Genomic DNA, 57397 nt, shown 5'->3' with positions numbered 1-57397 from the left:
TAGTGCCCGCTCGGCCGCATGCGCAGCGGTCGCTCCCCGTACTCCTCGAGCGCATGGGCGATCCAGCCCGCGGTACGTGCCACGGCGAAGATCGTCTCGCCTGCCGTGGCGGGCATGGCGGAGGACGCCGTGAACACGGCCAGGGCCAGGTCGACGTTGGCGTGCAGCGAGGTGTGGCGGGCGGCCGTGGCGACGATGTCGCGGGCCGCGGCGAGGGCGGGCGCGGAGCGGGGGATCTCCTCCAGGAGCTCGAACAGGACACGCGCGCGTGGGTCCTCGCCGGCGTAGAGCCGGTGACCGAGCCCCGGAATGCGTCGGCCGGCCCGCAGCTCCTCGGCGATGACGGGCCCGGCGTCGCCCCGGTCGAGCACCTCCATGATCAGCTTGTGGGCGAGGCCGCTGGCTGCCCCGTGCAGAGGGCCCTCGATCACTCCGAGCCCGGCGGAGACGGCCGCGTAGGCGTGTGCGCGGGCCGACGCGGCGACCCGCACGGCGAGGGTCGAGGCGGCCAGGTCGTGGTCGACGAGCAGGGCGAGTGCGGTGTCCAGTATCCGTAGCGCGGCCTCGTCGGCGGACCGTGCGCTCAGCTGCCCCCACAGGCGGAGGGCGAGTGAGCCCTCGTCGCGATAGGCGTAGCGCGCGGGCGTGAGGGCTGCCACGAGAGTCGGGATGAGGGTGCGCGCGGTGCCGAGTACGGCTTCCTCGGACAGGTCGAAGCGCAGGGGATCCGTGGCCGCGGCGGCGATCGCCGCGACCCGCAACCGGTCGGTGGGGCCGGCGTGCTCGGGCAGGCCGTCGGCGGCGCTACGGGCGGCGGCGACGGAGGCCTCGGGGGCGGTGAACGTGACGCCTCGGCGCAATCGGCCGGTCCATAGCCACTCGGCGACCTCCTCGTAGGAGTGCCGGGCGGCCAGTTCGGTGGCGTCCACGCCCCGGAAGTAGTAGCGGTCGGTGTCGATGAAGGTCAGGCGGGTCCGTACGGACAACTCACCGCCCGATCCCGAACCGCCCGCGCCCTCCCGCTTGTTGCGCCGGGCGAGTGTCTCCACCTCCTGCGCGTCGAAGGTGCTGCCCCGGCCGCCGGGCACGCGGCGGCTGCTGAGGTGACCGCGGCTCACATACGCGTACACGGTCTCGGGCTTCACGCCGAGCAGCTCGGCGGCCTCCTGGGTGGTCAGCCGCCGCACCGCGGGGCCGGGGTCGGGTTCTTGATCGCGCATGGGGTCACCGTATCCAGGACGCAGCACATTGATCCACGTATTGATTCAATCAATATTGACAGAGAAACAGTCAAGCATGGACAGTCGAATCAAGTCCAGGGAGGAATCATGTCCGTCAACAGGTCAGCAGCCGCGCTCGTCGATGTGCCCCGTGGGCTTGCGGGCGTCGTCGTCACCGACACCGAGATCGGGGACGTGCGGGGGCTCGAGGGCTTCTACCACTACCGCCAGTACTCGGCCGTCGAACTCGCGCAGACCCGCCCCTTCGAGGACGTCTGGCATCTCCTGGTCCATGGTGAACTGCCGGACGCCGAACGCGCCGGTGCCTTCGCCGCCGAGACCGCCGCGCTGCGGAAGCTGCCCGACGAGGTGCGGGCGGCCCTGCCTGCGATCGCGGCGGCCAGCGGACGGTCCGGCCCACTGGCCGGTCTGCGCACGGCGCTGTCCCTGCTCGGCGCGGCGAAGGGCTTCCGCCCGGTGTACGACATCGATGCCGACCAGCGCCGCCAGGACGGCCTCGTGGCGGCCGCGGTCGTACCGACGCTGCTCACCGCACTGCACCGACTGGACAGGGGACTTGATCCTGTTGAGCCGCGTGAGGATCTGTCGTACGCGGCGAACTACCTGTACATGTTGACGGGATCGGAGCCCGATCCGGAACGCGCCCGGGCGATCGAGCAATACTTGATCTCAACCATTGATCACGGATTCAATGCGTCAACCTTCACGGCTCGCGTCATCACCTCCACCGGCGCCGATGTCGCGGCCTGCCTCGTCGGAGCCGTGGGTGCGCTGTCCGGGCCGCTTCACGGCGGTGCGCCCAGTCGCGCGCTGGACACGCTGGACGCGATCGGGACCCCCGACCGCATCGACTCCTGGATCCGCGAACGAGTCCTCGCCGGCGACCGCATCATGGGCTTCGGTCATCCCGTCTACCGGACCGAGGACCCGCGGTCCCGGATGCTCCGCGAACTCGCCCAGCGCTTCGGCGGCCCGCGCGTCGAGTTCGCCGTGGAGGTCGAACGCCGCGTGGAGGCGATACTCGCCGAGCTGAAGCCGGGGCGCGAGCTGTACACGAACGTAGAGTTCTACGCCGGCGTGGTCATGGAGCTGTGCGGTCTGCCGCGAGAGATGTTCACACCGACATTCGCCGCCGCGCGGGTCGTGGGCTGGAGCGCCAACATCCTGGAACAGGCGCAGGACTCGAAGATCATCAGGCCGGCTGCGCGGTACGTGGGGCCGGGGGCGCCGGTGAAGGTGCCGACGGCTGCCTGACGCGGGCCCTGGCATACGTGTGGCCTGGTGCTTCTGGCGCCAGGCCTCATGTGGGGATCGAGCAGTGACGGGGTTCCGGCTGCTCGCCGGGTCGGTGGCCCGGCTCGCTCAATGGTTGCGCGCGGCCGGGGGAGCGTGACGGTACGGGTCTGGGGTGGACGCGTCCTCGTGCGGTGGTCTCAGGCGTCGGGGATGTCTGCCTTGGCGCGGATGAGGGTCTCCCGGCTGACGATGACGATGCGCTCGTAGTCGGCGCGGGCGGCGTCTGCGGGCAGTTCCGGGTCAAGCGCCTCGGTGGCCTCGGTGCCGATGACGGCGAAGTTGCCGTCGCTGAGTTCGAACACATCCGGGCAGGTAGCTCCTGAACTACTGCCTCGGGCGCTGGGAGGCACACCGATGCGGCGCACGATCTTCAAAGGTACCGGTCCTTAGGAACAAAGAGCTGGCCATACTGGTGGGGAGCAGGTTACTGGTGTTTCACAGCCCCTCGCGGCTCGTTGGCGAAATGTCACCCGGTCGTACCTGGCCGCCGTGCCGATTGACTTCGGCGATGAGTGGGTTCGTTGTTGCTGGGCTCCTGGCGAGATCTCGCAAGCCGCGCAGACGCGCTCCGAGGGGACGTGCGCGCAAGCCGCGCACACGCGCTCCGAGGAGACGTGCCGTCGTACGTGGATCCGCCACCGATCTTTCAGCCTGCACTTGAAGACCGGCCTTCCGGAGGAAGGTCATGAGTGGGGAACGCGGCTTGTGAACCCGAAGGGATGTACGGAGGTACCGGGTTGACCGCGGGGTCATTTGCGCAGACGTCAGCCCGTCGCGCTCTCACGGCCTCGTTGTTACCGCTCCCGCGTCGCACGCCGCTCCGGTCAGTCCGTCGGCGGATCGCCGACCACCCACCACTCATCCGTGTCGGATTCGTCGAGGTCCCGGACGAGCCCATCCACCATGTGCCCGAGCTGGGCCTCCACGGACGAGTCGTCCAGGCTGGCTCGCATATGCCGCGACGCCTCCCAGTACTCGCGGAAGACCGGGCTCTGGAAGAACTCCCGCAGACGCGTGTACAGCTCCTCCCGGTCCAGAAGCTCCGCCTGGTAGAGGTGGTAGAGGTGGACGTACCAAGCGTTGGCGTAGAAGAACTGCCGACGCCGCTCCGCCGGGATGCTCTGGTCGTACGTGTCGATCACGGCGGCGAGGGAGGGATCGTCGATCGCCCTCACCAGCAACTCCCAGTGCATGCGCTGCTGATGGGCCAGAGCCGTTCGCCGGATGGCCAGTTCCTCGAGCTCCAGCTGCCTCTCGTGCAGACGTGCCTTCTCCGACCGCCATTGCTGCGCTGCCAGCGTCACGCTCGTGGCAGCCAGGAAAGTGAGCGTGGCGGAACCCAGCCTCCGTGCAAAACGCTTCCGTGTGGCCATGTCAACCCCCGAATCAGGCGGCCGTCCGCCGGTCGTCGGGGTGCGGGTCGACGGGAGGGGACCGGCGAGCGGTGGGCGGCGCTTGCCGTCTCCCAGAGTGCCGAGCGGCTCTGATCGGCGGGGAGGCGGAGAGGAGGCGCACGGAGGGAAGCGAGGGTCGCACGCTCCGGCGCCTTGCCCAACGTCTGCCCGGCAAGTGCTGCTAACAATCGTTCACTTCGCGGTGTTTCTTCCGGCTCGTATCCTGGGTCGGCATTCAATCCTCGTACGTGCGCCGCCCCGCGAGCCGGTGCACCCGTCGGCGTGAGAGAGGTCGCACGTTGAGCCAGCCGAGCACCGGTCCGCAGCAGATTCCGGTCGTCGTACTCGCCGGATTCCTCGGTTCCGGTAAGACGACTGTCCTCAACCATCTCCTCCACCGCAGCGGCGGCACCCGCATCGGCGCCATCGTCAACGACTTCGGCGCCATCGAGATCGACGCCATGGCCGTCGCCGGCGCGCTCGGCGACTCCACCGTCTCCCTCGGCAACGGCTGCCTGTGCTGTGCGGTCGACGCGAGTGAGCTGGACATCTACCTGGAGCGGCTCGCCCGGCCGTCCACCGGCATCGACGTCATCGTCATCGAGGCCAGCGGGCTCGCCGAACCCCAGGAACTCGTGCGCATGGTGCTCGCCAGTGAACATCCGGGCATCGTGTACGGCGGGCTCGTCGAGGTCGTCGACGCCGTCGAGTTCGACGACACGCGCGCGAAGCACCCCGAGATCGACCGGCACCTCGCCCTCGCCGACCTCGTCGTGGTCAACAAGCTCGACCGGGCGGGCGACGGTGTGCGCGTCCTCGGGCTGGTCCGCGACCTCACCGACCGCGCCGCCGTGGTCCCCGCCACCTACGGCCGTATCGACCCCGAGTTCCTCTTCGACTGCCGGCCCAGCGAGGAGCGTATCGGGCAGCTGTCCTTCGATGATCTGCATGAGCCCGACGAGGATCACAGCGGCCACCTGCACGCCGGCTACGACAGCGTGTCCTTCGTCTCCGAAGTCCCCCTCGACCCGCGCCGGTTGATGGGGTTCCTGGACAGCAGGCCGGAGGGGCTGTACCGGATCAAGGGGTACGTCGACTTCGGCCCGTACGACGCCGCGAACCGTTACGCCGTGCACGCCGTCGGGCGGTTCCTGCGCTTCTACCCGGAGCCGTGGACCGGCGGGGACGCGCGCCTGACCCAGCTCGTCCTCATCGGCGCCGGCATCGATGCCGCGTCCCTGGCCAAGGAGCTCGAGGCGTGCAAGAGCGACGCCCCACACACCGACGAGCACGGCATGTGGGGCGTCCTCCGCTACGTACGAGACCCTGAGGACCAGGACCTCGACGTCCCGCAGGTCTAGACCGGACCCGCCACCACCGCCACCGTCTTCGGCAGCGACACACCGGAGCCGTCGCGGCGCGGGTCCATGTCCGGAAGATCGGCCGGAGTGCCGTTCTTCTGCGCGGCCCGTGCCGGTGCGGCGCCCGCCCAGGCCACGGACAGGCAGTCCTCGCCCTTCAGGAACCGCTGGCAGCGAACGCCACCCGTGGCGCGGCCCTTGCGGGGGTACTGGTCGAACGGGGTCAGCTTGGCCGTCGTCTGGACCGAGTCGTCCAGCGTGCCGCGCGAGCCCGCGACCGTGAAGACGACCGCGTCGGCCGCCGGGTCCACCGCCGTGAAGGAGATGACCTTCGCGCCCTCCGCGAGCTTGATGCCCGCCACGCCGCCGGCGGCGCGGCCCTGCGGGCGGACCTGCGAGGCCTGGTAACGCAGCAGCTGCGCGTCGTCCGTGATGAAGACCAGGTCCTCCTCTCCGGTGCGCAGCTCGACCGCGCCGACGATCCGGTCGCCCTCCTTCAGAGTGATGACCTCCAACTCGTCCTTGTTGGTCGGATAGTCGGGCACCACACGCTTGACCACGCCCTGTTCCGTGCCGACCGCCAGGCCCGGGGACGACTCGTCCAACGTGGTCAGGCAGACCACGGTCTCGTCGCCCTCCAGGGAGACGAACTCCGACAGCGGCGCGCCACCCGCGAGGTTCGGCCTCGACGCCGTCTCCGGCAGCTGGGGCAGGTCGATGACGTTGATCCGCAGCAGCCGGCCCGTGGACGTCACCGCGCCCACCTCGCCGCGGGCCGTGGCCGGCACCGCCGAGACGATCACGTCGTGCTTGGAGCGCTTCGCGTCGCCGTCCTCCGCGAAGGGGTCGCCGTTCGCCGTACGGGCCAGCAGACCCGTCGAGGACAGCAGCACCCGGCACGGGTCGTCCGCCACCTGAAGCGGTACCGCCGAGACCTGGGTGCCCGCCGACTCCAGCAGGACCGTACGCCGCTCGGTGCCGAACTTCTTGGCCACCGCGGCCAGTTCGGAGGAGACCAGCTTGCGCAGCTCCGCATCCGAGTCGAGGATCCGGGTCAGCTCCGCGATCTCCGCGTTGAGCTTGTCCTTCTCCGCCTCCAGCTCGATACGGTCGAACTTGGTGAGGCGGCGCAGCGGGGTGTCCAGGATGTACTGCGTCTGGACCTCGCTCAGCGAGAAGCGCTCCATCAGGCGCTCCTTGGCCTGCGCGGAGTTCTCGCTGGACCGGATCAGCCGGATGACCTCGTCGATGTCCAGCAGCGCCGTGAGCAGACCCTCGACCAGGTGCAGTCGATCACGCTTCTTGCCGCGGCGGAACTCGCTGCGGCGCCGTACCACCTCGAAGCGATGGTCGAGGTAGACCTCCAGGAGCTCCTTGAGGCCCAGGGTGAGGGGCTGGCCATCGACCAGCGCGACGTTGTTGATGCCGAAGGACTCCTCCATCGGCGTCAGCTTGTAGAGCTGCTCCAGGACCGCCTCGGGCACGAAGCCGTTCTTGATCTCGATGACCAGGCGCAGGCCGTGCTGGCGGTCGGTGAGGTCCTTGACGTCGGCGATGCCCTGGATCTTCTTCGAGCCGACCAGGTCCTTGATCTTGGCGATGACCTTCTCCGGGCCGACCGCGAAGGGCAGCTCGGTGATCACGAGGCCCTTGCGGCGCGCCGTGACGGTCTCCACCGACACCGTGGCACGGATCTTGAACGTGCCACGGCCCGTCTCGTAGGCGTCCCGGATGCCGGAGAGGCCGACGATACGGCCGCCGGTGGGCAGGTCGGGGCCGGGGACGTGCTTCATCAGGGCGTCCAGATCCGCGTTCGGGTAGCGGATCAGGTGGCGGGCGGCCGCGATGACCTCGGCGAGGTTGTGCGGCGGCATGTTGGTGGCCATGCCGACCGCGATGCCCGACGAGCCGTTCACCAAGAGGTTCGGGAAGGCGGCGGGCAGCGCCACCGGCTCCCGCTCCTGGCCGTCGTAGTTGGGGTTGAAGTCGACGGTGTCCTCGTCGATGGACTCCGTCATCAGGCTCGCCGGCTCGGCGGCACGGCACTCGGTGTACCGCATGGCGGCCGGCGGGTCGTCATTGCCCAGCGAGCCGAAGTTGCCGTGCCCGTCGACCAGCGGGACGCGCATCGAGAAGGGCTGGGCCATGCGCACCAGGGCGTCGTAGATCGACGCGTCGCCGTGCGGGTGCAACTTACCCATGACCTCGCCGACGACGCGGGCGCACTTCACATAGCCGCGGTCGGGGCGCAGGCCCATCTCGTTCATCTGGTAGACGATGCGGCGGTGCACCGGCTTGAGGCCGTCGCGGGCGTCCGGCAGGGCGCGCGAGTAGATGACCGAGTACGCGTACTCGAGGAAGGAGCCCTGCATCTCGTCGACGACGTCGATGTCGAGGATCTTCTCCTCGTACGAGTCGTCGGGCGGCGGGATCTTCGTGCTGCGGCGGGCCATCGCTGCCGGCTCCTCTGGTTCTGGTCGCTCGAGCGTTTGCGGGATCTGACGCGGACCATTGTGGACCGCGGCACTGACAACCACCGACCAGGACCCGATGTTGGGCTCCCGCCCGGCGTGCGAGAAGTGTCGCCGACGCCGGGCCCTCCCTGCGACAGAGGGGAGCGGCGGGGCGCCAACGGCCCTGGTCGAGGCCCCGCTTGCGCGAAGGCAAGCGCGCGCCGCGAGACCGTTCACTCGCCGGAGTGATCGGCGGGCACTGTCCGAAGTCATGCGGCAGCGGGCAGGCGGGAGGGGATGGCGAGCTGTGCCCGAGCGCTGTCCTGTTCGGCGTTCCCGCCCACGTTCACCGTCGTATGGACACGGTGTTCCGACCGGGAACTTCGCCGACCCTTCGGACGCTGCATACAGTGGCAGGAACTGAGTACGAACTGCTCGACACAACGCAGTGCACGCGACCGGAAGGACACCTTGCCCATGGGTCACACGGCCACACCGGAGGCACAATCCGGCGGCCTCACCGCGACGGAGCACCGCCTGGCCAACGGCCTGCGCGTGGTGCTCTCCGAGGACCACCTCACGCCGGTCGCCGCGGTCTGTCTCTGGTACGACGTCGGCTCCCGCCACGAGGTCAAGGGCCGTACCGGACTCGCCCACCTCTTCGAGCACCTGATGTTCCAGGGCTCGGGGAGCGTGAAGGGCACGGGCCACTTCGAGCTCGTCCAGGGCGCGGGCGGCTCGCCGAACGGCACCACCAGCTTCGAGCGCACCAACTACTTCGAGACCATGCCCGCCCACCAGCTGGAGCTCGCGCTGTGGCTGGAGGCCGACCGCATGGGCAGCCTCCTGGTGGCGCTCGACGAGGAGGGCCTGGAGAACCAGCGCGACGTCGTCAAGAACGAGCGCCGCCAGCGCTACGACAACGTCCCGTACGGCACCGCTTTCGAGAAGCTGACGGCCCTGTCCTACCCGGACGGGCACCCGTACCACCACACGCCGATCGGCTCGATGGCCGACCTGGACGCGGCCAGCCTGGAGGACGCGCGCGCGTTCTTCCGCACCTACTACGCGCCCAACAACGCCGTCCTGTCCATCGTCGGCGACATCGACCCGGAGCAGACGCTCGCCTGGGTCGAAAAGTACTTCGGCTCCATTCCGGCCCACGACGGCAAGCCCGAGCCGCGCGACGGCTCGCTGCCCGAGATCATCGGCGAGCAGCTGCGCGAGGTCGTCGAGGAGAACGTCCCCGCGCGCGCGATGATGGCCGCCTACCGGCTCCCGGTGGACGGCACGCGCGAGTGCGACGCGGCCGACCTGGCGCTGACCGTCCTCGGCGGCGGCGAGTCCTCCCGCCTCTACAACCGCCTGGTCCGCCGCGACCGTACGGCCGTGGCGGCCGGGTTCGGACTGCTGCGTCTGGCCGGAGCGCCCTCCCTGGGCTGGCTGGACGTGAAGACCTCCGGCGACGTCGAGGTCCCCGTCATCGAGGCCGCCGTCGACGAGGAGCTCGCCCGCTTCGCCGCGGAGGGCCCCACCGCCGAGGAGATGGAGCGCGCGCAGGCCCAGCTGGAGCGCGAGTGGCTGGACCGGCTCGGCACCGTCGCGGGCCGCGCCGACGAACTGTGCCGGTACGCCGTCCTGTTCGGCGACCCGCAGCTCGCCTTCACCGCCGTACAGCGCGTCCTCGACGTCACCGCCGAGGAGGTCCAGGCGGTCGCCAAGGCCCGCCTGCGCCCCGACAACCGCGCGGTGCTCGTGTACGAGCCGACCGCGGCCGAGGCCGACGACCTCAAGGCCGCCGACAACACTGACGAGAACGAGGAGTCGGCGCAGTGACCGAGCTCGCCAGCATGGAGTTCCACCCGCAGCCCGAGGCCGGCGAGGCCCGGCCCTGGGCGTTCCCGGCGCCCGAGCGCGGCAAGCTGGACAACGGCCTGACGGTCCTGCGCTGCCACCGCCCCGGCCAGCAGGTCATCGCCGTCGAGGTGCTCCTGGACACGCCCCTGGAGGCCGAGCCGAAGGGCCTGGACGGCATCGCCACGATCATGGCGCGCGCCTTCTCCGAGGGCACCGACAAGCACACCGCCGAGGAGTTCGCCGCCGAGCTGGAGCGCTGCGGCGCCACGCTCGACGCCTACGCCGACCACCCCGGCATCCGCGTCAGCCTCGAGGTGCCGGTCTCCCGCCTGCCCAAGGCGCTCGGTCTGCTCGCCGACGCCCTCAGGGCGCCCCTGTTCGACGACGCCGAGGTCGAGCGCCTGGTGCGCAACCGCCTCGACGAGATCCCGCACGAGCTGGCCAACCCCTCGCGCCGCGCCGCCAAGGAGCTCTCCAAGCAGCTGTTCCCGGCGACCTCGCGCATGTCCCGCCCGCGCCAGGGCACCGAGGACACCGTCGCGGGCATCGACTCCGCGGCCGTACGCGCCTTCTACGAGCGGCACGTGCGCCCCGCCACCTCCACCGTCGTGGTCGTCGGCGACCTCACGGGCGTGGACCTCGACGCCCTGCTGGGCGACACCCTGGGCGCCTGGACCGGCTCCCCGGCCCAGCCCCGGCCCGTTCCGCCGGTCACCGCGGACGACACCGGGCGCGTCGTCATCGTGGACCGCCCCGGCGCCGTGCAGACGCAGCTGCTGATCGGCCGCATCGGCCCCGACCGGCACGACCGCGTGTGGCCCGCGCAGGTGCTCGGCACGTACTGCCTCGGCGGCACTCTTACCTCCCGCCTGGACAAGGTCCTGCGCGAGGAGAAGGGCTACACCTACGGCGTGCGCGCGTTCGGGCAGGTCCTGCGCTCGACCCCGGACGGCACGGGCGCGGCCATGCTCGCCATCAGCGGCTCCGTCGACACCCCGAACACCGGTCCGGCGCTGGACGACCTCTGGAAGGTCCTGCGCGGCGTCGCCGACGAGGGGCTCACCGACGCCGAGCGGGACTTCGCCGTGCAGAACCTCGTCGGGGTGGCGCCGCTGAAGTACGAGACGGCCGCCTCCGTGGCGAACACGCTGGCCGACCAGGTCGAGCAGCACCTGCCCGACGACTACCAGGCGACGCTGTACCAGCGGCTCGCCGCGACCGGCACCGTCGAGGCCACCGCGGCGGCCGTGAACGCCTTCCCGGTGGACCGTCTGGTGACGATCCTCGTCGGCGACGCGGCCGAGATCCGGGAGCCCGTCGAGGCCCTCGGCATCGGCGAAGTCACCGTCGTGGCCGCCGAGTAGCAGGCCCACACCGCGCCCGGACACCGCGCCGGGCGACGGCACGCGCGCGTAAGGGGCCCTGGTGACTTCGAAGCCACCAGGGCCCCTTTATGCCCGAATTGAGGGAAAGGTTGCCCGTCTGGCCTGTGGGATGCGCTACAAAAGTCGCGATCCGTTTGGGGATTGAAAGTCGCGCCGCTTAGCGTCTTCCGGGCTGTCCGTCAGGCAGTGCGCCGCGCCCGCGGCACCGGACAGCCATCGCCGAGTCCCCGTACGGCGCGAGCCAGGGGAGCCGGGGACCCACCGTAGTCCCTGGGGTGAATCGGGCGCCCGCGCAGCCGCGAGGGGGTCCGTAGGAGACCTTCCTGCTCCGAACCCGTCAGCTAACCCGGTAGGCGAGAAGGAAGGAAAGGACCAGCCACTACATGGCGTTCACCTGCGCCACCGGGAAGAACCGCCCCACCGGGAAGCACCGTCGCCCCAGCCGGTTCGAACGCTCCACCGCCCGCGCGGCGGGCGTCGCCGCTCTCACCGCCACCGGCGTCATGGGCACCCTCGCCGCCCCGGCGCTCGCCGCCGAACCCGCCGCCGAGCAGACCGGCCTCATCCCCGTCGTCACGATCGAGGACTCGATCGCCGACCAGATCGACGCCCAGGCCGCCGCCCAGGAGCAGGCCGCCGAGGAGGCCGCGGCCCGGAAGAAGGCCGCCGAGGAGGCCGCGCGCAAGAAGGCGGCCGAGAAGGCCAAGCAGGAGCGCGAGGCCAAGGAGCGCGCCGCCCGTGAGGCCGAGCGCAAGCGCCTGCTGTCCTACGTCGCCCCGATCTCCGGCTCGTACGTCTCCACCGGCTACAAGGCCGGCGGCGCCGTCTGGTCCTCCGGCAGCCACACGGGCGTCGACTTCCACGCCGCCAGCGGCACCTCCGTCCACGCGGTCGGCTCCGGCACCGTCGTGGAGGCCGGCTGGGGCGGGTCGTACGGCAACAACATCGTGATCAAGATGAACGACGGCACGTACACCCAGTACGGCCACCTGTCGTCCATAGGCGTCTCGGTGGGCCAGACCGTCACCCCCGGCCAGCAGATAGGCCTGTCCGGCGCCACCGGCAACGTCACCGGACCGCACCTGCACTTCGAGGCCCGCACGACGGCGGAGTACGGCTCCGACATCGACCCCGTCGCCTACCTCCGCTCGCACGGCGTGAACGTCTGACGCCTCCACCGCGCCTCCCCGAGGCCGCTCTCCCCGAGGACTCACCCCGCGGACGGTCTCCCCGAAGCCCCGGCTCCCCGAGCCGGGGCTTTCGGCGTTTCGGACGACCCGCTGTCCAAAAAATATCCATGGATTCCGACCCGCCATCGGAAATTCCAGCAGGTTGCAATAGAGTCACTGAACACACGTCATTCGTCGACGTTTCACGGGGATTAAGGCGGAGGTCGGTCATGCGTATTCCGGCGCACTCGGTATGCACCGCGATCCGGGACGACATCGTCGCCGGTGTCCACGAGCGCGGCAGCCGGCTCACCGAGGAACTCCTCGCACGCCGCTACGGCGTCTCCCGCGTCCCCGTGCGGGAGGCCCTGCGCACCCTGGAGGCCGAGGGCTTCGTGGTGACCCGGCGGCACGCGGGCGCGTGCGTCGCCGAACCGACCGAGCAGGAGGCCGCCGACCTGCTGGAGATGCGCACCCTGCTGGAGCCGCTCGGCGCCTCCCGGGCCGCCCAGCGGCGCACCGAGGCCCATCTGAAGGTGCTGCGCGGCCTGGTCAGGCTGGGCCAGGAGCGGGCCAGGCGGGGCAACAGCGAGGATCTGCGCTCCCTGGGCGGCTGGTTCCACGAGACGCTCGCCCAGGCCTGCGGCAGCCCCGCCCTGACCTCGATGCTGACCCAGCTGCGGCACAAGATCGCCTGGATGTACGCGGTGGAGGCGCCGGTCAATCCCGTGGAGTCCTGGACCGAGCACGGTGCGATCGTGGACGCGGTGGCGCGCGGCGACAGTGATCGCGCCCGCGCGATCACGGCGGTGCACACCGAGCGCGCGATCTCCGCGCACCGACTGCGGTTCGGTTCCCCCGGTGACCGCGCGGACCGTGTGAGGAATTCGCAACATCCCGTAAACATGCCGAGCCTGCGACATTAACACGGGCGCCGTATACAAAGAGGTGATATTCGGTGGCGGGGAATTCCCGCTGCCCTTTTTCGGGTGCCGCCGTTAATTCTCGCGGCTGCCCGCCTCAAAAGCGTGGCCGCCTGCCCGAAAACAGCGAAGCCGCGTCGGCCGGAAAGGCAGACGCGGCTTCACCGTTTGCTCCACAGGACCGCTCAGGTCGTTCAGACCGTCTCGGGAAGCTCCTCGAGGCCCTCGGAGACCAGCTTCGCCAGGCGGTCGAGGGCGGCGTCCGCTCCCTCGGCGTCGGAGGCGAGGACGATCTCCTCGCCGCCCTGGGCGCCCAGGCCCAGAACGGCCAGCATGGAGGCCGCGTTGACGGGGTTGCCGTCGGCCTTGGCGATCGTCACCGGGATACCTGCGGCCGTGGCGGCCCGGACGAAGATGGAAGCGGGGCGGGCGTGAAGGCCCTCGGCCCAGCCGACGTTGACGCGGCGCTCAGCCATGTGATGCTGCCCTTCGGTGTTCAGGGTTGTCTAGACCAGTTTCCCACACCCGTGAAGCATGCCGGGAGGGACAAAACGCCCCTCCTGAGGCGGCCGTCGGGTCGCGGCCTCGACCCGACATACGTCCTCCACAGACTGCCTCGCGCCGTTGTCGGACGCGAGCCGTACTCTGGGCCCCATGCAGAGCGCCTCGGACCGGCACGAGTACCCCGCCCACTGGGAAGCCGACGTGGTGCTGCGCGACGGCGGCACCGCACGCATCCGCCCCATCACCGTTGATGACGCCGAGCGTCTGGTCAGCTTCTACGAGCAGGTGTCGGACGAGTCGAAGTACTACCGCTTCTTCGCGCCCTACCCGCGTCTGTCCGCGAAGGACGTCCACCGCTTCACGCACCACGACTTTGTGGACCGGGTGGGACTCGCGGCCACAGTGGGCGGCGAGTTCATCGCAACCGTACGCTACGACCGGATCGGCGCCGACGGAATGCCCGCGTCGGCACCCGCCGACGAGGCCGAGGTCGCCTTCCTCGTCCAGGACGCCCACCAGGGGCGCGGCGTCGCCTCCGCCCTCCTCGAACACATCGGCGCGGTCGCGCGCGAGCGGGGCATCCGCCGGTTCGCCGCCGAGGTGCTGCCCGCAAACACCAAGATGATCAAGGTGTTCACCGACGCCGGGTACACCCAGAAGCGCAGCTTCGAGGACGGCGTCGTACGCCTGGAGTTCGACCTGGAGCCGACGGACCGCTCGCTCGCCGTGCAGTACGCGCGCGAGCAGCGCGCCGAGGCGCGGTCCGTGCGGCGGCTGCTGGTGCCCGGCTCCGTCGCCGTCATCGGCACCGGCCGCACGCCCGGCGGGGTGGGCCGCAGCGTCCTCGGCAACATCAGGGACGCCGGGTTCACGGGGTCGCTGTACGCCGTGAACAAGGCGTTCCCGGAGGACCTCAAGGAGCTCGACGGCGTGCCCGCGCACCGGTCCGTTCGGGACATCGAGGGGCCCGTCGACCTCGCGGTGGTCGCCGTACCGGCCGAGTACGTCCCCGAGGTGGTCACCGAGTGCGGCGAGCACGGCGTGCAGGGGCTGGTCGTGGTCTCCGCCGGGTACGCCGAGAGCGGGCCCGACGGGCGCGAGCGGCAGCGCGCACTCGTACGGCACGCGCGCGCGTACGGCATGCGCATCATCGGCCCGAACGCGTTCGGGATCATCAACACCTCCGCCGACGTACGGCTGAACGCCTCCCTGGCGCCCGAGATGCCCCGCCCGGGCCGCATCGGGCTGTTCGCGCAGTCCGGCGCCATCGGGATCGCGCTGCTGTCCCGGCTGCACCGGCGCGGCGGCGGGGTCACCGGGGTCACGGGTGTGTCGACCCTCGTCTCGTCCGGCAACCGCGCCGACGTGTCCGGCAACGATGTCCTCCAGTACTGGTACGACGACCCGGACACCGACGTCGTGCTGATGTACCTGGAGTCCATCGGCAACCCGCGCAAGTTCACCCGCCTCGCCCGGCGTACGGCGGCTGCGAAGCCGCTGGTCGTGGTGCAGGGGGCGCGGCACGGTGGCGCGGCGCCGCAGGGGCACGCGGTACGGGCCACGCGCTTGCCGCACGCCACGGTGTCCGCGCTGCTGCGGCAGGCCGGGGTGATCCGGGTGGACACGATCACCGAGCTGGTGGACGCGGGGCTGCTGCTCGCGCGTCAGCCGCTGCCGGCCGGCCCGCGCGTGGCGATCCTGGGCAACTCCGAGTCGCTGGGGCTGCTGACGTACGACGCGTGCCTGTCCGAGGGACTGCGGCCGTTGCCGCCGCTGGATCTGACGACGGGGGCGTCGGCCGCGGACTTCCGGGCGGCGTTGTCGCGCGCGTTGGCGGACGACACCTGCGATGCGGTGGTGGTGACGGCGATCCCGGCGATCGGGGAGGTGTCGCCGGGGGACGCGGAGCTGGCGGAGGCGCTGCGGTCGGCGGCCGAGGGGGTGCCGGGCAAGCCGGTGCTGGTGGTGCACGTGGAGCTGGGCGGTCTCGCGGAGGCCCTGTCGGCCGCGGCGAGCACCGCACCACAGGCGGGCAGGACGGCGCCCCGCGTCGGGCTCCGCGCCACCCACCCGTTCCGCCCCCTGGACTTCCCGGCCGAGACACCGCCCGAGCGGCCGGACCCCGCTGAGAACGCCCCCCGCCTCATTCCCGCCTACCCCGCGGCCGAACGAGCCGTCCGCGCCCTCGCCGAAGCCGTCAAGTACGCGCAGTGGCGGCGTGAGGCGGCCGACCCCGGGAAGGTGCCGGAGCACGAGGACATCGACGAGAAGGGCGCCGCCCGGCTGATCGACGGGCTGCTCGCGCGCGGGCAAGGGCTCACGCTCGGCACGGACGAGACCTGTGACCTGCTCGGCAAGTACGGCATCCACGTACACCGCGCCCTGCACGCCCCCACCCCCGACGCCGCCGCCGACGCCGCCCGCACCCTCGGCTACCCCGTCGCCCTCAAGGCCACCGCCCCGCATCTGCGCCACCGCGCCGACCTCGGCGGCGTACGGCTCGACCTGGCCGACGAAGAACAACTGCGGCGGGCGTACGCCGAGTTGACCGAGCTGTTCGGCAGGCCGGAGGAGCTGCGGCCGGTCGTGCAGAGCATGGCACCGCGCGGCGTCGACACCGTCGTACGGGCCGTGATCGACCCGGCGGCCGGCGCCGTACTGTCCTTCGGGCTCGCCGGCGCCGCCTCGCAGCTGCTCGGTGACACCGCGCACCGGCTGATCCCGGTCACCGACCGCGACGCGACCTCGATCGTCCGCTCGATCCGGACGGCACCGCTCCTGTTCGGCTGGCGCGGCTCCGCGCCGGTGGACACGCCTGCCCTGGAGGAGCTGCTGCTGAGGGTGTCGCGGCTGGTGGACGACCACCCGGAGGTCGTCGCGGTCACCCTGGAGCCGGTCGTCGTCGCCACACACGGCGTGAGCGTGCTCGGCGCCTCCGTACGCCTCGCGCCACCGCCCGCCCGCGACGACCTCGGGCCGAGGACCCTCCCGACGTACTGAGACCGCGGCGATCGGTGCCTCGCAGTCAGTGGGCCCCCGTAGGATGGGCGTCATGGCCAAGACCAGTACGACGACCCAGGGGCTGCGTGCGGCGATCGAGCGCAGCGGCTACTACCCGGCCCTCGTGGCCGAGGCGGTGGAGGCCGCTGTGGGCGGCGAGCCCATCCGGTCGTACCTGGTCCACCAGGAGACGACGTTCGACCAGAACGAGGTGCGGCGGCATGTGACCGTCCTCGTCCTCACCGGCAACCGCTTCATCGTCAGCCACACCGACGAGCAGGCCGCCGACAGCACCTCCCCGACGCCGTACGCCACGACGTCCACGGAGTCCGTGAAGCTCGGCCGGATCTCGTCGGTGGTGCTCAGCCGTGTGGTCGCCAATCCGGAGCAGTACCAGCCGGGCACGCTGCCCCGCGAGGTCGTGCTGACCATCGGCTGGGGCGCCGTCTCCCGTATCGACCTGGAGCCCGCCGCCTGCGGTGACCCCAACTGCGAGGCCGACCACGGCTACACGGGCAACTCGACGGCGGACGACCTCAGCCTGCGGGTCAGCGAAGCCGGGGACGGCCCGGAGACGGTGCGCCAGGCGCTAGCCTTCGCGCAGTCGCTCTCCGAGGCGACGGCGGACGTCGCGCACTGAGATGATCCAGCCCACCACCTGGGACTCCCACCCGGAACCCCTCGCCGTCGACTCCGCGCCCGCCCCCCAGTACGGCAGCGGCTCGCTCGCCGATCTGCTGCCCACGCTGGCCGCCGGCATGGCCGTACCGGAGATGACCGCGACGATCCCCGAGCTGACCGCCACCGACCGCAACTGCGTGTTCCTGGTGGACGGACTCGGCTGGGAGCAGCTCAAGGCGCACCCCGACGAGGCGCCGTTCATGACCTCGCTCCTGAGCAGCTCGCGCGGCGGCACCGGACGCCCGATCACCGCCGGCTACCCGGCGACCACCGCGACCTCCCTCGCCTCGGTCGGCACCGGCCTGCCACCGGGCGCGCACGGCCTGCCCGGGTACACCGTGCGCAACCCCGAGACCGGCGAGCTGATGAACCAGCTGCGCTGGAACCCGTGGACGTCACCGCGTCTCTGGCAGCCGTATCCCACGGTCTTCCAGCTGGCGCACCAGGCGGGCGTGCACGCGGCCCAGGTGTCGTCGCCCACCTTCGAGAACACCCCGCTGACCAAGGTCGCGCTCAGCGGCGGAACGTTCCATGGGCGGCTGACCGGCGAGGAGCGCATGGACCTCGCCGCCGAGCAACTGGCCGCAGGCGACCGCTCCTTGGTCTACACGTACTACGCCGAGTTGGACGGCGCCGGTCACCGCTTCGGTGTCGACTCGGACACCTGGCGCGGCCAGCTCATGTACGTCGACCGGCTCGTCCAGCGCCTCGCCGAGCAGCTGCCGCCGCGCAGCGCGCTCTACGTCACCGCCGACCACGGCATGATCGACGTGCCCTTCGACGAGCAGCACCGCATCGACTTCGACGAGGACTGGGAACTGCGTGCCGGTGTCGCCCTGCTGGGCGGCGAGGGCCGGGCGCGGCACGTCTACGCGGTGCCCGGTGCCGCGAACGACGTCCTGACCTGCTGGCGCGAGGTGCTGGGCGAGCAGTTCTGGGTGGCCTCCCGGGACGAGGCGATCGCGGCGGGCTGGTTCGGGCCCCGGATCGACGAGCGGGTCTACGACCGCATCGGCGACGTGATCGCGGCCGCGCGGGACGACGTCCTGATCATCGCGTCCGAGCGGGAGCCGAAGGAGTCGGTGATGGTCGGCAACCACGGTTCGATGACCCCCGCCGAGCAGTTGGTCCCCCTGCTCGAAGTACGCTCCTGAAACCCTCGTAGCGCTCCCGCAGACCGCACTCTCCGCCGAAAGGTGCTCAACTCGACATGCCCGAGCTGGTGTTCTTCTCCGGAACGATGGACTGCGGGAAGTCGACGCTGGCTCTCCAGATCGAGCACAACCGTTCGGCGCGTGGTCTGCAGGGCATGATCTTCACTCGCGACGACCGCGCGGGCGAGGGCAAGCTGTCCTCGCGGCTCGGCCTGGTCACAGATGCGGTGGAGGTCGAGGACGGCATGGACCTGTACGCGTACCTCGTCGACCACCTCTCCCAAGGGCGCCGCGTGGACTACGTCATCGCCGATGAGGCCCAGTTCCTCGCACCGAACCAGATAGACCAACTCGCGCGCGTGGTCGACGACCTGGGCCTCGACGTCTACGCCTTCGGCATCACGACCGACTTCCGCACCAAGCTGTTCCCCGGCTCCCAGCGCCTGGTGGAACTCGCCGACCGGGTCGAGGTGCTCCAGGTCGAGGCCCTGTGCTGGTGCGGCGCCCGCGCCACGCACAACGCCCGCACGATAGGCGGCGCGATGGTCGTCGAGGGCGCCCAGGTGGTCGTCGGCGACGTCAACCAGGCGGATGCGGTCGGCTACGAGGTCCTGTGCCGCCGCCACCACCGCCGCCGCATGACGGCGGCCAGCGCCCGGGCGGCGGCGCTGTCCCCGGACGTGCTGCCGGTACAGCCGGTCTGAGCCGCGGACGATTCGTCCATCCAGGCCATCCCCAAGTGACCCCGCCCTGAAGGCCGTCAGCGCGGATCCTGGATCAGGGAGAACCGGGCCCCCTCCGGGTCCGCCACCGTCGCCACGCGGCCGTGGGCGCTGTCGTGGGCCGGGCTGAGGACGTGGCCGCCGAGGTCGACGATCCGTTCCAGCGCCTCGTCCGTGTCGGCCACTTCGAAGTACGTCATCCAGTGCGGGCCCCGGTCGCGGGGCAGGGCGTTGCCGACGCCGTGGATGCCGGCGACCGGGCGGCCGTCGATGTGCAGGGTGACGTAGTCGAAGTCGGCGGAGACCACCGGCTTCTCCTCGTAGGCGAACATGGTCTTGTAGAACTTGGCGACGTTCACCGACTCGAAGGTCAACAGCTCGTTCCAGGCGGGGGTGCCGGGCACGCCCGTGACGGCGGTGCCGAGGTGGGCCGCCGTCTGCCAGATGCCGAAGACGGCGCCGGCGGGGTCGGAGCAGATCGCCATCCGGCCGGCCTCGGTGGCGTCCAGCGGGCCCACCCCGACGGTGCCGCCGCACAGCCGTACCGTCTCGGCGGTCAGGTCCACGTCGTTGGAGGCGAGGTAGGGCGTCCAGGCGATGGGGAGGTGTCGGTCGGGCGGCAGCTGGCCGATCCCGGCCACCTCGTTGCCGTCGAGCAGGGCCCGCACATAGGGGCCGAGTTGCTGGGGACCGGGCTGGAACTCCCAGCCGAACAGCGCTCCGTAGAACTCCTGGGTCGCGGCCAGCCCGTGCACCATCAGGCTCACCCAGCAGGGTGTGCCGGGCGCGTGCCGGGCGTGCGTCGCGCCGTTCGGGCCAGCCGACCCCCGTGCCTCGGTCATCGTCACTCTCTCCTCGGCCCCTCGTGGTGGCCGCGTCGCTTCCGCTGTCCCGACCCCCGAGCCGATGCTCGCACCACCCGTGGCCGCGCGCGCTGCGGGCGCGCCGCCGCACGACGGCCGGCGCCCGGAGGATGCCCGGTGTGCGATTTACCGCCCGTTTCCGTGCGATTGCCGACGGATGTCGATCGGCTGTACAGCATGTGCCCGATCCCGTACGCCTCGTGATCGGGCCTGTCCGGCGGGCAGAGTAACCGGAGCCGGGCGATGCGGCCACCCCGTGCGCAAGGATGGTGACCATGAACGCCATCATCTCCGCATCCGAACTCGCGAGCGAACTGACGGGCGAGAGCCCGCCGGTGCTGCTCGACGTCCGCTGGCAGTTGACCGTGGCCAAGGTGGCCGGTGAGCCGCCGTTCGACGGCCGGGCCGCCTACGAGACCGGGCACATCCCGGGCGCGGTCTACGTCGACCTGGACCGTGAACTGGCCTCCGCGCCCGGTTCGCGCGGCCGTCACCCGCTGCCGGACCTGGCCGAATTCGGCGCGGCGATGCGCCGGGCGGGCGTGTCGTCGTCGGCGCCGGTGGTCGTGTACGACGGCGGGCAGGGCTGGGCGGCGGCCCGGGCGTGGTGGCTGCTGCGCTGGACGGGTCACCCGGACGTGCGGGTCCTCGACGGCGGCTTGCCGGCCTGGCAGGGGTCGCTGGAGACGTCGGCACCGACTCCGTCGGAGGGTGATTTCGAGCCGAAGCCGGCGGCGACGGACCTTCTCGACGCCGACGGCGCCGCGGCGCTCGCTCGGTCGGGCGTACTTCTGGACGCCCGAGCGGGGGAGCGGTACCGCGGAGAGGTCGAGCCGATCGATCCGGTCGGCGGCCACATCCCGGGCGCCGTGTCCGCCCCCACGAACGAGAACGTCGGCGCGGACGGTCGCTTCCTGCCCGCCGAGGAACTCGGGGCGCGCTTCAGGGCGCTGGGCGTGTCCGAGGGCACGGAGGTCGGCGTGTACTGCGGCTCGGGCGTCTCGGCCGCGCATGAGGTGCTGGCGCTGGCGGTCGCGGGCATTCCGGCCGCGCTGTACGTCGGTTCGTGGTCGGAGTGGTCGTCGGATCCGTCGCGGCCGGTTGCCGTGGGCCCGGATCCGCAGTAACTCGGCGTGGCCGGGGGCGGGTGTCGCTCCCCGGCACCGGTCAGGTGCCGCTTCTGTGGATCGGGAGCCGCCCCAGCGGCACGGCTGCCCGCAGCCACGAGCGCCCGCGCCCTTCAGGGGGCGCGGGGCTGGGGGGACATGCGGCTGCGGCCGGGTGGGCGCGACCAGCCCCCACCCGGCCGCAGCCGAACGACCGACCGGACGTCGCCCGCTTACTCCTGCTTCTTACGCCGCGTCCCGAACACGATCTCGTCCCAGCTGGGCACCGCGGCCCGGCGGCCCGGACGGACGCCGTCCGCTTCGGCCTGGCGGTCCGTGGCGCCGATGAGGCGGTCGCGGTGGCTGCCGACGGAGCGGGGCATGAGGACGTCCGCGTAGGCGGAACCGGCCCCGGCCGAGGCAGCGGGGGCGGGGGGTTCCTCCGCGTCCGGTTCGGCGGGAGGTTCCTCCGCGTCGGGCTCCGACGGGCGCTCCGGGACCACCAGGTCGCCTCGGAAACTGGGCACCGCCTCCAGCAGGCTGGTCAGCGAGTCCCGTTCCTCCGTGGTCTCCTCGGCAGGTTCGGAGGCCTGGGCCGGCAGGCTCGGCCGCGCGCCATCGAGGGCACGGTCCATCCCACGCTCGCGCGGAAGCCGGGCGATACGGGGCACGAACGGGAAGCTGGGCTCCGGCGCGGCGAGATCCTCGGACTCGCCGATCAGCGAACGCGCCTCCTCGTCGACGGCCTGCACGAGCCGCCGGGGCGGGTCGTACGTCCAGCTCGCCGAGTGCGGTTCGCCCGCCACCATGTAGACCAGCAGCACTTCCCAGGTGCCGTCGTCCCGGCGCCACGAGTCCCACTGGACGGTGTCCTTGTCGGCGCCGCGCAGCAGCAGCCGCTCCTGGACGGCCTCGCCGAGCTGCGGCCCGGCGGCGTTCTCGCCGGGTCGGCGGACGGGAGTCTTGCGGGCCCGTTCGGCCATGAAGGCGCGCTCGGCGAGCACAGGGCCCTCGAAGCGCCGTACGCGGTCGACGGGGATGCCGGCGAGTTGGGCGACCTCTTCCGCGGTCGCACCAGCGCGTATACGCGCCTGGATGTCGCGGGGGCGGAGATGGCTCTCCACCTCGATCTCGATCTGGCCGAGGCGAGGACGGTCGCCGCGCACAGCGGCGCGCAGGCGTTCGTCGATCGGAAGCGTGTACTCCGTTGCGTCGGCAGCCTTCAGCACCAGCCGTGTGCCGTCATTTGAGACGGCCACGACACGCAGTTCGGGCATGGGGACCTCCCGGGTGGTGCCTGCCGACGTCACGTGCGTCGCTGCTTCCGCTAGTCGAGTGTGGCCTGCCCGGGTGCAGCCTGCCACAACCTTGCCGAGTTGCCCGGCGTGTCGGGCACGGGCCCTGGATCGCCGTTATGGCACGGTTACCTGTTCGCAACGCTAAGTGACCAACTCCGTCACCCTGTGCAACTAGCCCCCTCCTGGCGGTCCTTGAAGGCCACGGACGCCCTGGCGGGAGACCGGACCCAGGGCTCGCAACAGTACTCCATTTGGGCCACGTGCGTGGATTGGCGCGCCGCGCAACTTCTGGCAAGGGGTGGGACTCGGCCGTCCGTTGAGCGGTTCTCCGATCTTGAACGTGGCGTACTTCACGCAATCGTCGGAAACGGAACTAATGCTTTCGCCCGCACCGCTCCTGGCTGCGCAGTTGGCCGACCGGGTGGCTCGAGCCGATCGAGGGCTACGCCCCCAACACCCGCCGCAAGTAGTCGTTCTGGAACCGGCGGTCCGGATCGAGTCGGTCCCGCACCGCCGTGAACTCGCCGAAGCGCGGGTACACCTGGGCGAAGTACTCGGCGTCCCGCGTGTGCACCTTCCCCCAGTGCGGCCGCCCCTCGTGCGCGGTGAAGATGCGCTCGGCGGCGGTGAAGTACCGCTGGTACGGAGTGCCCTTGACCATGTGGACGGCGATGTACGCGCTGTCGCGGCCCGAGGCGGTGGACAGCGTGATGTCGTCGGCCGGGGCGGTGCGCACCTCGACGGGGAAGCTGACCCTGAGGCCGGAGCGGTCGACCATGCCCTTGAGTTCGCGCAGCATCTCGACGACGGCCGCGCGCGGGACGGCGTACTCCATCTCCATGAAGCGCACCCGGCGCGGTGATGTGAAGACCTTGTAGGGGATGTCCGTGTAGGTCCGCGCGGACAGCGCCTTGCTGGAGATCTGGGCGATCGCCGGGATGGTGGCGGGTACCGCGCGGCCTACCCACTGGGCCGCCTGGAAGACACCGTTGGAGAGGAACTCGTCCTCGAACCAGCCCTGGAGCTGCGGCACCGGCTTCTCGGGGCCCGCGCTGCGGTTGTTGCGCTTGGTGTTGGTGTTGCCGGTGTGCGGGAACCAGTAGAACTCGAAGTGCTCGTTCTCCGCCCACAGTTCGTCGAAGTCCGCCAGGACCTTGTCGAACGGCATCGGCTCCTCGCGCGCGGAGAGCAGGAAGAGGGGCTCCACGGCGAAGGTGATCGCGGTGACGATGCCCAGGGCGCCGAGGCCGATACGGGCCGCCGTAAAGACCTCTGGGTTCTCCTTCTCGGAGCAGGTGAGCACCGAGCCGTCGGCCGTGACCAGTTCCAGGCCCTTGATCTGGGCGGCGATCGAGGCCGACTCGCGGCCCGTGCCGTGCGTGCCGGTGCTGGTGGCGCCGGAGACCGTCTGCTCCATGATGTCGCCCATGTTGGTGAGCGACAGGCCCTCGCGCGCCAAGGCCATGTTGAGCCTCTTGAGCGGAGTGCCGGCCTCGACCGTGACGGTCATGGCATTCCGGTCAATGTTGCGGATCCCGGTCAAGAGTTGAGGGCGGATCAACACGCCGTCGGTGGCGGCAATGGACGTAAAGGAGTGTCCGCTGCCGACCGCTTTCACCTTCAGGCCGTCCTCGGCGGCCCGGCGTATCGCCGCGGACAGCTCCTCGACGGAGGCCGGAGTGACCTCCCGCGCGGGGCGGGCGGCGACATTGCCGCCCCAGTTACGCCACGTGCCGTTCCTGCCGCTCGCTGTGCTGCTCAACGGTGCCTCCCCGACGCGGAGCCGGCCTGTTGAGCCGGCGGTACCCCAGGAAACCGACCGCGACCGCGACGGCCCCGGACACCGCCGGAACCCCGTACCCGGCGTCCGCACCGGCGGCGTCGATCACCCAGCCGGCCGCGGAGGAGCCGAGCGCGACCCCGACCGCGAGCCCGGTGCTCACCCAGGTCATGCCCTCGGTCAGTTGCGCGCGTGGTACGTGCTTTTCGATCAGGGACATGGTGGTGATCATCGTGGGAGCGACGGCCATGCCCGAGGCGAACAGCGCCACGGCCAGAAGCGGCAAGTTTCCGACCAGTAGGAGGGGGATCATACTCACGGCCATCGCGCATATGCCCAGCAGCCAGCGAGGTTCGGGCGCCCCCTTGAAGCGCAACAGCCCGAAGACGAGACCCGCCGCGCAGGAGCCCGCCGCGTACAGCGCGAGGACCACGCTCGCGGCGCCCTTGTGCCCCTGCTCGTCCGCGAAGGCCACCGTGACCACGTCGACGGACCCGAAGATCGCTCCGGTCGCCACGAAGGTGGCCACCAGGACCTGCAGACCCGGGGCGCGCAGGGCCGAGCTGCCGCCGCGCTGCTCGCGCGGGTGCGGCGCGGGCTCGGTGGCCCGCTGCGCGGTCAGCCAGAAGACACCGACGGCCAGGAAGCAGCCGGCGAGCAGCGGTCCCGCCTCGGGGAACCAGGCCGTGGACAGGCCGATGGAGATGATCGGCCCGAAGATGAAGCACACCTCGTCGATCACGGACTCGAAGGAGTACGCGGTGTGCAGCTGCGGCGTCTCCCGGTACAGCGCGGCCCAGCGGGCGCGGGTCATCGCCCCGACGCTGGGCACGCAGCCGATGCCGACACAGGCCACGAAGAGCACCCAGTCCGGCCAGCCGTAGTGCGCGGCGAACAGCAGCACTGCCCCCGCCACGAGCGAGATCAGCGTCGCCGGGCGCAGCACCCGCCGCTGCCCGTACTGGTCGACCAGGCGTGAGACCTGCGGGCCCGCCACCGCCGCGGAGAGCGCGATCGTGGCCGACAGGGCGCCGGCGAGGCCGTAGCGCCCGGTCAGCTGGGAGACCATCGTGACCACGCCGATGCCCATCATCGACAGCGGCATCCGGCCGAGGAAGCCCGCGGCGGTGAAGCCCTTGGTGCCGGGGGCGGCGAACAGGGCGCGGTAGGGGCTCGGCACGGGGGTCTCCGGTCAGGCGGAAGGGGCGGGACTGCGGCGGCTCAGGGCGAACCACGGCGACTCGGGGTGGCGAAGGGCGGCCCAGTAAGGCACGTGGACAGCCGACACAGCTTACGAGTCCGGCGCACCTGGCGCACCTGCCCGGGTGAACCGGGAACCCGGGTGGTCACCCCGCCGTTTCCCGGCTGTCAGTACCGGATGACAGGATCGACTCATGCCAGACGCGCGCGATGCCAGCCCCTACGACGCCCTGCTCCTGCTTTCCTTCGGCGGCCCGGAGGGCCCGGACGACGTGATCCCGTTCCTGGAGAACGTCACGCGCGGGCGGGGCATCCCGAGGGAACGCCTGAAGGAAGTCGGCGAGCACTACTACCTGTTCGGCGGCGTCAGCCCCATCAACGACCAGAACCGCGCCCTGCTGGACGCCCTGCGCAAGGACTTCGCCGAGCACGGCCTGGATCTGCCGATCTACTGGGGCAACCGCAACTGGGCGCCGTACCTGACGGACACCCTGCGCGAGATGGTCGCCGACGGCCGCCGCCGCGTCATCGTCCTCGCCACCAGCGCCTACGCCTCCTACTCGGGCTGCCGCCAGTACCGCGAGAACCTCGCCGACTCGCTCGCCGCCCTCGAGGCCGAGGGCCTTCAGCTGCCGAAGGTCGACAAGCTGCGGCACTACTTCAACCACCCGGGCTTCCTGGAGCCGATGATCGACGGTGTCGTCGAGTCCCTCGCCGACCTTCCCGAGGACGTCCGGGACGGCGCGCACATCGCCTTCTCGACCCACTCGATCCCGACCGCGGCCGCGGACACCTCCGGCCCGGTCGAGGAGCAGGGCGACGGCGGCGCGTACGTCGAGCAGCACCTGGACGTCGCGCGGCTGATCGCCGACGCCGTACGCGAGCGCACCGGCGTCGACCACCCCTGGCAGCTCGTCTACCAGTCCCGCTCCGGCGCCCCGCACATCCCGTGGCTGGAGCCCGACATCTGCGACCACCTCGAGGAGCGGCACGCGGCCGGGGTGCCGGCGGTCGTGATCGCCCCCATCGGCTTCGTCTCCGACCACATGGAGGTCCTCTACGACCTCGACACGGAGGCCAAGGCCAAGGCCGAGGAGCTGGGCCTGCCGATGCGCCGCTCGGCCACCGTCGGAGACGACCCGCGCTTCGCCGCCGCGATCCGCGACCTCGTCCTGGAGCGTGCCGCCGTGGAGCGCGGCCAGGAGGTCACGCCCTGCGCCCTCGGCGCGCTCGGCCCCGACCACAACCTCTGCCCGATCGGCTGCTGCCCGGCCCGCGCCCCCAGGCCGGCCGCCGCGGGCGCCGACAGCCCGTACGCGTGAGGAGCCCCGTGACCGACCCCCTGCACTCGGAACTGCTCCGGCTGGCCCGGGAAGCCGCCCGTCGCGCGGGAGAGCTGCTGCGCGACGGCCGCCCGGCCGACCTCGCGGTCGCCGCGACCAAGTCGAGCCCGATCGACGTGGTCACGGAGATGGACATCGCGGCGGAGAAGCTGATCACCGACCTGATCTCCGAGCACCGGCCGCACGATGGCTTCCTCGGCGAGGAGGGCGCCTCCACCGAGGGCACGAGCGGCATCCGCTGGGTGATCGACCCGCTCGACGGCACGGTCAACTACCTGTACGGACTGCCGACTTGGTCCGTCTCCATCGCCGCCGAGCAGGACGGCGAAGCGGTCGTCGGCGTCGTGGCGGCCCCGATGCGCGGCGAGACCTACCACGCGGTCCGCGGTACCGGCGCCTGGGCCACGGGACCCTGGGACGGCGAGCGCAGGCTCAGCTGTCGGCCCACCGCGCCCCTGGACCAGGCCCTGGTCTCAACCGGTTTCAACTACGTCACCGAGGTCCGCACCCACCAGGCCGACGTCGCGCAGCGGCTGATCCCCCTCCTGCGTGACATCCGGCGCGGCGGCTCGGCCGCGATCGACCTGTGCGACCTGGCCGCGGGCCGCCTCGACGGCTACTACGAGCGCGGCCTCAACGCCTGGGACGTGGCCGCGGGCGACCTGATCGCACGGGAAGCGGGCGCCCTGACCGGCGGACGCCCCGGAGAGCGCCCGTCACGCGACCTCGCGGTGGCGGCCACCCCGGGAGTCTTCGAGCCCCTCCAGCGGCTCCTGGAGGACTTCGGCGCCTGGCACGACTGATCACGGGAGGACGCGAAGGGGCCCCGGCGCTGGATTCGCCGGGGCCCCTTCGTCGTACTCGTCAGACGCGTGACGCGCCGACTTCCACACCGTGCTCGGCGGCGAGGCGGCGCAGGTCGTCGAGCTCGCCCTGCTCCACCTCGACGAGGAAGTCGTCGCCCTCGTCACGAGCCCGCGTCAGGTCGGACTCGGTCGCCCTTATGCGCTGCAGAAGTCCTGCGGTGAATGCGTCCATGCTGCGCCCCCTCGTCCTGGGTCGTGGGTCGGTGGCACGGGGGTGTGCCGTTCGGAAGGGGCGATCACGTCTCCGATAGGTGCCCAGCGCTGCCCTGGCCGGGCGGCGACGGTGCCGGACACCCACGCCCGCTCTGCGGAAAGCGGATCGATTCGTACCGCATGGTGGTGCGGCACGAGCAGAGCGTGATCGCGGGGTGTAAAGCCGTCCTCCCCCCGGTCTCTTCCGCGGAAACCTCAACCGGAAGAGAAAATCTCGCATTCCCGGGCTTCACACCCGTCCTTCATGGGCCGCACACCCGTCTTACCGCCGACTTATGGCGGAAAAGGGCAGGATGGAGGCCAAGACACCCGACCAACACCCCTGCTCGCGGGCGAGACAAGCGCTACGCGGGTGGACACAGGAAGGACAGCGACGTGCGCGTACTCGTCGTCGAGGACGAGCAACTGCTCGCCGATGCGGTGGCCACCGGACTGCGCCGGGAGGCCATGGCCGTCGACGTCGTGTACGACGGTGCGGCCGCCCTGGAACGCATCGGCGTCAACGACTACGACGTGGTCGTCCTCGACCGCGACCTCCCGCTGGTGCACGGCGACGACGTCTGCCGCAAGATCGTCGAACTCGGCATGCCCACGCGCGTGCTGATGCTCACGGCCTCCGGCGACGTCAGCGACCGCGTCGAGGGGCTGGAGATCGGCGCCGACGACTATCTCCCCAAGCCCTTCGCCTTCAGTGAGCTGACGGCACGCGTGCGTGCCCTCGGCCGCCGTACGAGCGTGCCGCTGCCGCCCGTCCTGGAGCGTTCCGGCATCAAGCTCGACCCCAATCGCCGCGAGGTCTTCCGCGACGGCAAGGAGGTGCAGCTCGCGCCGAAGGAGTTCGCCGTCCTGGAAGTGCTGATGCGCAGCGAGGGCGCGGTCGTCTCCGCCGAGCAGCTCCTGGAGAAGGCCTGGGACGAGAACACCGACCCCTTCACGAACGTGGTGCGGGTGACCGTCATGACACTGCGCCGCAAGCTGGGGGAGCCCCCGGTGATCGTCACCGTGCCCGGCTCCGGCTACCGGATCTGATCGACCATGGCCACGACTCCCGCGCCTCCCCAGGCGCCCCCGAAGCCCACCTGGGACCCCCGAAGGGTGGAGCCCCCCTTCCCGTGGCTGCGTCCCACCATCCGGATAAGGCTCACGCTGCTGTACGGCGGCATGTTCCTGATCGCCGGCATCCTGCTGCTGTCGATCATCTACCTGCTGGCCGCGCAGGCCATCGGCACAGGCAACCAGCCGCCGTTCAAGATCGTGAGCGCTGCTGACGAAATAAAGGTCACCAGCGCCGACTGCCCCGCGGTCAACAATGCCACGGGCCTGACGATCCCCCAGTTCAACGAGGCGATCAGCGCCTGCATCGACGACCAGCGCCGGCGCGCCCTGGACAATCTGCTCAGCCGCTCCCTCCTCGCCCTCCTCGGCCTCGCCGTGATCGCCTTCGCCTTCGGCTACGCCATGGCCGGCCGGGTCCTGTCGCCGCTGGGCCGGATCACCCGGACCGCGCGCGCGGTGGCGGGCTCGGACCTGTCCCGCCGTATCGAACTGGACGGCCCGGACGACGAGCTGAAGGAACTCGCCGACACCTTCGACGAGATGCTGGAGCGGCTGCAGCGGGCGTTCACCGCACAGCAGCGCTTCGTCGGCAACGCCTCGCACGAGCTGCGCACCCCGCTCGCGATCAACCGCACGCTCCTCGAGGTGCACCTGTCGGACCCGAACGCACCGGTGGAACTCCAGCAGCTCGGCAAGACGCTGCTGGCCACCAACGAGCGCAGCGAGCAGCTCGTCGAGGGACTGCTGCTGCTCGCCCGCAGCGACAACCAGATCGTCGAGCGCAAACCGGTGGACCTCGCGGAGGTGGCCGAGCAGGCCGTCGACCAGGTGCACGCGGAGGCCGAGGCCAAGGGCGTGGTGATCCGAGGCGAGCAGAAGCCCGCGGTCGTCCAGGGCAACGGCGTGCTGCTGGAGCGGATCGCGCTGAACCTGGTGCAGAACGCCGTCCGTTACAACATCCCGGAGGGCGGCTGGGTCGAGGTCACCACCGACGTCCAGCACGGGCAGGCGGTCCTGCTCGTGTCGAACACCGGGCCGGTGGTGCCGGCGTACGAGATCGACAATCTCTTCGAGCCGTTCAGACGGCTGCGTACGGAGCGCACGGGCAGCGACAAGGGCGTCGGCCTGGGACTGTCCATCGTGCGGTCCGTGGCCCGAGCACACGGCGGGCACATCTCGGCGCAGCCGCGTGAGGGCGGAGGACTCGTGATGCGGGTGACTCTGCCGATCTGAGACCATGTGCGCCGACACCCGACGGAGATACGGGGGATGTTCGCTTTGCGCGGAATTTTCTGGGCACTCGGCGAGCAGTCCCGTGTGTGATCGATCACAAGGGCGATTTTCTGGCCATCTACTGACAGTGATCATGCGGACCGTCGGAAAGCCGGGAAAATCCGGGTTTTCGGGGGTCTTGATCACGGGAAGTACACGGTGAGACGCCTTTGAACTGCGGCATTAGGACCGTGTACGGTCCCGTTCGCCATCCAAGCCGATCACTCTTGAGGAGTCCGGTTGGGTGTCGATTGAGTAACAGACCTTGATGTGAGGCAAAATCTCCGCCTCGGGTCGGGCACAAGTCCGGCCTCTCACGCGTTACGTGCGCTGGAGACACCGCAGACACCCAGAGGGGGAGAGCGACATGGCAACGGATTACGACACCCCACGCAAGACCGACGACGACGTCGACTCGGACAGCCTTGAAGAGCTCAAGGCCAGGCGGAACGACAAGTCGACGTCCGCAGTGGACGTCGACGAGTTCGAGGCCGCCGAAGGCCTGGAGCTGCCCGGCGCGGACCTCTCGAACGAGGAGCTGGCCGTCCGGGTGCTGCCCAAGCAGCAGGACGAGTTCACCTGCATGAGCTGCTTCCTGGTGCACCACCGCAGCCAGCTGGCCCGGGAGAAGAACGGTCAGCCGATCTGCCGCGACTGCGACTGAGGTCGGGTCGGGCATGACTGGCTCGACCCCTCCTTGGAAGCGCCGCTCCCGACCGTCGGGAGCGGACGAAGGGCCGTCCGACGGCCCGTACGGCGCGCGTGACGACGAGCGGGGCTCAGCCGGGACGGGGGCCTCGCTCGAACCGACGTCGGGGGCAGGCCTCCCGGCGCCGGCCGAGGTTGCCGCGCCCGTCGTTCGACGGCGGGCGGCGGTGATCCGGGAGAAGGCCCGGGAAGGCGTCCGTAAGGGCGGCAGCCGCGCCAGAGCCGGACTTGGGTACCTCGCCGACCGCATCATCGAGAACGCCCCGCGGATCCCCGTACGCGACCTCGCGACCCTTCGCCGGCAGTTCCCGGACCTGGGGCCCGAGCAGATCGCGGACAAACTCGTGGCAGGCGCGGCGAGGGCGAGTTCGACGGTCGGCGCGGGAGTCGGCGCGGCGGCGATGCTGCCGGTGCCGCCCGCGATGCCGACGGAACTGGCCGCCGAGGTCACCGGTGTGGCGGCGATCGAACTGAAGCTGATCGCCGAGCTGCACGAGGTGTACGGCGTACGCCCGCCCGGCAATCTGAAGAACCGCAGTACCGCGTATCTGTCCTCGTGGTCCGAGGAACGCGGCATCGACCCGATGAAGCCGGCGACGGTGAACGCCGCTCTCGGTGGGCAGATGAAGCGGGAGCTGCGGCAGCAGATCATGAAGCGGATGGTCCGGAATCTGCCGAACCTCATGCCCTTCATGGTGGGAGCCGCGGTGGGCGCGGTCATGAACCGCCGGGACACCAAGAAGCTCGCGGCACGGATTCGGGCGGACCTGCGCAAGATCCAGGTGCCGTGGGACCAGTTGCCGGAACTGCCCCCGCTGGAGCGCCCGGCGAGACCGCTGGAGATGGGCGATGCCGGCGGCGATGCGGGGCGGGTACTCGGGCGCAAGAAGCTCTGGGGCCGCTGAGATCCCGCCCAAGGAGGCCAGGCCGGTGCGGCGGCCGTGCAGAGGCCGTCAGGTGTCGAGCAGAGGCCGTCAGGTGTGCCGAGGCCAAGTCTTTGCCGCCGCGAGCACAAGGCTTGACCAGGCCGGTGAAAGCCCGCTCTGGTGTGCTAGACCGAGGCCTTCGCGGCCCTGATCGCCTCCGCCAACCGCTCCGGCTCCCGAGTCGACAGGTACAGGTACGGGGTCGGGTCCTCGGGGTCCGTGACCTCCACGCGCAGCGCCGTGGGGATGTAGGCGCGCAAGAGGAGGAAGGCCCGGGTGTCGGCCTTGTGGGTGCGCCAGGCGCGGGCCTCCTCGGGGTCCAGGACGTGTGCCTCGCCGAGGGCATGCACCGGGATCTTCGCCTCGCCCGCGATCAGCGAGTCGCCCACCAGACGGATGCGGACCGAGCCGTACGAGCTCGCCATGACGGCTGCCGCGGCGGTGCCGCCGGCCAGGCCCGCGAGCGTGGGCAGCGTGCCGAAGGGCAGGAGGATCAGGGCCAGGGAGACCCCGACCAGGAACGAGATCAGCCACCAGGACCGGGGGGCGGTCAGGCGTTCTTCGTACGGGGCGGCGGAGAGCTGCATGGAGCCAAGCTTGGCACGGTGTCCGGAACCCGCCGACGCGCGGGTAAGGTCTGCGGCTGTGAGTGGTACTTCCGCAACTCTCAAGCCTCCGGCCGACGCCGTGAAACCGGCCCGTCACCCCGATGCTCCCGCACCCGGGGAGCTTCTCGGCGCGCACTACGGCGAGTGTTTCGGCTGCGGCGGCGAGCAGGCCCACGGGCTGCACCTGGAGGCGCGCGCCGGTGACGGCGTCAGCATCACCGCCGAGTTCACCGTGCAGCCCGCCCATCAGGGTGCGCCGGGGCTCGCGCACGGCGGTGTGCTCGCGAGCGCCCTCGACGAGACCCTCGGCTCGCTCAACTGGCTGCTGCGCACGATCGCCGTGACCGGGCGGCTGGAGACCGACTTCGTGCGGCCCGTTCCGGTGGGCACGGTGCTGCACCTGGAGGCCGAGGTGACGGCCGTTGCGGGCCGCAAGATCTACTCGACGGCCACCGGACGGATCGGCGGTCCCGACGGGCCCGTCGCCGTCCGCGCCGACGCCCTCTTCATCGAGGTGAAGGTCGACCACTTCATCGACAACGGCCGCCCGGAGGAGATCCGGGCCGCCATGAACGACCCGGACCAGGTCCGCCGTGCCCGTGCCTTCGAGGTGAACCCGTGAGCCGTGAGCCCCGTCGAGAACTCGACGTGCTGATCCGCCGCGTCGACCCCGATGTACCGCTTCCGACGTACGCGCACCCCGGTGACGCGGGAGCCGATCTGCGCACCACCGTCAGCCGTGAACTGAAGCCGGGGGAGCGGGCCGTATTGCCCACCGGGGTGTCGGTCGCCCTGCCGGAGGGGTACGCGGCCTTCGTGCACCCCCGTTCCGGTCTCGCCGCCCGCCTCGGTGTCGCCCTGGTGAATGCCCCAGGGACGGTTGATGCCGGGTACCGTGGGGAGATCAAGGTGATCGTGGTGAATCTCGACCCGCATGAGACCGTGCGGTTCGAGCGCTTCGACCGGATTGCCCAACTGGTCGTCCAGCAGGTCGAGAAGGTTCGCTTCCAGGAGGTCGCGGAGCTTCCCGATTCGGCACGGGCCGAAGGGGGCTTCGGGTCCACCGGTGGCCATGCCGCGGTGGGCGGCACAAGCAGCACAAGCGGTCAGGCCGCCGACGGCGGCGCAACGGGTGGGAATCGATACGCTTCGGTCGTATCCGACCGGGAAGGACAGTGACGTGTTCGGACGTCGCAAGAAGAAGGGTGCCGCCGAGGACGCGGCCGGCGAGCCCGAGCAGGTCGTCGACATCGACACTGAGGCGGACGACGACGGCACGCGCGAGCGCGTACGGCTCGAACCGGAACCGCGGCCCGACGGGCCCTGGGACAGCTCCGAGGTCCGTGACCCCGGCGAGGGCCGGGTGGACCTGGGCGGCATGTTGGTGCCGGGTGTCGACGGCATGGAACTGCGCGTCGAGGTCGCGGGTGACGCGATCGTCGCGGCGACCGTCGTGCTGCGCGACAGCGCCATCCAGCTGCAGGCCTTCGCCGCGCCCAAGCGCGAGGGCATCTGGGGCGAGGTGCGCGAGGAGATCGGCTCCGGCATCACCCAGCAGGGTGGCATCATCGACGAGGTCGAGGGTCCCCTGGGCTGGGAGCTGCGGGCCCAGGTGCCGGTTCAGCTGCCGGACGGCACGGGTGGGTTCCAGGTGGTGCGGTTCGTCGGCGTGGACGGTCCCCGCTGGTTCCTGCGCGGGGTGATCTCGGGCCAGGGTGCGGTGCAGCCGCAGGCGGCCGGTCTGCTCGAGCAGATCTTCCGTGACACGGTCGTGGTCCGCGGCGAAGGCCCGATGGCGCCCCGCGACCCGATCGTCCTGAAGCTGCCCAACGACGCCCAGATGGTTCCCGAGGGCGTCCAGCAGGAGGACCAGGCCGGCTCGCGCTTCTCCGGCGGCATGGGCCAGCTCCAGCGCGGGCCGGAGATCACCGAGGTCCGGTAGTTAGTCGTACGGCTTCGAGGGCCGCACCCCGTCACGGGGTGCGGCCCTGTCGTGTTCGTGGGCGTCCATGGCGGGTGGCGCGGAAACGAGCGTCAGAGTTGCGTCAAAGACGTTCCCTGCCCCGGACCGGGCCCCATTTGTCGCGATTATTGGCCGTAAGGTCGACGCTGCGCAGACAGCAGTGTGACCGGAAGACAATAAGGCCATGGGACGCGGCAAGCTTCGGATCTACCTCGGTGCGGCACCGGGCGTCGGCAAGACGTACGCGATGCTGTCCGAGGCGCACCGACGTGTCGAGCGGGGCACGGACTGCGTGGTGGCGTTCGTGGAGCACCATGACCGGGCCCGCACCGAGGTGATGTCGCACGGGCTGGAGCAGATCGCCCGCAAGGAGCTGGGGTACCGAGGGGCCGTCTTCACCGAAATGGACGTCGACGCCGTACTGGCGCGGCGTCCGCAGGTGGCGCTCGTCGACGAGCTGGCCCACACCAACGTCCCCGGCTCGCGCAACGCCAAGCGCTGGCAGGACGTGGAGGAGCTGCTGGCGGCCGGGATCGACGTGATATCGACCGTCAACATCCAGCACCTGGAGTCGCTCGGGGACGTCGTCGAGTCGATCACCGGCGTACGGCAGCAGGAGACCGTCCCCGACGAGGTGGTGCGCCGGGCCGACCAGATCGAGCTGGTCGACATGTCGCCGCAGGCGCTGCGGCGGCGGATGGCGCACGGGAACATCTACCGGCCGGACAAGGTCGACGCCGCCCTGTCGAACTACTTCCGGCCCGGGAACCTGACCGCCCTGCGGGAGCTGGCGTTGCTGTGGGTGGCGGACCGGGTCGACGAGTATCTGAAGCAGTACCGCAGCGATCACCGGGTCTCGACGATCTGGGGCTCGCGGGAGCGGATCGTGGTCGGGCTGACCGGCGGTCCGGAGGGACGGACGCTGATCCGCCGGGCCGCGCGGCTCGCGGAGAAGGGCGCCGGCGGCGAGGTGCTGGCCGTGTACATCGCCCGCAGCGACGGCCTGACCTCCGCCTCGCCCAAGGAACTCGCCGTCCAGCGCACCCTCGTCGAGGACCTGGGCGGCACCTTCCACCACGTCGTCGGCGACGACATCCCTGCGGCGCTGCTGGCCTTCGCGCGTGGCGTGAACGCCACTCAGATCGTGCTCGGCTCCTCACGCCGCAAGAGCTGGCAGTACGTCCTCGGACCGGGGGTCGGTGCCACGGTCGCCCGGGACTCGGGTCCCGACCTCGACGTCCACATCGTCACGCACGAGGAGGCCGCCAAGGGACGCGGACTGCCCGTGGCCCGGGGTGCGAGCCTCGGCCGGTCCCGGATCGTGTGGGGCTGGCTCATCGGCGTCGGCGGTCCGGCACTGCTCACCTTGCTGCTCACCCACGTCGACGTCGACCTCGGCCTCGCGAACGACATGCTGTTGTTCCTGACCCTGACGGTGGCGGCGGCCCTGCTCGGCGGCCTCTACCCCGCGCTGGCCTCGGCCGCGGTCGGCTCGCTGCTGCTCAACTGGTTCTTCACACCCCCGCTGCACCACATCTCGATCGCCGACCCGAAGAACCTGCTCGCGCTCGTGATCTTCGTCTTCGTGGCGGTGGCGGTGGCCTCCGTGGTGGACCTCGCGGCCCGCCGCACCCATCAGGCGGCTCGACTGCGGGCCGAGTCGGAGATCCTGTCCTTCCTCGCCGGGAACGTGCTGCGCGGCGAGACCGGCCTGGAAGAGCTGCTGGAGCGGGTCCGCGAGACGTTCGGCATGGAGGCGGCGGCGCTGCTGGAGCGGCAGAGCGACGTCGACCCGTGGACGTGTGCGGGCCGGGTGGGCTCGGGGCGGGCGCCGGAGCGGCCGGAGGACGCGGATGTGGACGTGCCGATCGGCGATCACATGGCGCTCGCGCTGGCCGGCCGGGTGCTGCCCGCCGAGGACCGCCGGGTGCTGGCCGCCTTCGCCGCGCAGGCCGCGGTCGTCCTGGACCGTCAGCGCCTGCAGCGCGAGGCCGAGCAGGCCAAGGAACTGGCCGAGGGCAATCGGATCCGTACGGCGCTGCTGGCCGCCGTCAGCCATGACCTGCGTACGCCTCTCGCGGCCATCAAGGCGGCGGTGTCCTCGCTGCGGTCCGATGACGTGGCGTGGTCGGAGGAGGACGAGGCCGAGCTGCTGGAGGGCATCGAGGAGGGTGCCGACCGGCTCGACCATCTGGTCGGCAATCTGCTGGACATGTCGCGGTTGCAGACGGGCACGGTGACGCCGTTGATCCGCGAGATCGACCTCGACGAGGTGGTGCCGATGGCGCTCGGCGGGGTGCCGGAGGACAGCGTCGAGCTGGATATTCCGGAGACGCTGCCCATGGTCGCCGTGGACCCCGGGCTGCTGGAGCGGTCGGTGGCCAACCTGGTCGAGAACGCCGTCAAGTACAGCCCGGACGGCAGCGCTGTCCTCGTGTCCGCGAGCGCCATCGCCGAACGGGTCGAGGTGCGCGTCGTCGACCGCGGGCCCGGCGTCCCCGACGAGGCAAAGGAACGTATCTTCGCGCCCTTCCAGCGCTACGGCGACGCCCCGCGCGGTGCCGGAGTGGGCCTCGGGCTCGCCGTTGCGCGCGGCTTCGCCGAGGCCATGAACGGCACCCTCAACGCCGAGGACACGCCCGGCGGCGGCCTCACCATGGTCCTCACCCTCCGGGCGGCGGAAGCGCGCGCGGAGCTTCTCGACCAGGAGGGCGCGTCAGTGGAACGCCCCGTGGAATCCGAAAGGCAGCCCACATGCTGAGCCCGACCGGGGGAACCCCCCAGGCCCCCACGAGGGTGCTGGTGATCGACGACGAGCCGCAGATCGTGCGTGCCCTCGTGATCAACCTCAAGGCCCGCAAGTACGAGGTCGACGCGGCCCACGACGGCACCACCGCCCTCGAACTCGCCGCCACGCGCCACCCCGACGTGGTCGTCCTCGACCTCGGTCTGCCCGACATGGACGGCGTCGAGGTGATCCGGGGGCTGCGCGGCTGGACCCGGGTGCCGATCCTGGTGCTGTCCGCACGGCACTCCTCCGACGAGAAGGTCGAGGCGCTGGACGCGGGTGCCGACGACTACGTCACCAAGCCCTTCGGCATGGACGAGCTGCTGGCCCGGCTGCGGGCCGCCGTCCGCCGGGCCGAACCGACCGGGGGCGGCGAGGACGACGTGATGGTGGAGACCGAGGAGTTCACCGTCGACCTGGCCGCGAAGAAGGTCAACCGGGCCGGAAGGGACGTACGGCTGACCCCGACGGAGTGGCATCTGCTGGAGGTGCTGGTCCGCAACACCGGGCGGCTCGTCAGCCAGAAGCAGCTGCTGCAGGAGGTGTGGGGGCCGTCGTACGGGACGGAGACGAACTATCTGCGGGTGTACATGGCCCAGTTGCGCAGGAAACTGGAGGCCGATCCTTCGCATCCGCGGCACTTCATCACGGAGCCGGGGATGGGGTACCGATTTGAGAAGTGAGCTGCGGGGGGGCTGGGGGTCCGGGGGTCGTCCCCCGGGGGATGCGGCATCACGGAGCCGGGGATGGGATACCGATTTGAGAAGTGAGCTGGTCACAGGAGGCCGATTCCGGGGTCGGCACCAGGGGTACGAGAGTGTCGGTGCACCCCGGTAGGCTTCAAGACATGAGTGCTGTTCCTCGTTCCGAAAAGTCGGTGGGCCGGTTCCGGCGCATGCTCGACCGGCTCTCCTCGTCGCAGGAGGACCTGGAGTCCGAGGAGCTGCGGGAGGACGCCGAGACCGCCGGATGCATCAAGATCTGTGACTGCCATGACCGACAGATCGTGACGGTTACTGGTACCTTGCGCACGGTCACCCTGCGGCCGCGTGCGGGAGTCCCGGCCTTGGAGGCCGAGCTGTTCGACGGCTCCGCCGCCCTCGACGTGGTGTGGCTCGGCAGGCGCTCCATAGTCGGGATAGAGCCCGGGCGCCGGCTGATCGCATCGGGCCGGGTCTCCATGAGCCGAGGCCGCCGGGTGCTGTTCAACCCGAAATACGAACTGAGACCCCTCGGACGGGAGTAGCCGGTGACGTCGCTCGACAAGCCGACTGAAGACACCACCGACACCGGCGCAGACGCCGAGCACGATGCCCGGGCGGTGACCGAGGCCGCGCTGTTCGAGGCCTTCGGCGGCATGCGCGGCATGATCGAGACGGTGCTGCCCGGTCTGCTCTTCGTCACCATCTACACGATCAACAAGGACCTGCACCTGTCGGCCATCGCCGCGCTCGGGGTGTCCCTGTTGCTCGTGGTGGTGCGCCTGGTGATGCGGGACACCGTCAAGCACGCGTTCAGTGGTGTCTTCGGCGTCGCCTTCGGTGTCGTGTTCGCGATGATGACCGGCAACGCGAAGGACTTCTATCTGCCCGGCATGCTCTACACGCTGGGGCTGGGGCTCGCGTACATCATCACGACCTTGTGCGGTGTGCCGTTGATCGGGCTGATCCTCGGGCCGGTGTTCAAGGAGAATCTCTCCTGGCGCAAGCGCAACCCCGGGCGCAAGAAGGCGTATGCCAAGGCCAGTTGGGCGTGGGGGCTGATCCTCCTCGCCAAGTGCGCGATCCTCTTCCCGCTGTACTGGTGGGCGGACACGACGCAGCTGGGGTGGGTGCTGGTCGCGCTGAAGATTCCGCCGTTCCTGCTGGCCGTGTGGCTGACGTGGGTGTTCCTGGCGAAGGCGCCGGCGCCGATCGATGTGTTCGCGGAGATGGAGGCGGAGGAGAAGGCGCGGGAGGCTGCCGCCAGGCCGGCAGAGTAGGCACCCCTGCCTGGTAGGCACCCGGCGTCGTCGTTGCCGTCATCTGTCGTTGCCGTCGTCTGGGGGCTGCCGCTCCCAGGCCCCCGCTGCGGCCCTGAACGGGCCTCGTCCTCAAACTCCCCCAGAGGGGGCACCCCCAGACGGGCTGGTGGGAAAGGGCGCCCCGAAATTTCGGGGCGCCCTTCCTGTCGTATCGCGCGAAGCGGCTAGCCCGCCGTGTCCTCGCGTCGCACCGACAGCAGATCCTCCAGCTGCTCCTCCCGCGCCTGCGCGGCCACGAAGAGGAGTTCGTCGCCCGCTTCCAGGGAGTCCTCGCGGGACGGGGTCAGGACCCGGTTGCCGCGGATGATGGTGACCAGGGACGTGTCCTGGGGCCACTCCACGTCGCCGACCTGGGTGCCGGCCAGGGCCGACTCCTCCGGCAAGGTCAGCTCCACGAGGTTCGCGTCGCCGTGGCTGAAGCGGAGCAGGCGGACCAGGTCGCCGACGCTCACCGCCTCCTCGACCAGGGCCGACATCAGGCGGGGGGTGGAGACGGCCACGTCGACGCCCCAGGCCTCGTTGAACAGCCACTCGTTCTTGGGGTTGTTCACCCGGGCCACGACGCGCGGAACGCCGTACTCCGTCTTGGCCAGCAGCGAGACGACGAGGTTGACCTTGTCGTCGCCCGTCGCGGCGATCACCACGTTGCAGCGCTGCAGGGCCGCCTCGTCCAGCGACGTGATCTCGCAGGCATCGGCGAGCAGCCACTCCGCCTGCGGGACGCGTTCGACCGAGATGGCGGTCGGCGCCTTGTCGACGAGCAGGACCTCGTGGCCGTTCTCCAGCAGTTCGCCCGCGATGGAGCGACCCACCGCGCCGGCACCGGCAATGGCGACCCTCATCAGTGACCGCCCTCCTCTTCGGGACCCTTGGCGAACGCCGCCTCGACCTTGTCGATTTCGTCGGTGCGCATCATGACGTGCACCAGGTCGCCCTCCTGCAGCACCGTCTGCGAGGTGGGCAGGATCGCCTCCCCGAGGCGGGTGAGGAACGCGACGCGGACGCCGGTCTCCTCCTGCAGCTTGCTGATCTTGTGGCCGACCCAGGCCGCGGAGGCGTGCACCTCGGCGAGCTGGACGCCACCGGTGGGGTCCCGCCACAGCGGCTCGGCACCGGAGGGCAGCAGGCGGCGCAGCATCTGGTCGGCCGTCCAGCGGACGGTGGCCACGGTGGGGATGCCCAGGCGCTGGTAGACCTCGGCGCGACGGGGGTCGTAGATCCGGGCCGCGACGTTCTCCACGCCGAACATCTCGCGGGCCACGCGCGCGGAGATGATGTTCGAGTTGTCACCGCTGGAGACGGCGGCGAAGGCGCCCGCCTCCTCGATGCCCGCCTCGCGCAGCGTGTCCTGGTCGAAGCCGACGCCGGTGACCCGGCGCCCTCCGAACCCGGGGCCCAGCCGGCGGAAGGCGGTGGGGTCCTGGTCGATCACTGCGACCGTGTGCCCTTGTTGCTCCAGGGTCTGGGCCAGAGCGGAGCCCACCCTTCCGCAACCCATGATGACGATGTGCACGGCGCTTACCCCGCACTCCTCGTTAGGCGTCTGACTTGCGTGAACGTGGCGCTCATATCCTTCTCTCGGTTCGCCGGGCAACAGGCGCGGGCCGGTCGCGGACCGCTGGGCACATCATGCCGGGGATTCCCGTCGATGATCCCTCGCGATTCGGATCGTGGGCTCGCGTGTGCCTCAGTCCACCGTAACGTCAGGGTCGGACACACCGACCAGGCACCACCTCAAGCGACCACCGGCCGCCTCAGCGGCGGTTGAAGCTGCGGAGGCTGGCCAGGGCCAGGGCGGCGAGTCCGGCGAGCGAGGCGAGGGCACCGACGAGCTGAGCGGCCGTCTGCGACATGAGGGCTCCCGGATGTGATGAGCATACTGACGCAGGTCATGGAGGCATGGGGACGCCCGGAGGGCCGGCGCCCGGCGCGTGCGTGCGCTGGAATTCACCCCCGCGCCGCGCGCGATTTCACCCGGATGTGCTCCGGCCCAGGCAGGGGGCCTACGATTCTCTGTTGTGTCCAAACTGACCGACGTGCCCAAGCGGATTCTGATCGGGCGCGCGCTGCGCAGCGACCGGCTCGCGGAAACGCTCCTGCCGAAGCGCATCGCGCTCCCCGTGTTCGCCTCCGACCCGCTGTCCTCCGTGGCGTACGCGCCCGGAGAAGTACTGCTGGTCCTCTCCATCGCGGGCGTGTCGGCGTACCACTTCAGCCCCTGGATCGCGGTGGCGGTCGTGGTCCTGATGTTCACGGTCGTCGCCTCCTACCGGCAGAACGTGCACGCCTACCCCAGCGGTGGCGGGGACTACGAGGTGGCCACCACCAACCTCGGCCCCAAGGCCGGTCTGACAGTCGCGAGCGCCCTGCTCGTCGACTACGTCCTGACCGTCGCCGTCTCGATCTCCTCCGGCATCGAGAACCTGGGCTCCGCGGTCCCGTTCGTCGTCGAGCACAAGGTCGAGTGCGCGGTCGGCGTGATCGTGCTGCTGACGTTGATGAACCTGCGCGGCGTCAAGGAGTCCGGCAGCCTCTTCGCGATTCCGACGTACGTCTTCGTCGCGGGCGTCTTCATCATGATCGCGTGGGGCGCGTTCCGCGGGCTGGTCCTGGACGACAGCATGCGGGCGCCCACGGCTTCGTACGAGATCAAGCCGGAGCACGAGGGCCTGGCCGGTTTCGCGCTGGTCTTCCTCCTCCTGCGCGCCTTCTCCTCCGGCTGTGCCGCGCTCACCGGTGTCGAGGCGATCTCCAACGGTGTCCCGGCCTTCCGCAAGCCCAAGTCGAAGAACGCGGCGACCACGCTCGCGGCGATGGGCCTGCTGGCCGTCACCATGTTCTGCGGCATCATCGTGCTCGCCACGGCGACCAAGGTCCGCATGGCCGAGAATCCGGCCGTCGACCTACTGAAGGACGGTGTCGCGGTCGGCGCCGACTACGTCCAGAACCCGGTGATCACCCAGGTCGCCGAGGCCGTCTTCGGCAAGGGCAGCTTCTTCTTCATCGTGCTCGCCGCGGCCACCGCCCTGGTGCTGTTCCTGGCGGCGAACACCGCCTACAACGGCTTCCCGGTGCTCGGCTCGATCCTCGCCCAGGACCGCTATCTGCCGCGCCAGCTGCACACCCGCGGCGACCGGCTCGCCTTCTCCAACGGCATCGTGCTCCTGGCGGGCGCGGCCATCCTGCTGGTGTGGATCTACGGCGCCGACTCCACCCGACTGATCCAGCTGTACATCGTCGGCGTGTTCGTCTCCTTCACGCTCAGCCAGACCGGCATGGTCCGCCACTGGAACCGCCTCCTGGCCACGGAGACCGACCAGGCCAAGCGCCGCCACATGATCCGCTCCCGCGCGATCAACACCTTCGGTGCCTTCTTCACCGGCCTCGTCCTGATCGTCGTGCTCGTCACGAAGTTCACGCACGGCGCCTGGGTGGCCCTGCTGGGCATGGTGATCTTCTACGGCACGATGACGGCGATCCGCCGCCACTACGACCACGTCTCCGAGGAACTCGCCGCCCCCGAGGGCCCGAGCGACGACAGCGTACGGCCGTCCCGCGTGCACTCCGTCGTCCTGATCTCCAAGATCCACCGCCCCGCCCTGCGCGCCCTGGCCTACGCCAAGCTGCTGCGCTCGGACACGTTGGAGGCGCTCAGCGTCAACGTCGACCCGGGGGAGATCAAGGCGCTGCGCGAGGAGTGGGAGCGGCGCGGCATCGACGTACCGCTGAAGGTGCTCGACTCGCCGTACCGCGAGATCACGCGGCCGATCATCGAGTACGTCAAGAGTCTGCGCAAGGAGTCCCCGCGCGACGCCGTCTCGGTCATCATCCCCGAGTACGTGGTCGGCCACTGGTACGAGCACCTGCTGCACAACCAGAGCGCGTTGCGGCTGAAGGGCCGGCTGCTGTTCACGCCGGGCATCATGGTGACCTCGGTGCCGTACCAGCTCCAGTCCTCCGAAGCGGCCAAGGCCCGGGCCCGCAAGCGGCAGGAGTGGAACGCGCCCGGTGCGGTGCGGCGGGGGCCGGCCGAGGAGCGGGCGAAGGAGCCGGACGCCCAGCGCTGACGGAAGGACTGGGGCGCGGCGGGGAGCACGTAGACTGGTGGGCTGTTGTCAGGCCCCGAGGGGCAGCCGGTCGGACCGTGCTCATGCCCGTCCTTCGACCGCTGTTCAGGGCCGTACCCCTTCTCGATCTGGAGTCACCCCACCATGCAGGCAGAACCGAAGAAGTCGCTGGTGGGGGAGGAGTACGAGGTCGAGATCGGCCCCGTCGCCCACGGCGGGCACTGCATCGCCCGCACCGACGCCGGCCAGGTGCTGTTCGTCCGGCACACGCTGCCCGGCGAGCGGGTCGTGGCACGGGTGACCGAGGGCGAGGAGGGCGACCGCTTCCTGCGCGCGGATGCGGTGGAGGTCCTGTCGGCATCCAAGGACCGCATCGAGGCGCCCTGCCCGTTCGCCGGCCCCGGCCGCTGCGGTGGCTGCGACTGGCAGCACGCCAAACCGGGGGCGCAGCGCCGGATGAAGGGCGAGGTCGTCACCGAGCAGCTGCAGCGGCTCGCGGGACTGACGCCCGAGGACGTCGGCTGGGACGGCACGGTGATGCCGGCCGAGGGCGACAAGCTGCCGACGGGGCAGGTACCGCAGTGGCGGACGCGGGTGCAGTACGCCGTCGACGCCGACGGCCACGCCGGACTGCGCCGGCACCGCTCGCACGAGGTGGAGCCGATCGACCACTGCATGATCGCCGCCGAGGGCGTCAGCGAGCTGGGCATCGAGAAGCGTGACTGGACGGGCATGGCCGGGGTCGAGGCGATCGCGGCGACGGGTTCGCAGGACCGGCAGGTGATCCTGACGCCGAGGCCTGGGGCGCGCCTGCCGATCGTGGAGTTGGACAAGCCGGTCTCCGTGATGCGGGTCGGCGAGAAGGACGGCGGGACCCACCGCGTCCACGGCCGCCCCTTCGTCCGCGAGCGCGCGGACGGCCGTACGTACCGCGTGGGCAGCGGCGGCTTCTGGCAGGTCCACCCGAAGGCGGCGGACACCCTCGTGACGGCGGTCATGCAGGGCCTGCTGCCCCGCAAGGGCGAGATGGCACTCGATCTGTACTGCGGTGTGGGGTTGTTCGCGGGCGCGCTCGCCGACCGGCTCGGCGACAAGGGCGCCGTCCTCGGCATCGAGTCCGGCAAGCGCGCGGTGGAGGACGCCCGGCACAACCTGGCCGACTTCGACCGGGTACGCATCGAGCAGGGCAAGGTGGAGGCGGTGCTGCCGCGTACCGGTATCACCGAGGTGGACCTGATCGTGCTGGACCCGCCGAGGGCCGGGGCGGGACGGAAGACGGTCGCGCATCTTGCGTCGTTGGGGGCGCGGAGGATCGCGTATGTGGCGTGCGATCCGGCGGCGTTGGCGCGGGATTTGGGGTACTTCCGGGAGGGGGGGTATCGGGTGCGGATGTTGCGGGCGTTTGATCTGTTTCCGATGACTCATCATGTGGAGTGCGTGGCGATTTTGGAGCCGGCGGAAAAGGGATCCTGACCTGGCACCTACATGCACCGGAAGTGCCATCAGTTCACCGCAGAGAGGCGTGTGACCGGCCTGCCCGGCCGTCAAACCTCGACTGTTCCATCGTCGCAGGGGAAGAGAGTGAACCGGTGTCCGAGGATTTCACCCAAGGACTGCCGCCCCAGTCCCCACATGACACGAGGGTGGGGGAGGTGTGGCTGCGTCGCTCTCCCGGATACCGATGACCTCGACAGTCACCCCGCGTGCTGCCAGGGCTTTGGCGGTCTGGGCGATGGTGATCTGGGAGAAGCCGAAGACGGACTCCCGGATCAGGTTCTCGCGGTTCTTGAGAAGCATGGCAAGGACGATCCGCTTGAGCGTGAAGTCGTCCGGAAGCAAGTGTGCGCATCCGCTGACCCGGTCCACTTTCGCGGTGAACTCCGCACGGACCTGGGTGGACTCCTGGAGCAGTTCCACCGCCACCCTGGCCTGGCTGAACAGGTGACTCAGCGGACCGGAACCACCGGCACGCTTGACAAGGACAAGGGTGCCGTCGGGCAGGACCAGGTCGCAGATCTCGACCTGGTCCCTGGACCGGAGAGGATTGGCGACGTTCTTGGTGTCGAGGCAGAGCCAGGCGCGCCCGTCATCAGCCACCCTGTTGTTGTATTCGTTCTCAGACTCACCATCGATCCAGGCAGGAAGGGAGATGGAGGGTAAGGGAGAGATCAGCGCCGCCACAGTGGCCCGGCACTCTTCCACGTAGGTGGCCCCTGCCTCGTTCCATCACCATCCAGCAGGAAGAACCGTCTGGAGCCGAAGGAGAGGCCGGCCTCCAGCCAGGTCAGCGCGCTGGTGACGGCGAGCGTATCGGCGGCCCCTCCCCGGCGGTCCCTGGCAAGGGTCACGGTCCCCTCACGCAACGCCTCAAGACGTCGGCCCCGCGGTGCGAGCCGGGCCCTCGTGAGCACGTACCCGAGGTCGAAGTCCTCCGAGCGCAGGGCGCCGCGACTGTTGATCTGCGTGATGTACGTGGTGGCCTCCGCGTACTCCGCGTGATGTTCGGACGGCACGGAGACGGAGATCTGCCCGTCGGCGGGCCGGCCGAGTCGGTCGTCCAGGGCCTGGCCAAGGACGTCGAGAGTCGTCGCGTCACTGACCGGAACGATGTGGTCGACAAACTCCAGTTCCGGCTGCGGGATGTCCTCGAGGCAGATCCTGGCGATTGTCCGCAGGTCGGAGAGCAAGGCCTCGGGGTCGACTCCGAAGGCGATCCTCAGCCCGCACCCACCCTGGGCACTGACGGCCCTGCCGCGCGTGTAACGCGACCGGGTGAGCGGAAGGTCGTCGAGGTATCCGCCCAGGCTGCCACGATGCGCGAGTGTTCACGGATACCGAGCAGCGGGACCGGGGCGCCGCCCGGAACCAGGGAGATGTCGGTGCGCGCCTGCCCGAGAGACCTGGAGACAGCCCCGCGGATCATGTTCGGATCCATCTGCCGGATGGCGAAGGAGAGACCGAAACGCCTGTCCTTGAGATGGTCAGGGATCAACCGGTACCCCTGGTCGCAGCCGATGGCGTACACCGTGCCGTCGGCGGCGAGCAGGAGTACGGCAGCGGTACGGCGGACGCTCTCGGTGACCGTGATGCCGGTGGTTCGCGACATGGGTTCACACCACGGGGCGCTGATGTGCCCCATCCCGCAGGTGATGGACACGGCGGGAACTCCGAGCGCCTCGGGTAAATGCGGATCGGCACCGAGTCTGTCCAGAAGTTCGAGGTCAAGGGCGTACAGCATGCCCTCCGGGGTGGGGGCGACGCCGGACAGTCAGTAAACGGTGCGTACGGCGGTGTTCGATGCCACGGTGTGCCTCCTGTGCTTCAAGGGGCGACCGAGTACACGCCAGATGTTGATATAAATACGTGTACGTCGTAAACAGACTTCATGATGGAAAACGAGTGGACAGTCCGTGTACGCTGGGGTTATGACGGACAACGCCGCTTCATCGGACGGCCCGCTTGTCACCGGCGCCGAGATCGCTCGTCTGGCCGGAGTCACTCGGGCCGCTGTCTCCAATTGGCGGCGGCGCTATGACGACTTCCCCGCGCCGGCCGGAGGCGCCGCGAACAGTCCGCTCTACGCGCTCGCGGACGTCCAGGAATGGCTGGACAGGCAGCGCAAGGGCCAGGAGGTGTCACCCGAGGTCGAGTTGTGGCAGGCCATGCGCGCCGCGTACGGGGAACAAATGGTCGTGGGCCTGGCCGAGGTCGCCGCGGTGCTGGCCGGAGAGCCTGAGTCGAGCCTGCCGGATGACGTCGCCACCCGTGTCCGAGGGCTCGCCGAAGCCGGAGCGCCGGTCGACCTGGTGAGCGGTCTGACCGAACGGTTCATGGATTCCGCCCGGCGTGCCGGATCGGACCAGGTGACTGGCGAGCGAGTGGTACGTGCCGTGTGCCACTTCGCTCCCGAGCTGCCGGCCGGCGCCACGGTCTTCGATCCCGCCTGCGGAATCGGGGTGCTGCTCCTGTCCGTCGCCGCCGAGGCCGGTATGCGCTGCCGCGGCCAGGAGGTGGACGCGGACAGCGCCCGTTTCGCACAGCTCCGTGCCGACCTCCTGGGGCGGTCGGGTGTGCGCATCGTGGCAGGTGACTCCCTCCGCGCGGACGAATGGCCGGACCTCAAGGCGGATCTGGTCGTCTGCGACCCACCGGCCGGCGTGACCGAGTGGGGACGAGAGGAACTGCTGCTCGACTCCCGCTGGGAACTCGGTACCCCGTCCAAGGCCGAAGGGGAGCTGGCGTGGCTCCAGCACGCCTACGCGCACACCCTGCCCGGCGGTCAGGTCCTCATGGTCATGCCGGCCTCGGTCGCCTACCGCAAGGCAGGCCGCCGCATCCGAGCGGAACTCGTCCGACGCGGCATCGTGCGCCAAGTGGTCGCCCTGCCGCCGGGGACGGCGACGTCGCACGCCCTGCCCGTGCATCTGTGGTGTCTGCGGCGACCCGAGAACGCGGCAGGCGCCGACACCAACCACACCGTGCGCATGGTGGACCTGACGGGCAACAGCCCCGACGGAAGCCTCGAACCACGCCCCGACCAGATCGCCGACGTGCCGCTGATCGAACTCCTCGACGACACCGTCGACCTGACCCCCGGCAGCCATCTCCGGTCCCGGCACCGCGACTACCCCGGTGAGTACGCCGCCCTGCGCAAGGAGATCGAGGACCGCATCCGCCGACTCGCCGCCCTTCTGCCCGAACTCGCTCCGGGCGGCGGACCGGGGTCACTGGACGGCGCCACCACCAGCGTCGCCGAACTCGCACGCGCCGGACTCGTCGCCTACGACGGTCCGGAACCGGTCTCGGCCAGCGAGCAGCTCGACACGGACTACCTGCAAGGATTTCTGCGCAGCTCCGTCAACACCCGCCGGTCCACAAGCGCCAGCGGGACATACCGGTTCGACAGCCGGGGTTCACGCATCCCTCGCATGGGCATCGAAGAGCAGCGCCGGTACGGCTCCGCCTTCCGAGCCCTGTCCGCGTTCGAGGAAGGAATGCGTGAGGTCGACGAGTTGACCCGGCAGCTCGCCGAAGTCGCCCGTGACGGCCTCGCGACGGGCGCCCTGGCACCGGAGGAGTGAGGACCGGGGGACGCTCAGGCAGCGCCTGGCAGAAACGGGCTCGCGGTTCCGCTCCATGTCACGCTCAGCGCCTCACGAGCACGGGTGCAGGCGACGAAGAGCAGGCACCGCTCCCTGAGCAGGTCGGCGTCGTGCTGCAACGGGTCCGCCTCGCGCGGCGTGATCTCCCGGGTGAACGGGACGGTGCCGTCGGCGACACCGAGGACGGACACCGCTCGGAACTCCAGCCCCTTCATCGCGTGCATCGTCGCCAGCCGTACCCCCTCGGCTCCCTGCGGGACCTGCCCTTTGACTCGTAGCACCGGGATGCCGACGGCCTTCAGTTTCTCCTCGGCCGCGTCCAGGGAGAGGTTGAAGCGGGCGCACACGCCGATCTCGTGCGGCGCCAGACCTTCGGCGAGCAGCACCCGGACCCGCTCCACCAGTGCGTCGGTCTCCTCCTGCCGGGTCGCATACCCCTGCGTCTGGGGGCGGCGCCCGTGCAGCAGGGAGCGGTATCCGGCCAGCGAGTCCGTGCCCTCACCCTCCAGCGCGTCGACGGTGACCGGCGTCAGCAGCCGCGCCGACCAGGCGAGGATCTCCTCGGTGGAGCGGTAGTTGACGCGCAGCCGGAAGCTGCGGCCGGCCGTGGTGATGCCCAGGGAGCCGAGCGACACACGGGAGTCGTAGATCCGCTGATGCGGGTCGCCGGTGACGAACAGGTCGTCGGGGCCGGGGGCGACGACGGCACGCAGCACACGCCACTGCGCGGGGTGCAGGTCCTGTGCCTCGTCGACGACGACATGCGCGTACGGAGCCGGCTCCCCGGTGAGCAGTTCCGCCGCGCGGGCGCACACGCGCAGGTGAGTCGTCTCGCCACGGTCGCGCAGGAACTGTTCGAACCGCTCCACGCCCCTCCACACCTCCCGGCGGCGCGTGGGACCGAGACCGGTGCCCCGGCCACGGCGGCTCGCGCCGAGGTAGGCGTCGAGATCGCGGAGATTCTGGCCGAGTACGACGTGCCGGTACTCCTGCGCCAGGAACCGGTCGGTGAACGGCAGACCGAGCTGCTTGACCACCTTCTCCCACAGCTGCCGCTGTTCCCGGTCCCCGATCGGCTTGGGCGCGGCCCCCGACTTCGCGCGCACGATGCCGTTCGCACAGGCGTCGACCGTCGTCACGTCGACCCGCGCCAGCAGCTTCTCGTCCTCGTCGAGGAGGAGGCCGAGCATGTCCCGCAGTCCGGCGGCGAGCGCGTTGGTGTAGGTGGTGAGCAGGATCCGGCCGTCCTCTGAGCGGCCGAGCAGGTGCCTGACCCTGTGCAGGGCCGCCACCGTCTTGCCCGTCCCGGGACCGCCGGTGACCTGGACGGGACCCCCGTACGAGGCGCGGTAGGCGACGCGCCGCTGGGAGGGGTGGAGGAAGACCCGCCAGGCGTCGAAGGGCTTCTCCAGGATCTCCTCCAATTCCTGTGGCCCGGTGACCAGCCGGATGCGCGCGGGAGTGTTGGCGATCACCGTGGCCAGGTCCTCGACGGGCTCGGCGGGCGCGTCGGCGGGCCGGCGGATGGCGACGACGTCCCGGTAGACCTCCTCCGGGCTGAAGCCCTCGGCGAGGTACTGCAGCACCTCCAGCTGGTCCTCCGGCAGGAGCGTGGCGAACGCCTCCAGTTGCGCCTTGTCCACCAACGAACGTGCGGCGCGCAGCACTTGGTCGTCGATGCCGAGTTCGCGCAGCGTGCCGTCGGAGACGTCCGCGAACAGCAGCCGCGCAGCCGTGCGCGCGGCTGTCTCGTACAGCGGTGTCAGCTCGTCCAGGGCGACGGCGTTGCGTACCTCCAGGGCCCGGGTCGCGGAGTTGGCGCTGTACAGACGCTTCGCCGCCCACGTGTAGGCGTCGTCGTGCGGAAGGACGTTGACCAGCAGGAACACATCGCTGCCGTCGTCGGGGGCGAGGACGACGCCGCGCCAGAAGTCGGTGATGCGAATGGTGCGCATCCGCGGGTCACGGGCGTTTTCGACGGACTCCAGGTGCAGTCCCTTGTCCGCGTTGAGTTCGGCGACGCGCATGGCCTGGAATTTCGCCATGGCCTTGCGCACTCCGGCTCGGACCGGCTTCTCCAGGGTGTCGTAACCGTCCCAGAAGCTCTGGGCGAAGGCGAGCCGGGGCATGAGGTCTGTTCCTTTCTGCCGAACGGTGTTTCATGATCGGGGATCCGGGGCGGCCGTGGGCAGCCGTCCGGCGATGTCCCGGAGAGTTGACAGGAGTTGTTCCGGTTCCCGGGACAGATCGAGGCTGTGCTGGTAGAGCCGCACTCCCCGGCTGTCCGGCCCCGCCTGCGTTCCGCGCACCTCGTGGAATCGCTCAGGTCGGCGTCCGGCCGCGTACACCAGGTGCGCCTCGCGCAGACCGAGCACGGTGGCGTAGGCGAGCGCCTGGTACAGATCGGCGTTGAGGAGCCCGTCGGCCTTCTCGACCTTGTACTTGGCGTCGACGACGGCGAGCGGAGTACGACCGTCACCGGTGCGGACGACGAGGTCGGGCCGCATCCGCACGAGACCAGCGGTGTCGAGGTGGTGGGGGTCCTGGAGGCGGGCGGTCAGGCCGTGCTCCCGAAGGGCCTCGCGCAGGGCGACAGTCACGAAGTCTTCGAACAGCCTGTTCATGTCCAGCAGGAAGCCGTCCACGGCGAGTGGTGCCGCGCCGGCCGGCCGGTGTTCCGGCGAGGTGCCGCGCAGGACGGCCTCGGCGAGTCGCAGCGCGGGCTGATAGCGGGAGTTGAGCCGGGACGGCTGCCAGCGTGGCAGTTCCTGGCCCCGTATCAGCGGCGCCGCGTCGGCGAGCCGTACGCGCTGGTGGGCGAGGCGCCGCCGGACCGGACCGGGCACGCCCGGAAGCCGCAGCAACCGTTCGGCGGCGGCGCGCAGGATCCGGTTCTCCGCGGTGTCGGCGGTGTACGCGTCATAGACGATCTCCGCGGGAGGCGTACGGCCGAAGTGCCGCCGGATCTGCTCGGCCTCGCGCAGCCGCCCGCGCACGACCAGCGCGGACTCGGCCACCTCCCGGTAGCCCTGCAGGACCCCCTGGCGCAGCGCCGCGTCGATCTGCCGCTCCACGGCGTGCGCGAGCGCGGGGACGACGTCGTCGTACGCGCCGGTGTCGATCGTGCCCTCCCGGCTGTCGCGCCAGGCGCGGGCCGGGTCGAGGCTGAACCCGAGGAGGAAGAACAGCCGGCTCACCGGCGTCTTGGGCATGATCCGTACGACCGGACCGCCGGGCGTGCGCACGGCGCCGACCCGGCTGCCAGCCCGCAAAAGCCAGTGCCTGTCCCGGCCGGGGTCAGGAGTGGCGCTCTGCAGGATGCCGGAGGCGGCCAGGGCCCGCCCGGCCTCGGTGTCGAGCGGGACGGAGACGGCGGGCCCGTACTCCCGCAGCGACACCTCAAGCGCGGTCACGGTCACGGGCGCCGCTCGCGCAGCGAGTCGAGGCCGTAGCGGGCGCCGACGTCGAGCCCCTCGCCGTAGTGGTGCTCCTCCAGCAGCGGCAGGATCTTCGTGCGCCAGGTCCGTTCCAGGCCTCCGTCGCGGTACACGCCCGGTTTCATCAAATACGAAGGCCCGATGGCGAAGTCGGCGTCGTCGATACGTGCGTTGAGGGCATCGAGGAGGCGGGCGGGCTCCGGGTCCCTGTCCTCGCGCTGCAGCCAGCGGGCGAGCAGTCCGGCGGTCGGCTCGGTGCGCGGGGACAGTTCCACGAACGCGAATCGGCGCCGCATCGCCGCGTCGACCAGGGCGATCGACCGGTCGGCGGTGTTCATCGTGCCGATCACGAACAGGTTGGGCGGCAGCGCGAAGTCGTCCCCGGAGTAGGTGAGCCGGACCGACCGCGTGCGGTACTCCAGGAGGAAGTACAGCTCGCCGAAGACCTTCGCCAGGTTGGCCCGGTTGATCTCGTCGATGATCAGGAAGTGCGGGATGTGCCGGTTGCCCTCGCGGGAGGCGAGGTCGGCGAGTTCCCGCAACGGTCCCGCCGTGAGCCGGAAGGCCACCTCGCGCGTCTCGGGATCCTCCACGGGCCGGAACCCCTCGAAGAAGTCCTCGTAGGCATACGACGGGTGGAACTGCACGATCTTCACCTGCTCCGGACCGCCGCCGAAGTACTCGGCCAGCTTCATCGCCAGGTAGGTCTTCCCAGTGCCCGGTGGGCCGTAGAGCACCAACTGCCGCTCTTCAAGGAGGAGTTCACGCATCTCGTCCAGCCAGGCGCGGTCGTGTACGAGGAGTTCGGCGGCGAGTGCCTCGGTGATGTCCGGCAGCGTGAGCTCCCGAGGCCCCGGCCGTTCGGCGGCGGGGTGTTCGCCACTGTCGCCGGTTGCTGCCGGGTCCGTACCGTCTGCAAGCCCGATGAGCGCGTCCAGCGCGTCCAGGACGCCGGCCAGGTCGACGACGTCGTGCTGGACGGACAGCCTCTGCTGCACTTCCTCCGGCAGTTCCTCGTACGCATGGCTCTTCGTGAACCAGGTGACGGTCCTGCGCAGGTTGGACAGCCCGCCCGGCGACGAGGTCTGTACGGCGTCTCCGGTGATCCGCCCGATGTGCAGCCGGCCGTCGCCGATGGTGGCCACGGTGTCGCCGATGCGCATCTGCGTCAGGAAGGCGTGCAGTTCGTCGACGAGACCCCGCTTCTGGTTGTACGAGGCCGCCCCCTCGTACCCGTCCTCGACGAAGCGGCGCAGCGTGCTCTTCGTCGGATCGGTCTCCTCCAAGGGCGGCAGGTGCGCGGCCGCGAGCGAGACGAACCCCTCCTTCAGCCACAGCTGCCGCACCAGGTTGTGCCCGGAGACATTGGAACCGCGCACCAGCCACGCCTTGCGCGGGGCCCGCCAGCCGGTGGACAGATAGTCGGCGAGCGGGTGGCCCTCGGAGGTTCGCCAGGACTCCGGCCCGGACGCGTCGTAGCCGTACACGAGCGCGGCGGCGGCTGAAGAGGAGTTGCACTCGATGTCCCGGGTCGCCACCCAACGCGGCGGTGCCTGCGGCTCGTCGGGAGAGGCGGGCGCGTCCGCGAACCCGCCTCTCGCGCGCAGGTCCGCGCGGATCCGGCGGGCGTGGTCGCCGAGTCCGGGCCATGCCTCGGCGGCCACCGCCGACCCCTCCCGCAGGAGGAACTTGTGTGTGCCGTTGCCGCCGAACTCGGCGAGCAGATGCCCGCGCGCCTCACCGCCGTCCTTGGGGAGCTTGATGCGGAACTCGGGCGTGCCGGGGAGGCGTTCGGGCTGGGGCATGAGTGACCTTCCGGGTGGGGCGGGGTCTTCACGAACACCGTCACATTACCTGTTGACACTGTCAAGCGACTAGGAGTACAAGTAAACGCATGCACAGAATATGTTGAGGATGTGACTACTCCGGTCTTAAAGTGTGGATATCTCCGGCAGGCTTGCTGGAGCGGGGGCATGAGGGGGAGCCGGTGGCCGAGGTCGAACGGCGCATGATCGAGGCGGAGTTGCCGTCCGTCATCAAGAGACTGAGAGGCTGCGCCTCCCGTGCGGGCGTGGTCAGTCAGCGGGCTTTCGCGGCGGAAGCGGAACGGCTCGGGCTCAGGACCGACGAGCAGCGAGCGAGGCTCAGGAAGGGGCTCGCTACGGTCGGCATCCATGTGAAGGCCTCGCGCCGGGCCGCGGTCCCGTCGGTGAAGGCGTCCTCCCCGGTACCGCCCGCCGTCCTTTCCGCGACAGCGCCCCCGGTATCGTCCGCCGTCCCTTCCGCGACAGCGCCCCCGGTATCGCCCGCCGTCCCTTCCGCAGCGGCCGTCCGCATGGCCCAGGCCCGGCGGATGCTGGCCCGCTACGCCGACGCGGGCGGCAGCGTCGGCAAGCTCGCCCACGACGGCGTCGTACGGCTGCACGGGCTCAGCCCCACCGAAGCGCGTGAGCTGACCGCCGACTTCCCGATCACCCGCCCCCGCCCGCCCGTCAGTCCCGCCAGGTCCGTAAGTGCCGTCAGGTCTGTGAGTCCCGTCAGGTCTGGCCAGGCGGTGACGGTCGGTCAGACGCGGCGCGCGGCACCCGCATCCACCGCGACGCCGAGCGCCGCACCCGCGAAGGTGCCGGCCGGCGGCAAGCCCGCCCGCTCCGCCGATTCCGTCACGGCCCCGCGACTGGCCGACGCCGTGCTCGCGGCCAGGGCGGTGCTGGAGGCGGACCGATGGCGGCGCGGCACCGCCAAGGTGCTGCTCAAGGCGGAAGAGGAAGTCGGCCTCGCCGTGCTCCTGCGCGGCGGTGAAGACCGCCTCGGTCGTACCGACCGCCTCGGCCGCGATGTTCCGGTGGAGGAGATTGCCGCCCTGCCCCGAGACGGCGAGCGGTGGCGCGCTTACGAATGCCTCGTCCTGCACAACCAGCGGCTCGTCTGGAAGATCGCGCTCGGCTACCAGGGACGCGGACTGGACGCCGACGATCTCGTCCAGCACGGAACCATCGGACTCCTGCGTGCGGTCCGTAGGTTCGACGCCACCAAGGGCTTCAAGTTCTCGACGTACGCGACCTGGTGGATCAAGCAGGCCATCACGAGGGCCATCGCCGACGAGGGCACCCTGATCCGACTGCCCGCGTACGTCCACGAAAAAGTCAGCAAGGTCGCCGTCGCCGAGCGCAAGCTCCTGAACGAAGGCCGCCCCAGGACCGTCGACAACGTGGCGTACGTCAGCGGCCTCACCTTCGCCGAAGTGGAGGAGGTGCGCCGGATCAGCCGGCCCACCGACTCCCTGGACCGGATCATCGGCGATGACGCCGCGCTCGGTGACCTGATCATCGGGCCGAGCCGACTGCCCGGCCCTGACGTCGTGTTGATCCGCAAGGAGTTGATGGCGCGGCTGCGCCTCGTACTGGAGGAGCTCTCCGAGCGAGAGCGGCACGTGCTCGTCCGGCGCACCGGACTCGACGGTGACGAGCCGGGCACGTTGGAGGAGATCGGCGTCGTCTTCGGAGTCACCCGCGAGCGCATCCGCCAGATCGAATCGAAGGCCAAGGCGAAGTTCTACGGTCATGCGGCCCGCCACGGCCTGGTGGCGCCGCCCCCCTGAACCCGCGCATACACCGCCGCAACCGGCGCGTACACCGCCGCGCCCGTCACCACTCTCCACTCTCATCCGAAGGAACCGCACATGGACCCCCGCCAGGAGCTGGTCGACTACCTCACCCGCCAGCTCGTCGGTCCCGCCGGCGGTGACGACGAGGTGCTCGACGCACCGCCCGACCGGCAGTACCTCATGGGCACGCTCTACCCCCAACAGGCCGATCTCCAGCGGCAGCTCGCCCTCGCGGCCGACGACCCCGAGGCGCCCGGCACCGAGGAGGCGGCCCCCGACGTGGACCCGGCTCCCGACCCGGTGCCCGAGACCAACAGCTGGCTGCCCGCGTCCCTCGGCCTCAGCTTCTACACCGACGCCACCCACGTCGAGGTGAGCTGCGCAGCCGCCCGCTACGAGACCCAGCGCAACGAACCCGGCCGTGGGCGGCGCTGGCAGCGCCACCCCTTCACGCCGGAGACACACACGGTCGGCCCTGACCGGACGGAAGTGCCCGTCCTCGACGGCCGCGCGAAGATCCAGCTGACCCGCCGCTCCTACGGCGACGGCACGCTCGTCACCGTCGCCCTCGTCAACACCGCCCGCCACGACGGCTCCGAAGGCAAGGCGCCGAGCTGGGACGACATGCTGTTCCAGTGCCGGCTCACGGTACGCCCCACCGGCGGCGCCGTGCTGCCGTATCCCAGCGTCAGGCTCGCCAGTCGCGATCCCGAGGAACGCGAACTGCGCCTCCAGTACCGGCACGTGGTCACCCATGCCGTCGGCCACGGCTGTGCCGTCCGGGAGGACCCCGGCGAGGACGGCGGCGTTGCACTCCTTGCCTGCGAGGCACTGCCGCGCGCCGAGGTGCCCGCCACCCGGGCCGGTGGCCCGCTCGACGCCCCCGTGCTCACCGTCTCCCACCTCGCCGACCCGGCCGTCAGCGCTGATCAACTCCGTGAGGAGCTGGCCGAGTTCGCCGCCGCGTACCACGCCTGGTACGTGGGCCAGCGATCCGTCGACGTGCCGCCCTGGGGGCGGGAGGCCGCGGAGCGGATCCTCGGCCGCGTCCGCCAGGCGGTCACCCGGATCGAAGCGGGCGTGCGCACCCTGTGCGATCCTGCCCGCCCCGAACTCCTCGCCGCCTTCCGTATCGCCCAGCGCGCCATGCTGCTCCAGATGCGGCACTCCGCCCCCGACCAGGCCGGTCAGCGGCGCCACCGCTCGGAGCCCGTGGCCATCGAGCCGCCCGTCGACCCCAAGGCCGCCTGGCGCCCCTTCCAGCTGGCGTTCTTCCTCCTCGCCCTCGACGGCGTCGCCGACGCCGATCACCGCGACCGCGAGACCACCGACCTGATCTGGTTCCCCACCGGCGGTGGCAAGACCGAGGCCTATCTGCTCCTGGCCGCCTTCACCATCGCCCTGCGCCGGATCCGAGGCGAGGGCGACGGAACCGCCGTGCTCAGCCGCTACACCCTCAGCCTGCTCACCACCCAGCAGTTCCAGCGCGCCGCCACCACGATCTGCGCACTGGAACACCTGCGCCGCACCGAACCCGGACTCGGTCTCGGGGACAGGCCGATCACCATCGGACTGTGGGTCGGCGAAAGCACCACCCCCAACAGCTTCGAGGCGGCCAAGACCACCTTCGACGAGCAGCGCGAGGCCAGCCACCCCACAGACGTCTTCATCCTCGACCGCTGCCCGTGGTGCGGCACCCGCATCCTGCCGCAGAGCCGCTCCGGCGTCCGCTCCGACTACGGAGTGCGCGCCGAACCGGACGACTTCGCCTTCAACTGCCCCCGTGACGAGTGCGCCTTCCACGACGTCCTGCCCGTCGCCGTCGTCGACCAGCATCTCTACCGGAACCCGCCCACCTTCGTCCTCGGCACCGTCGACAAGTTCGCACGGCTCGCCTGGGAGCCCGACTCCGGCCGTCTCTTCGGCGCCGGCACCGGCAACCCGCCTCCGTCCCTGATCATCCAGGACGAGCTGCACCTGCTCACCGGGCCGCTCGGCACCACCGTCGGCCTCTACGAAGCGGCCGTCCTG

Annotated in this window: 46 protein-coding genes, 1 pseudogene and 1 riboswitch (2 of these 48 running past the window's edge); of the genes and pseudogenes, 29 read left to right on the top strand and 18 right to left on the bottom strand. The window is 70.6% G+C overall.

Annotated features, from left to right (window positions below; genetic code table 11):
* Window positions 1–1220, bottom strand: the 5' portion of a protein-coding gene (locus ACTMVF_RS29790) for a citrate synthase (RefSeq protein ID WP_441274184.1). The gene continues 40 nt to the left of window position 1, outside the view; 1220 of the gene's 1260 nt are visible here — the first part of the coding sequence; the start codon lies at window positions 1218–1220; its stop codon lies off the left edge, out of view.
* A gap of 108 nt (window positions 1221–1328) precedes the next feature.
* On the opposite strand from ACTMVF_RS29790, the gene ACTMVF_RS29785 reads away from it, so the two are divergent.
* On the top strand, window positions 1329–2495 hold the full coding sequence (locus ACTMVF_RS29785; RefSeq protein ID WP_441274183.1) for a citrate synthase/methylcitrate synthase: 1167 nt from the start codon (window positions 1329–1331) through the stop codon (window positions 2493–2495).
* Window positions 2496–2674: 179 nt separating this feature from the next.
* Here the strand turns inward: ACTMVF_RS29785 and ACTMVF_RS29780 are convergent, their stop codons facing one another.
* Both ACTMVF_RS29780 and ACTMVF_RS29775 read right to left on the bottom strand, forming a co-directional pair.
* A complete protein-coding gene (locus tag ACTMVF_RS29780) occupies window positions 2675–2911 on the bottom strand; it encodes a hypothetical protein (protein WP_128430880.1) in 237 nt (78 codons plus the stop codon).
* A gap of 450 nt (window positions 2912–3361) precedes the next feature.
* Entirely contained in the window at window positions 3362–3841 is a 480-nt protein-coding gene (locus tag ACTMVF_RS29775) for a DUF6082 family protein (protein WP_441274182.1), read from the bottom strand.
* 389 nt (window positions 3842–4230) lie between these two features.
* Between ACTMVF_RS29775 and ACTMVF_RS29770 the strand changes: the two genes are divergently transcribed.
* Window positions 4231–5292: a CobW family GTP-binding protein gene (locus ACTMVF_RS29770; RefSeq protein ID WP_441274181.1), complete on the top strand. Its 1062-nt coding sequence runs from the start codon at window positions 4231–4233 to the stop codon at window positions 5290–5292.
* Here ACTMVF_RS29770 and ACTMVF_RS29765 read toward each other — a convergent pair.
* On the bottom strand, window positions 5289–7745 hold the full coding sequence (locus ACTMVF_RS29765; protein WP_441274180.1) for a DNA gyrase/topoisomerase IV subunit A: 2457 nt from the start codon (window positions 7743–7745) through the stop codon (window positions 5289–5291). The genes ACTMVF_RS29770 and ACTMVF_RS29765 overlap by 4 nt on opposite strands.
* 477 nt (window positions 7746–8222) lie before the next feature.
* Here ACTMVF_RS29765 and ACTMVF_RS29760 point away from each other — a divergent pair, with 477 nt between their 5' ends.
* The 4 genes from ACTMVF_RS29760 to ACTMVF_RS29745 all read left to right on the top strand — a co-directional run bounded on the left by ACTMVF_RS29760 (window position 8223) and on the right by ACTMVF_RS29745 (window position 13082).
* A complete protein-coding gene (locus ACTMVF_RS29760) occupies window positions 8223–9581 on the top strand; it encodes a M16 family metallopeptidase (RefSeq protein ID WP_441274179.1) in 1359 nt (452 codons plus the stop codon).
* Window positions 9578–10966, top strand: a complete 1389-nt coding sequence (locus tag ACTMVF_RS29755; RefSeq protein WP_441274178.1) for a M16 family metallopeptidase — start codon at window positions 9578–9580, stop codon at window positions 10964–10966. Before ACTMVF_RS29760 ends, ACTMVF_RS29755 begins: the two co-directional genes overlap by 4 nt.
* Before the next feature lie 228 nt (window positions 10967–11194).
* A riboswitch (cyclic di-AMP (ydaO/yuaA leader) is annotated at window positions 11195–11357 on the top strand.
* A gap of 13 nt (window positions 11358–11370) precedes the next feature.
* Entirely contained in the window at window positions 11371–12156 is a 786-nt protein-coding gene (locus ACTMVF_RS29750) for a M23 family metallopeptidase (protein WP_441274177.1), read from the top strand.
* 230 nt (window positions 12157–12386) lie between these two features.
* Window positions 12387–13082, top strand: a complete 696-nt coding sequence (locus ACTMVF_RS29745; protein ID WP_441274176.1) for a GntR family transcriptional regulator — start codon at window positions 12387–12389, stop codon at window positions 13080–13082.
* Window positions 13083–13273: 191 nt separating this feature from the next.
* Here ACTMVF_RS29745 and ACTMVF_RS29740 read toward each other — a convergent pair whose 3' ends face one another.
* Window positions 13274–13555, bottom strand: a complete 282-nt coding sequence (locus tag ACTMVF_RS29740) for an HPr family phosphocarrier protein (RefSeq protein ID WP_016432192.1) — start codon at window positions 13553–13555, stop codon at window positions 13274–13276.
* A 178-nt stretch (window positions 13556–13733) separates the two neighbouring features.
* Between ACTMVF_RS29740 and ACTMVF_RS29735 the strand changes: the two genes are divergently transcribed.
* From ACTMVF_RS29735 to ACTMVF_RS29720, 4 genes are read left to right on the top strand one after another with little or no spacing between them, the layout of a single operon-like run.
* Window positions 13734–16583, top strand: coding sequence for a bifunctional acetate--CoA ligase family protein/GNAT family N-acetyltransferase (locus ACTMVF_RS29735; RefSeq protein WP_441274175.1), 2850 nt, complete (start codon window positions 13734–13736; stop codon window positions 16581–16583).
* Between the two features lie 52 nt (window positions 16584–16635).
* A complete protein-coding gene (locus ACTMVF_RS29730) occupies window positions 16636–17223 on the top strand; it encodes a DUF5998 family protein (RefSeq protein ID WP_441274174.1) in 588 nt (195 codons plus the stop codon).
* 1 nt (window position 17224) lies between these two features.
* The gene (locus ACTMVF_RS29725) at window positions 17225–18418 is read left to right on the top strand and encodes an alkaline phosphatase family protein (protein WP_441274173.1); all 1194 of its coding nucleotides are present in this window, start codon (window positions 17225–17227) and stop codon (window positions 18416–18418) included.
* A gap of 56 nt (window positions 18419–18474) precedes the next feature.
* A complete protein-coding gene (locus tag ACTMVF_RS29720; RefSeq protein WP_441274172.1) occupies window positions 18475–19122 on the top strand; it encodes a thymidine kinase in 648 nt (215 codons plus the stop codon).
* 56 nt (window positions 19123–19178) lie between these two features.
* On the opposite strand, the gene ACTMVF_RS29715 is transcribed toward ACTMVF_RS29720, so the two are convergent.
* Window positions 19179–19982 carry a VOC family protein gene (locus ACTMVF_RS29715; protein WP_441274171.1) on the bottom strand — a complete coding sequence of 268 codons (804 nt, stop codon included), beginning with the start codon at window positions 19980–19982 and terminating at the stop codon, window positions 19179–19181.
* A gap of 296 nt (window positions 19983–20278) precedes the next feature.
* Here ACTMVF_RS29715 and ACTMVF_RS29710 point away from each other — a divergent pair, with 296 nt between their 5' ends.
* Complete coding sequence (locus tag ACTMVF_RS29710; protein ID WP_441274170.1) at window positions 20279–21130, top strand: sulfurtransferase; 852 nt, start codon at window positions 20279–20281, stop codon at window positions 21128–21130.
* A 212-nt stretch (window positions 21131–21342) separates the two neighbouring features.
* Here ACTMVF_RS29710 and sepH read toward each other — a convergent pair whose 3' ends face one another.
* The 3 genes from sepH to ACTMVF_RS29695 all read right to left on the bottom strand — a co-directional run bounded on the left by sepH (window position 21343) and on the right by ACTMVF_RS29695 (window position 25367).
* Window positions 21343–22386: a septation protein SepH gene (gene sepH, locus ACTMVF_RS29705; RefSeq protein ID WP_441274169.1), complete on the bottom strand. Its 1044-nt coding sequence runs from the start codon at window positions 22384–22386 to the stop codon at window positions 21343–21345.
* Window positions 22387–22849: 463 nt separating this feature from the next.
* Window positions 22850–24169 carry a D-arabinono-1,4-lactone oxidase gene (locus ACTMVF_RS29700; RefSeq protein ID WP_441274168.1) on the bottom strand — a complete coding sequence of 440 codons (1320 nt, stop codon included), beginning with the start codon at window positions 24167–24169 and terminating at the stop codon, window positions 22850–22852.
* Window positions 24129–25367 (bottom strand): MFS transporter, encoded by a 1239-nt coding sequence (locus tag ACTMVF_RS29695; RefSeq protein WP_441274167.1) that lies wholly within the window; start codon window positions 25365–25367, stop codon window positions 24129–24131. The genes ACTMVF_RS29700 and ACTMVF_RS29695 overlap by 41 nt, the downstream gene beginning before the upstream one ends.
* Window positions 25368–25581: 214 nt before the next feature.
* On the opposite strand from ACTMVF_RS29695, the gene ACTMVF_RS29690 reads away from it, so the two are divergent.
* Both ACTMVF_RS29690 and ACTMVF_RS29685 read left to right on the top strand, forming a co-directional pair.
* Window positions 25582–26709, top strand: a complete 1128-nt coding sequence (locus ACTMVF_RS29690) for a ferrochelatase (RefSeq protein ID WP_441274166.1) — start codon at window positions 25582–25584, stop codon at window positions 26707–26709.
* 8 nt (window positions 26710–26717) lie between these two features.
* Window positions 26718–27533 (top strand): inositol monophosphatase family protein, encoded by an 816-nt coding sequence (locus tag ACTMVF_RS29685; RefSeq protein ID WP_441274165.1) that lies wholly within the window; start codon window positions 26718–26720, stop codon window positions 27531–27533.
* A gap of 61 nt (window positions 27534–27594) precedes the next feature.
* Here ACTMVF_RS29685 and ACTMVF_RS29680 read toward each other — a convergent pair whose 3' ends face one another.
* Window positions 27595–27768 carry a hypothetical protein gene (locus ACTMVF_RS29680; protein WP_164904867.1) on the bottom strand — a complete coding sequence of 58 codons (174 nt, stop codon included), beginning with the start codon at window positions 27766–27768 and terminating at the stop codon, window positions 27595–27597.
* A 416-nt stretch (window positions 27769–28184) separates the two neighbouring features.
* Between ACTMVF_RS29680 and ACTMVF_RS29675 the strand changes: the two genes are divergently transcribed.
* The 4 genes from ACTMVF_RS29675 to ACTMVF_RS29660 all read left to right on the top strand — a co-directional run bounded on the left by ACTMVF_RS29675 (window position 28185) and on the right by ACTMVF_RS29660 (window position 31750).
* Window positions 28185–28838 carry a response regulator transcription factor gene (locus ACTMVF_RS29675; protein ID WP_356762691.1) on the top strand — a complete coding sequence of 218 codons (654 nt, stop codon included), beginning with the start codon at window positions 28185–28187 and terminating at the stop codon, window positions 28836–28838.
* 6 nt (window positions 28839–28844) lie between these two features.
* Window positions 28845–30098: a sensor histidine kinase gene (locus ACTMVF_RS29670; protein ID WP_441274164.1), complete on the top strand. Its 1254-nt coding sequence runs from the start codon at window positions 28845–28847 to the stop codon at window positions 30096–30098.
* A gap of 406 nt (window positions 30099–30504) precedes the next feature.
* Complete coding sequence (locus tag ACTMVF_RS29665; protein WP_005481602.1) at window positions 30505–30801, top strand: DUF4193 domain-containing protein; 297 nt, start codon at window positions 30505–30507, stop codon at window positions 30799–30801.
* Between the two features lie 13 nt (window positions 30802–30814).
* Entirely contained in the window at window positions 30815–31750 is a 936-nt protein-coding gene (locus ACTMVF_RS29660) for a hypothetical protein (protein ID WP_441274163.1), read from the top strand.
* 146 nt (window positions 31751–31896) lie between these two features.
* Here ACTMVF_RS29660 and ACTMVF_RS29655 read toward each other — a convergent pair whose 3' ends face one another.
* Window positions 31897–32358, bottom strand: coding sequence for a DUF3093 domain-containing protein (locus tag ACTMVF_RS29655; RefSeq protein WP_441274162.1), 462 nt, complete (start codon window positions 32356–32358; stop codon window positions 31897–31899).
* A gap of 58 nt (window positions 32359–32416) precedes the next feature.
* On the opposite strand from ACTMVF_RS29655, the gene ACTMVF_RS29650 reads away from it, so the two are divergent.
* From ACTMVF_RS29650 to ACTMVF_RS29620, 7 genes are all read left to right on the top strand, one after another.
* On the top strand, window positions 32417–33001 hold the full coding sequence (locus ACTMVF_RS29650; RefSeq protein ID WP_441274161.1) for a PaaI family thioesterase: 585 nt from the start codon (window positions 32417–32419) through the stop codon (window positions 32999–33001).
* Window positions 32998–33558, top strand: a complete 561-nt coding sequence (gene dut, locus ACTMVF_RS29645; RefSeq protein ID WP_301996248.1) for a dUTP diphosphatase — start codon at window positions 32998–33000, stop codon at window positions 33556–33558. The genes ACTMVF_RS29650 and dut overlap by 4 nt, the downstream gene beginning before the upstream one ends.
* Window position 33559: 1 nt before the next feature.
* Complete coding sequence (locus tag ACTMVF_RS29640; RefSeq protein WP_441274160.1) at window positions 33560–34321, top strand: DUF3710 domain-containing protein; 762 nt, start codon at window positions 33560–33562, stop codon at window positions 34319–34321.
* Window positions 34322–34526: 205 nt separating this feature from the next.
* The gene (locus ACTMVF_RS29635) at window positions 34527–37103 is read left to right on the top strand and encodes a DUF4118 domain-containing protein (RefSeq protein WP_441274159.1); all 2577 of its coding nucleotides are present in this window, start codon (window positions 34527–34529) and stop codon (window positions 37101–37103) included.
* A complete protein-coding gene (locus ACTMVF_RS29630; protein WP_441274158.1) occupies window positions 37097–37813 on the top strand; it encodes a response regulator in 717 nt (238 codons plus the stop codon). The genes ACTMVF_RS29635 and ACTMVF_RS29630 overlap by 7 nt, the downstream gene beginning before the upstream one ends.
* Window positions 37814–37977: 164 nt before the next feature.
* Window positions 37978–38376 (top strand): OB-fold nucleic acid binding domain-containing protein, encoded by a 399-nt coding sequence (locus ACTMVF_RS29625; RefSeq protein WP_301996244.1) that lies wholly within the window; start codon window positions 37978–37980, stop codon window positions 38374–38376.
* A gap of 3 nt (window positions 38377–38379) precedes the next feature.
* Window positions 38380–39111, top strand: a complete 732-nt coding sequence (locus ACTMVF_RS29620) for a DUF3159 domain-containing protein (protein WP_441274157.1) — start codon at window positions 38380–38382, stop codon at window positions 39109–39111.
* A 206-nt stretch (window positions 39112–39317) separates the two neighbouring features.
* Here the strand turns inward: ACTMVF_RS29620 and ACTMVF_RS29615 are convergent, their stop codons facing one another.
* Together ACTMVF_RS29615 and ACTMVF_RS29610 are read right to left on the bottom strand one after the other, a co-directional pair.
* Window positions 39318–39995 (bottom strand): potassium channel family protein, encoded by a 678-nt coding sequence (locus tag ACTMVF_RS29615; RefSeq protein WP_441274156.1) that lies wholly within the window; start codon window positions 39993–39995, stop codon window positions 39318–39320.
* Entirely contained in the window at window positions 39995–40666 is a 672-nt protein-coding gene (locus ACTMVF_RS29610; protein WP_441274155.1) for a potassium channel family protein, read from the bottom strand. Before ACTMVF_RS29610 ends, ACTMVF_RS29615 begins: the two co-directional genes overlap by 1 nt.
* 505 nt (window positions 40667–41171) lie before the next feature.
* On the opposite strand from ACTMVF_RS29610, the gene ACTMVF_RS29605 reads away from it, so the two are divergent.
* Entirely contained in the window at window positions 41172–43220 is a 2049-nt protein-coding gene (locus ACTMVF_RS29605; RefSeq protein ID WP_441274154.1) for an APC family permease, read from the top strand.
* A 144-nt stretch (window positions 43221–43364) separates the two neighbouring features.
* Window positions 43365–44693 (top strand): class I SAM-dependent RNA methyltransferase, encoded by a 1329-nt coding sequence (locus tag ACTMVF_RS29600; protein WP_441274153.1) that lies wholly within the window; start codon window positions 43365–43367, stop codon window positions 44691–44693.
* Window positions 44694–44822: 129 nt separating this feature from the next.
* On the opposite strand, the pseudogene ACTMVF_RS29595 reads toward ACTMVF_RS29600, so the two are convergent.
* Together ACTMVF_RS29595 and ACTMVF_RS29590 are read right to left on the bottom strand one after the other, a co-directional pair.
* Window positions 44823–45934, bottom strand: a pseudogene (locus ACTMVF_RS29595) (TIGR04141 family sporadically distributed protein).
* Between the two features lie 2 nt (window positions 45935–45936).
* On the bottom strand, window positions 45937–46458 hold the full coding sequence (locus ACTMVF_RS29590) for a TIGR04141 family sporadically distributed protein (RefSeq protein WP_441274152.1): 522 nt from the start codon (window positions 46456–46458) through the stop codon (window positions 45937–45939).
* Window positions 46459–46645: 187 nt separating this feature from the next.
* On the opposite strand from ACTMVF_RS29590, the gene ACTMVF_RS29585 reads away from it, so the two are divergent.
* Complete coding sequence (locus ACTMVF_RS29585; RefSeq protein ID WP_441274151.1) at window positions 46646–48301, top strand: N-6 DNA methylase; 1656 nt, start codon at window positions 46646–46648, stop codon at window positions 48299–48301.
* 14 nt (window positions 48302–48315) lie between these two features.
* Here the strand turns inward: ACTMVF_RS29585 and ACTMVF_RS29580 are convergent, their stop codons facing one another.
* Genes ACTMVF_RS29580 through ACTMVF_RS29570 form a run of 3 tightly spaced genes read right to left on the bottom strand, consistent with a single transcriptional unit; the run spans window position 48316 to window position 53564 of the window.
* Window positions 48316–50451, bottom strand: coding sequence for a UvrD-helicase domain-containing protein (locus ACTMVF_RS29580; RefSeq protein WP_441274150.1), 2136 nt, complete (start codon window positions 50449–50451; stop codon window positions 48316–48318).
* 30 nt (window positions 50452–50481) lie between these two features.
* Complete coding sequence (locus tag ACTMVF_RS29575) at window positions 50482–51741, bottom strand: McrC family protein (protein ID WP_441274149.1); 1260 nt, start codon at window positions 51739–51741, stop codon at window positions 50482–50484.
* Window positions 51738–53564, bottom strand: a complete 1827-nt coding sequence (locus ACTMVF_RS29570; protein WP_441274148.1) for an AAA family ATPase — start codon at window positions 53562–53564, stop codon at window positions 51738–51740. The genes ACTMVF_RS29575 and ACTMVF_RS29570 overlap by 4 nt, the downstream gene beginning before the upstream one ends.
* A gap of 182 nt (window positions 53565–53746) precedes the next feature.
* Here ACTMVF_RS29570 and ACTMVF_RS29565 point away from each other — a divergent pair, with 182 nt between their 5' ends.
* A complete protein-coding gene (locus tag ACTMVF_RS29565; RefSeq protein WP_441274147.1) occupies window positions 53747–55360 on the top strand; it encodes a sigma-70 family RNA polymerase sigma factor in 1614 nt (537 codons plus the stop codon).
* 81 nt (window positions 55361–55441) lie between these two features.
* Window positions 55442–57397: the 5' portion of a helicase-related protein gene (locus tag ACTMVF_RS29560; protein WP_441274146.1), read on the top strand. Its footprint extends 1194 nt past the window's final position; 1956 of the gene's 3150 nt are visible here — the first part of the coding sequence; it begins with the start codon at window positions 55442–55444; the stop codon falls past the right edge of the window.

This window comes from Streptomyces sp. SD31 (assembly GCF_052068475.1).
In the GTDB taxonomy this organism is placed as follows: Bacteria; Actinomycetota; Actinomycetes; order Streptomycetales; family Streptomycetaceae; genus Streptomyces.
This window is presented reverse-complemented; position numbering and strand designations above follow the sequence as displayed.

Coding starts and splice junctions, on each gene's coding strand:
- ACTMVF_RS29785 (WP_441274183.1), top strand. CDS start 1,329: ATGTCCGTCAACAGGTCAGCAGCCGCGCTCGTCGATGTGCCCCGTGGG.
- ACTMVF_RS29765 (WP_441274180.1), bottom strand. CDS start 7,745: ATGGCCCGCCGCAGCACGAAGATCCCGCCGCCCGACGACTCGTACGAG.
- ACTMVF_RS29760 (WP_441274179.1), top strand. CDS start 8,223: ATGGGTCACACGGCCACACCGGAGGCACAATCCGGCGGCCTCACCGCG.
- ACTMVF_RS29750 (WP_441274177.1), top strand. CDS start 11,371: ATGGCGTTCACCTGCGCCACCGGGAAGAACCGCCCCACCGGGAAGCAC.
- ACTMVF_RS29745 (WP_441274176.1), top strand. CDS start 12,387: ATGCGTATTCCGGCGCACTCGGTATGCACCGCGATCCGGGACGACATC.
- ACTMVF_RS29740 (WP_016432192.1), bottom strand. CDS start 13,555: ATGGCTGAGCGCCGCGTCAACGTCGGCTGGGCCGAGGGCCTTCACGCC.
- ACTMVF_RS29735 (WP_441274175.1), top strand. CDS start 13,734: ATGCAGAGCGCCTCGGACCGGCACGAGTACCCCGCCCACTGGGAAGCC.
- ACTMVF_RS29730 (WP_441274174.1), top strand. CDS start 16,636: ATGGCCAAGACCAGTACGACGACCCAGGGGCTGCGTGCGGCGATCGAG.
- ACTMVF_RS29725 (WP_441274173.1), top strand. CDS start 17,225: ATGATCCAGCCCACCACCTGGGACTCCCACCCGGAACCCCTCGCCGTC.
- ACTMVF_RS29720 (WP_441274172.1), top strand. CDS start 18,475: ATGCCCGAGCTGGTGTTCTTCTCCGGAACGATGGACTGCGGGAAGTCG.
- ACTMVF_RS29715 (WP_441274171.1), bottom strand. CDS start 19,982: ATGACCGAGGCACGGGGGTCGGCTGGCCCGAACGGCGCGACGCACGCC.
- ACTMVF_RS29710 (WP_441274170.1), top strand. CDS start 20,279: ATGAACGCCATCATCTCCGCATCCGAACTCGCGAGCGAACTGACGGGC.
- sepH (WP_441274169.1), bottom strand. CDS start 22,386: ATGCCCGAACTGCGTGTCGTGGCCGTCTCAAATGACGGCACACGGCTG.
- ACTMVF_RS29690 (WP_441274166.1), top strand. CDS start 25,582: ATGCCAGACGCGCGCGATGCCAGCCCCTACGACGCCCTGCTCCTGCTT.
- ACTMVF_RS29680 (WP_164904867.1), bottom strand. CDS start 27,768: ATGGACGCATTCACCGCAGGACTTCTGCAGCGCATAAGGGCGACCGAG.
- ACTMVF_RS29670 (WP_441274164.1), top strand. CDS start 28,845: ATGGCCACGACTCCCGCGCCTCCCCAGGCGCCCCCGAAGCCCACCTGG.
- ACTMVF_RS29665 (WP_005481602.1), top strand. CDS start 30,505: ATGGCAACGGATTACGACACCCCACGCAAGACCGACGACGACGTCGAC.
- ACTMVF_RS29660 (WP_441274163.1), top strand. CDS start 30,815: ATGACTGGCTCGACCCCTCCTTGGAAGCGCCGCTCCCGACCGTCGGGA.
- ACTMVF_RS29655 (WP_441274162.1), bottom strand. CDS start 32,358: ATGCAGCTCTCCGCCGCCCCGTACGAAGAACGCCTGACCGCCCCCCGG.
- ACTMVF_RS29635 (WP_441274159.1), top strand. CDS start 34,527: ATGGGACGCGGCAAGCTTCGGATCTACCTCGGTGCGGCACCGGGCGTC.
- ACTMVF_RS29630 (WP_441274158.1), top strand. CDS start 37,097: ATGCTGAGCCCGACCGGGGGAACCCCCCAGGCCCCCACGAGGGTGCTG.
- ACTMVF_RS29625 (WP_301996244.1), top strand. CDS start 37,978: ATGAGTGCTGTTCCTCGTTCCGAAAAGTCGGTGGGCCGGTTCCGGCGC.
- ACTMVF_RS29615 (WP_441274156.1), bottom strand. CDS start 39,995: ATGAGGGTCGCCATTGCCGGTGCCGGCGCGGTGGGTCGCTCCATCGCG.
- ACTMVF_RS29600 (WP_441274153.1), top strand. CDS start 43,365: ATGCAGGCAGAACCGAAGAAGTCGCTGGTGGGGGAGGAGTACGAGGTC.
- ACTMVF_RS29590 (WP_441274152.1), bottom strand. CDS start 46,458: ATGCTGTACGCCCTTGACCTCGAACTTCTGGACAGACTCGGTGCCGAT.
- ACTMVF_RS29585 (WP_441274151.1), top strand. CDS start 46,646: ATGACGGACAACGCCGCTTCATCGGACGGCCCGCTTGTCACCGGCGCC.
- ACTMVF_RS29580 (WP_441274150.1), bottom strand. CDS start 50,451: ATGCCCCGGCTCGCCTTCGCCCAGAGCTTCTGGGACGGTTACGACACC.
- ACTMVF_RS29570 (WP_441274148.1), bottom strand. CDS start 53,564: ATGCCCCAGCCCGAACGCCTCCCCGGCACGCCCGAGTTCCGCATCAAG.